Origin of the sequence: Streptomyces sp. NPDC048566, from assembly GCF_043199735.1 — a bacterium.
Classification (GTDB): Bacteria; Actinomycetota; Actinomycetes; order Streptomycetales; family Streptomycetaceae; genus Streptomyces.
In genome coordinates this window covers 783,727-841,397 of the sequence record NZ_JBICWL010000001.1, presented here as the reverse complement: position 1 = coordinate 841,397, position 57,671 = coordinate 783,727, and the positions used below count along the sequence as shown (strand labels likewise).

Genomic DNA, 57,671 nt, shown 5'->3' with positions numbered 1-57,671 from the left:
GTACGGCTACAGGGAGGTGGCGGCGACGGATGTCGAGCTTGTCGAGGGCGAGGGTGGCCCGGCGTATCGCTGCGGGAGCGGCGTACGGCGGTGGCGGGGTCGGACTGGTGGGCGCGGCGGCCGTCGGTCTGGTGCTGGCGGAGGTGCAGCTGGCGAAACGCCACGTGGGCAACGGGCACGCGCCGTACGCCCCGCGCGCGGAGGGGCTCTACGGGTACGACTCCACGGGCGCCTGCGCCGACGAGCCCCCGCTGCGGCTGCTGCTGCTCGGCGACTCGACGGCCGCGGGGCAGGGCGTGCGGCGGGCCCGGCAGACGCCGGGCGCGCTGCTGGCCTCGGGGCTGGCGGCGGTGGCGGAGCGCCCCGTGGAGCTGCGCAACGTGGCACTGCCGGGCGCCCAGTCGGACGACCTGGACCGGCAGGTCGCGCTGGCCCTCGAGGACGGCTCGCGGGTGCCGGACATCTGCGTGATCATGGTCGGCGCGAACGACGTGACGCACCGGATGCCCCCGACGCGCTCCGTGCGCCACCTGTCGGCGGCGGTACGGCGGCTGCGCACCACCGGCGCGGAGGTCGTCGTCGGGACGTGCCCGGACCTCGGCACGGTGGAGATGGTCCAGCAGCCGCTGCGCTGGCTCGCCCGGCGGGCGTCCCGGCAGCTGGCGGCGGCCCAGACGATCGGCACGGTCGAGCAGGGCGGCCGGACCGTGTCGCTGGGCGACCTGCTGGGTCCGGAGTTCGAGGCGAATCCGCGCGAGCTGTTCGGGCCGGACCACTACCACCCCTCCGCCGAGGGGTACGCGACGGCGGCGATGGCCCTGCTGCCCACGGTGTGCGCGGCGCTGGGCCTGTGGCCCGCCGGGGAGGAGCGGCCGGACGCCACCCGCAACGAGGGGTTCCTGCCGGTCGCACGGGCCGCGGCGGAGGCGGCGGCGGAGCCGGGGACGGAGGTGGCCGCCGCGATGCCGACGGGGCCGCGGGGCCCCTGGGCCCTCCTCAAGCGCCGCAGGCGCCGCCGCCTTCCCGCCGCGGACCCGGCCCCGGCCTCGTCCACCTGACCCCGGCCGGGGTCACTCCCCCGGCCGGGGGCGGGTCCTTCGGCCGGGGGCGGGTCCCCTGGCCGAGGCCCGCTCCACGCCGGGCGCGGAGGCCACTCGCGACTCCCCGGCCCGGCCATCCCACCCGGGCCGGTACCAAGAACCCGGCCCGGGGAAGCCGCACCGCCTGCGCAGTTCCCCGCGCCCCTCGGTGTCTCACCCCGGCCCGCAACAAGAACCCGCCCCGGGAAGCCTCGCCCCTCGCGCAGTTCCCCGCGCCCCTGGGTATCTCACCCCGGCCCGCAACAAAAACCCGGCCCGGGAAGCCGCACCGCCTGCGCAGTTCCCCGCGCCCCTCGGTGTCTCACCCCGGCCCGCAACAAGAACCCGCCCCGGGAAGCCTCGCCCCTCGCGCAGTTCCCCGCGCCCCTGGGTATCTCACCCCGGCCCGCAACAAAAACCCGGCCCGGGAAGCCGCACCGCCTGCGCAGTTCCCCGCGCCCCTCGGTGTCTCATCCCGGCCCGCACCAAGAACCCGGCCCGGGAAACCTCAGCCCTCGCGCAGTTCCCCGCGCGCCTGGGTGTCTCAGCTCGGTCGGGGGCATGGAGGTGGTCCGGGGGCCGGGCGTCGGACTGGTTGCGTTGTTGGTCCTCTCCTCTTCTCGGGTATCTCACCAGGGGAGAGGGATTCAGCCCCTCCGGCGTTCGAGGAGCGGGGTCTGGGGCGGAGCCCCAGGTGGGGGGCACAGCGGCGCCGCGCGGTCGAGGAACCCCGGCGGGGAAGCGGACCCACCCTCCCGAGGCGCCCCCGCCAGAAAAAAGCAAGCGCTTGGAAAGTGCGGCCCGTGTCACACACCGAGACCGGTGACCGCGGCGGTACGTACGGGTAACTTCCCAAGCAGCCCTGCACACATCCCAGAGCGCCAATGGAGCCGTGATGCCCGAAGCCGTGATCGTCTCAGCCGCCCGCTCCCCGATCGGCCGCGCCTTCAAGGGCTCCCTGAAGGACGTGCGTCCCGACGACCTGACCGCCACGATCATCGAGGCCGCCCTGGCCAAGGTCCCCGGGCTCGACCCGAAGGACATCGACGACCTCATGCTCGGCTGCGGCCTGCCCGGCGGCGAGCAGGGGCACAACCTGGGCCGGATCGTGGCCGTGCAGATGGGGATGGACCACCTCCCCGGCTGCACGATCACCCGCTACTGCTCCTCCTCGCTCCAGACCTCCCGCATGGCCCTGCACGCCATCAAGGCCGGCGAGGGCGACGTCTTCATCTCGGCGGGCGTCGAGATGGTGTCGCGCTCGGTCAAGGGCACCTCGGACGGCATGCCGGACACCCACAACCCGCTGTTCGCCGACGCCGAGGCCCGCACGGCCGAGGTCGCGCAGTCGGAGGGCTCGACCTGGCACGACCCGCGCGAGGACGGCCTGATCCCGGACGCGTACATCGCGATGGGCCAGACCGCCGAGAACCTGGCCCGCCTCAAGGGCGTCACCCGCCAGGACATGGACGAGTTCGGCGTCCGCTCGCAGAACCTCGCCGAGGAAGCCATCAAGAACGGCTTCTGGGAGCGCGAGATCACCCCGATCACCACCCCGGACGGCACGGTCGTCGCCAAGGACGACGGCCCGCGCGCGGGGGTCACGGTGGAGGGCGTCCAGGGTCTGAAGCCGGTCTTCCGCCCCGACGGCATGGTCACCGCCGGCAACTGCTGCCCGCTCAACGACGGCGCCGCCGCCCTGGTGATCATGTCGGACACCAAGGCCCGCGAACTCGGCCTGACCCCGCTCGCCCGGATCGTCTCCACCGGCGTCACCGGCCTGTCCCCCGAGATCATGGGCCTCGGCCCGGTGGAGGCGAGCCGGCAGGCGCTGCGCCGCGCCGGTCTCACCGTGGGCGACATCGACCTGTTCGAGATCAACGAGGCCTTCGCCGCCCAGGTGATCCCGAGCTACCGCGACCTGGAGATCCCGCTGGACAAGCTGAACGTGAACGGCGGCGCCATCGCCGTCGGCCACCCCTTCGGCATGACCGGCGCCCGCATCACCGGCACGCTCATCAACAGCCTCCAGTTCCACGACAAGCAGTTCGGTCTGGAGACCATGTGCGTCGGCGGCGGCCAGGGCATGGCGATGGTCATCGAGCGTCTCAGCTAGGACAGCCGCGAACTCGCGTCGCCTTGTGGGTGACGGGAGTTGAACGCACGGTGACCGAATCGGCCCGGAACCCCGCAACCACCGGGGCTCCGGGCCGTTTTGTGATCCAATCCCATCCAAGATGTGACCTATGTCCCTCCGGACAGGCGTTCACCCAGGTCAGGGTGGTTGCACTGCTAAACCCCGCCCCCAAAGTCCTGTCCCATTTGTGACGTTACGCACTGACAGTTTGATGGTTTGCCCTTCAAGCTGATGTAGGAAGTCGGGGGCCGACTTTGAACCGGGAGTACGTCAGTGAGCGCCATGCCGATTGCTTTGCTGCTCACCACCGCCGCCACCGCGGCCGTGGGCGTCGCCGCTCTGCGCACCCTGCGGGGGCTGCGCCGGCAGGTCGCGGCCCTGCACAACGAACTCGTCGAGAGCCGTTCCGTGGACGCGCGCGGGCTGGTGCCCGCGGCGCGCGGGGCGGCCGACGCCGACGAGATACGCACGGCCGTGGCCGAGGCGCTCGCCGAGGAGCGGGAGCGCGAGCTGGCCGAGGCGCGGGCCTTCTGGGCCGCCCAGGAGGCGCGGGACGCCGACGGCCCCTCGCTGCTCGGCCTGCCCGACAGCGAGCTGTTCCTGCCGCGCCACGCCGACTTCGCGGGCCTGGAGCCGGTGACCGAGGCCGCGGCGGACGTCGAGGACCACCCGAACGCCGCCTCGGGGGACTCCCCCGAACTCGCCGCGGCCCGCCGCCGGCACCCCTCCCACCCGGACTTCGTCCCGGTGCAGTCACCCGTGGTCAACGACCACGAACGCACGGTCGAGTGCCTGGAGGACCTCGCCGAGTCCGGTACGGAGCTGGCGGACGTCCGCCCCGGCCCGCTCGGCACGCTCGACGTCTACGTCTTCGCCGACGGCACCACGCTCTGCATGACCCCCGGTCACCGCGAGACCGCCGAACAGCTCGCCGCGGCGCTCGACGCCGGCGAGGCCCCCGTCCTGCTGGGCGGCTCGGGCGTCTCGGGCGCGTACGCCCTGACCTTCGCCTACGGCGAGGAGAACGTCTACATCCTGGCGGACCGGGTCATAGCGTCGCTGTGACGCCCGCGCCACCGGCGCCCTCCGCGGCACCCGCGCCGCGGCTCGCCGGGCGGCACACCGCGCGCCGGAGTCGGTCCACCGGATCAGACACCGGCGCGTTTCTGCGCCTCCGCCACCAGCGCGACCGCCTCGGCCAGTTCGTCCTCGTCCTCGAGGACGAGCGCCAAGTCGTGCGCCGCGACCGTGATCTGGTCCGCGGCGGCGAACATCCCGGCGTCGGGCATCTCCCGGGGCTCTCCCGACGGGTCCTCGACACGCTGGGTGCGCAGGGCGAACTCCCGCGCCAGCCCGAGGGCCTCGGCGGCGGCGCCGCGTTGCAGGCGGCTCTGCGGGGCGGCGCGCAGCCGGTCGGCGAAGTGGTCCACGGCTCGGGTCAACGGCGTCGTATCCAGCACGCCGCGAGACTACGCGCCGCGACGGGACTGTTGCCAACGACCCGGCCCTCGGGCACGGTGGCGTGAAGGACCGGCTTACATCCCCTTTGCGTTCGGAGGCGCCGATGTCCCACGTCTTCTCCGAGGAGACCCATCGCAACCTGCTCGCCCGCATCCCCCATTGCACCGGTCGTGAGATCTCCGACTGGATCCGCACCGTCGACGAAGGCCCCGCCCTGTGCCGCTTCGAGGAGAAGGTCAGCTGGCTCCGCTCGGAGCACGACCTCGCCTACGGCCACGCGAAGGCGATCATTCACGAGTACGACCTGAGGCGGGCCGCGCGCAAGCTGCTGTGACGCGCGCCCGGGACGACCGCCACCCGACACACGGAAGGGCCCGCGGACCGGTCGAGGTCCGCGGGCCCTTCCTGTCGCTCGACGGCCGCCGGGGCCGCCGGCTCCGCTAGTCGTCGCCGCTGAAGATGGCGACCAGGCGCAGCATCTCGACGTAGATCCAGACGAGCGTCATGGTCAGGCCGAAGGCGGCCAGCCACGCCTCCTCCTTCGGCGCGCCGTAGGCCACGCCGTCCTCGATCTGCTTGAAGTCGAGGGTCAGGAAGAACGCGCCGATCAGAATGGCCAGGATGCCGACGATCGCGCCCAGCGGACCGCTGCTGCGCAGACCGCCGTCCGGGGCGACCCCGAAGACGACCAGCAGCAGGTTCACCGCCATGACGGCGACGAACGCGATGGCGATGGTCATGCCGATGCGCGCGTACCGCGCGGTGACGCGGATCCAGCCCGCCTTGTAGACCAGGAGGGTGGCGCCGGTGACCGCCATGGTGCCGAGCACGGCCTGGAAGGGCGCGCCCGACCACCGCGCGTTGTACATCTCGCTGATCACGCCGAGGAAGACGCCCTCGAAGGCGGCGTACCCGATGATCAGGGCCGGGGAGGCCGTGCGCTTGAAGGACTGCACCATCGCGAGCACGAACGCGACGAGCGCCGAGCCGATGGCGAGGCCGTAGCTGGTGGACGAGACCGGCAGCAGCGCCCACGCCAGCACGGCACCCACGACGACGGTGCCGAGGGTCATGGCCGAGCGCATGACGACGTCGTCCATCGTCATCCGGCCGGTGGAGACCGGTGCCTGCGGCGGCGCGCCGTACTGGAGGTCCTGCTGCGCGTACGGGTTCTGCGCGTAGGGGTTGCCGCCCTGCTGGGCGTACGGGTTGCCCTGGGCGTAGGGGTTCCCCTGCGTGCCGACAGCGGGTCCCCCGGCCTGCGGCGCCGCGTTGAATCCCGCGTAGCCGTTGTCGCGGCTGAACCCCCGTCGCGAGAAGACCGGGTTGCTGCTCCTCATTTCACTCCTCCATGGCCACCCTGCGTGGCCTTGGCTCAAGAGTAATAGGTAGGCAAAGGAAGACCCTAGTGCTTGGGGAGGATCTTTCCCTCGTGCTGCCACCGTACGCGTGTGTCCCGGGGCACGCCCGCACCGGTACGAAGCCGTGACACCGGCTCGCGGGACCTCCTGCCCGGCGTGGGGACCTCGACTCGCCCCGGGCCCGCCGTACGAGAGGCCGGGGCCCGAGCGGCGGGGGCCACCGGGCCGGCCGATCCGGTGACCCGGGGAAGCGGGTGCCGACGGCACGGCGCGGCGTCGGGGGCAGCGCGTCAGGGGGTGGCCGGTGATCTCTCGGGCCCTGTCCATCCCCGAGGGGTGTACGCCATGCCGGACATGCGGGACGTTCGCGCACCCGAGCACGGGACGAGATGGGGGGAATCCGCCGTTCCGGCGGCTCGCGCCGCATATGCGGTGTGGTGCCCGGAGCCGGACTTGAACCGGCACGCCCGCGAGGGGCAGCGAGGTTTAAGCTCGCCGTGTCTGCATTCCACCATCCGGGCAGGCCATGGACTCCGCGTCGAGACAACGAGCCTATCGGGGACCGTCCCCCGAACAGCGGGCGGGCGGAGCGATGTTGTCTTATTTTATTGACGTCTGAGGGTGCATCAGCACCAGGTACACGCCATCAGCACGTGCCACCAGCCTCTCCCGGCGCACGTGCCCCCGTATACGGAATGACGGAATTTCACCGTCCGGGCCCGCGGTGCCCGGAGCGTCGCCGGTGATCCCGCTCGGGGTGCGACCCGCAGGTGTCTCAGGGCGGCCGGGTCATCCCCTGGTATGACACGGCCCTGCGGTGTCCGACCGGAGGCTGCCCCCGGAACCGGGACTGCGGCTGACTCCCGGCCCCGGATCGGCACGGAGGATGGAACACGTCCCAGGACGCCCCGCCGTCCACGCCCGTCTCGTCGTCCCGACAGGAGCACCCCCGCGTGACCACCACTCCCCTCGCCGGCACAAGCACCGCGGTCGCGGCCCGCGCCACGGAACTGTCGAAGGTCTACGGGCAGGGCGAGACCCAGGTGGTCGCCCTCGACCGGGTCTCCGTCAGCTTCCGCCAGGCCGAGTTCACCGCGATCATGGGCCCCTCCGGCTCCGGCAAGTCCACGCTGATGCACTGCGTCGCGGGCCTCGACACCTTCTCCTCGGGCTCGGTGCGCATCGGCGACACCGAACTCGGCTCCCTCAAGGACAAGCAGCTCACGAAGTTGCGCCGGGACAAGATCGGTTTCATCTTCCAGGCGTTCAACCTGCTGCCGACGCTCACCGCGCTGGAGAACATCACGCTGCCGATGGACATCGCGGGCCGCAAGCCCGACCGGCAGTGGCTGGACACGGTGATCGGGATGATCGGCCTGGCCGACCGCCTCGACCACCGGCCCTCCCAGCTCTCCGGCGGCCAGCAGCAGCGCGTGGCGGTGGCCCGCGCCCTCGCCTCGCGGCCCGAGATCATCTTCGGCGACGAGCCGACCGGAAACCTCGACTCGCGCTCCGGCGCCGAGGTGCTCGGCTTCCTGCGCAACTCCGTACGGGAGTTGGGGCAGACCGTGGTGATGGTGACCCACGACCCGGTGGCCGCCGCCTACGCGGACCGCGTCGTCTTCCTCGCCGACGGCCGGATCGTCGACGAGGTGTTCGAGCCGACCGCGGACTCCGTCCTCGACCGGATGAAGCAGTTCGACGGCAAGGGCCGCACGAGCTGACCCGGACGCCCCGCGCGCCCCGGTGGCCGCCGCCCTGAGGGCCCGACGGCCCGAGCGCGCCTGACGGCCTGACGCCCCGCGCGGCGGTCCGGCCGCCGGTCCCGTCCCGCGCCCGGACCGCCCGGCACGCCCCCGAGCGGGCCGGCCACGAGGCGGCGCCGGCCACGGCCGGGGCCCCCGCACGGGCCGGCTCGCCCCGCGAGCGGGCAACGGCCCTCCCCTCGCCCGCGGCGCCCACCGCGCCGCACCTCCGCACGCTCCACCGCGCCCCCGCCGCGCCCCGCCGCGCCCGCGGGCGCTCTCCTGCGACTCCTGGACTGAGAAGACCCATGTTCCGTACCGCCTTGCGCACCGTGCTCGCGCACAAGGCCAGGCTCCTGATGACCGTGCTCGCCGTGCTCCTCGGCGTGGCGTTCGTGACGGGGACCCTGGTCTTCACCAACACCGTCTCCGACGCCTACCAGAAGAGTTCCGCCAAGGGCTTCGACCAGGTCGACGTCGCCATCCGCCCGCAGAGCGCCGCCGACGAGGGCGACACCGTGGGCAGGACGCCCAAGCTGACCCGGGAGCTCCTCGACAAGGCGGCGGCGGCACCCGGCGCCGCCTCCGCGATCGGCGTGGTCGACGGCTTCACCGCCATCGCCGGCAAGGACGGCAAGCTCGTCGGCAGCGGGTTCCAGTCGCAGGGCGGCAACTACTGGGGCGGCAAGGACCCCCGCTACCCGCTGACGGCCGGTCACGCGCCGCACGGCGCCGGGGAGGTCGCGATCGACGCCGAGACCGCCCGGCGCACCGGCTACCGGGTCGGCGACACCGTCCGCCTGTCGGTGGACGGGCCCGTCCTCAAGCCCGTCGTCTCCGGCGTCTTCACCACCGACGACGGCAACGTGGCGGCGGGCGGCAGCCTCGCCCTGTTCGACACCGCCACGGCCCAGAAGCTGTTCCACTCGGCCGGCTCCTACGACGAGATCGACGTCCGGGCGGCCCCGGGCACCAGCCAGAGCGCGCTGCGCCGGGCGCTCGACGCCATCGTGCCGAAGGACGTCGCCTCCACCACCACCGGCCGGCAGCTCGCCGACGACCAGGCCGAGCAGATCTCCTCGTCGATGAGCGGGATGCGGACGGGCCTGCTGGTCTTCGCCGGCATCGCCCTGTTCGTCGGCACGTTCATCATCGCCAACACCTTCACCATGCTGGTCGCGCAGCGCACCAGGGAACTCGCCCTGCTCCGGGCCGTCGGCGCCTCCCGCCGCCAGGTCACCCGGTCCGTGCTGATCGAGGCGTTCGTGGTGGGCGCGGTCGCCGCCGTCGCCGGGCTCGCCGCGGGCATCGGCATCGGCGCGGGGATGCGCTCCCTGATCGGGACACTGGGCGCGACCGTTCCGGACGGCCCGCTCGTCGTGTCGCCCGGCACCGTCGGCACCGCGCTGCTCGTCGGCGTCCTCGTCACCATGCTCGCCGCCTGGCTGCCCGGCCGCCGGGCCGCGAAGATCCCGCCGGTCGCCGCGATGAGCAGCGTGCACGCGAAGGCGACGACGCGGTCCCTGGTGCTGCGGAACACCGTCGGCGCCCTGTTCGCCGCCGCCGGTGTCGCCGTCGTCCTCGCCGCCACGACGATGGACGGCTCGGACGGGCAGGCCCCGATGGGGCTCGGCGCGGTACTGCTGGTCATCGGCGTCTTCGTCCTCACCCCGCTGCTGTCCCGCCCGCTGATCGCGGCGGCGGCCCCCGCCCTGCGGGTCTTCGGGATCTCCGGGAAGCTCGCCCGGCAGAACTCGGTGCGCAACCCGCGCCGGACGGCCGCCACCGCCTCGGCGCTGATGATCGGCCTCACCCTCATCACCGGCATGACCGTGATGGCGGGCAGCCTCCAGAAGGCGATCGACGAGATGGCCGGTTCGGCGATCAGCGCGGACTACGTCGTCTCCATGGCGAACGGCAACGCCCTCTCCCCGGACGTCGAGAAGAAGCTCGGCGCGGTCGACGGCGTCACCGGCGTCAGCCCGCTGCGCAACGCGCCCTCCCGCATCGACCGGGAGACCGAGTACCTCACCGGCGTGAACGGCGCGGCCATCGGCGAGCTCACCGATCTCACCGTCGAGGACGGCTCGTTCACGGTCGCCGGTTCGCGCGTGGTGGTCGACTCCTACACCGCCGCCTCGCACGGCTGGAAGGCCGGCTCCGCGTTCCGCGTCTCCTACGAGGACGGGAAGAAGCAGGACCTGACCGTCGCCGGGGTCTACGAGGGCAACGAGCTGATCCGGGGCATCATGCTGGACAACGCCACGCTCGCCCCGCACCAGAGCCGCGTCTCCGACATGCAGGTCATGGTGAAGACGGCGGGCGGCGCGTCGGACGCGGCCAAGGACCGGCTGGAGAAGGCGCTCGGCGACAACCCGGCGGTCGAGGTCCAGGACAAGCAGGACCTCTCCGACAGCATCGCCCGGATGTTCACGCTGGTGCTGAACATGCTCTACGGACTGCTCGCGATGGCCGTGATCGTCGCGGTGCTCGGGGTGGTCAACACCCTCGCGATGTCGGTCTTCGAACGCTCGCAGGAGATCGGCATGCTCCGGGCGATCGGCCTGGACCGCAAGGGCGTCAAGCGGATGGTGCGGCTGGAGTCGCTGGTCATCTCGCTGTTCGGCGGTGTCCTCGGCATCGGCCTCGGCGTCTTCTTCGGCTGGGCCGCCGGTCGGCTGCTCGGCAGCGGGATGACCACGTACGAACTGGTGCTGCCCTGGGGCCGGATGGCGCTGTTCCTGCTGCTCGCGGCGGTGGTCGGCGTCCTCGCGGCGCTGTGGCCGGCCCGCCGTGCGGCCCGCCTGAACACGCTGACGGCCATCAAGTCGGAGTAGCGCCGGGCGCGGGTCGGGCGCACCCCGGCCCGCCGGCGGGGTGCGGCCCGTCCCGGCGGGGACGGGCCGCACCCGTGGCCACGGGGGGGTCGGTTCAGGTCCAGGTGCGGCTCCGCAGCGGCAGGCCGGACACCCCCGTCGCCTCCGGGGTCTTCACGGCCAGGACCTGGTTGACGCCGATGCGGTTCTGCTCGAAGGCGAGCGCGCTGGCCGCCATGTAGAGGCGCCAGACGCGGGCCCGGCCGGGGCCGGTGAGACGGACGGCCCGGGTCCAGTCGGCCTCCAGGTTGGCGACCCAGCGGCGCAGGGTGAGGGCGTAGTGCTCGCGCAGCGACTCCACGTCCCGGACCTCGAACCCGGCCCGCTCCAACTGGGTCACCGTCGTCCCGACGGGCGCGAGTTCACCGTCGGGGAAGACGTAGGCGTCGATGAACGCGTCGATGTCGTACGCCGACTCGTCGCGCCGCGGGCGCCGGCCGATCTGGTGGTTGAGCAGCCGGCCGCCGGGCCGGAGCAGCCGGTGCAGGACCTCGGCGTACTCCCGGTAGCGTTCCGCGCCGACGTGCTCGGCCATCCCGATGGAGGAGATCGCCTCGAAGGGCCCGTCGGCGACGTCCCGGTAGTCCTGCACCCGGATCTCCACCCGGTCGGTCAGGCCCTCCTCCGCGACCCGCTTGCGGGCGTGGGCCGCCTGCTCCTGTGAGAGGGTCACCCCGACCACGGACACGCCGTGCTCGCGGGCGGCGTGGACGGCCATCGCCCCCCAGCCGCAGCCGACGTCCAGGAGCCGCTGACCGGGCCTCAGGGCGAGCTTGCGGGAGACGAGTTCGAGCTTGTCGCGCTGGGCGGTCTCCAGGGTGCCGCCGTCCTCCCAGTAGGCGCACGAGTAGACCATCGAGGGACCGAGGACGATCGCGTAGAAGTCGTTGCCGACGTCGTAGTGGTGGCTGATGGCCCGCCGGTCGCTGCGCCGGGTGTGCAGGTGGCGGCGTCTGCGCGTCTCCTCGGCGGGCGGCGCGGGCGGCAGCGGGGGGCCGGCCAGCCGCACCAGGCCGCGGACGGCGGCGCGCACCCCGGGGTCGCGCAGGGCCTCGCCGAGCCCCCGCGCGTCCTCGCCGCGCTCCCAGACGAGTCCGGCCATCAGGTCCAGGGCGGTGTAGAGGTCGCCCTCGATGCCCAGGTCGCCGGAGACCCAGGCGCGCGCCAGGCCGAGTTCGCCGGGCTTCCACAGCAGGCGGCGCAGGGCGCGGCGGTTGCGCACCACGAGTGCCGGGGCGCCCGGAGGGCCGGCCTGGGAGCCGTCCCAGGCGCGGATGCGCAGCGGGAACGGCGCTCCCGTCAGCTGTTCGACAAGGCTCTTCAGCCGCGGCGCGGCGTCCTGCATGACGTACACCTCCGAGACAACGCTCCCGAACGCTCCACCATTACGAAAACACCTACCCGCCCCGCGCGCAGTCCCCGCCTCGCGTCATGACTCGGCAAAGTGTGTGTACGCACCACGTTCTGGCGTGGACGCCGCCCGCGAGCCGGCGCGGGCACCGCCTGCGCGCGGACCGGTCTCCGCCGTCCGGGAACGCCGAAGGGGCCGCCCGCACCACGGATGGCGGGCGGCCCCTTCGGGGCGTGCGGTGGGCGAGGGGAGGTCGGCGGGCCCCGGTCAGGAGGCCTTGGCCTTCTCCCCGGCCTTGGCGGCGGGCGCCGGAGCGGCGGCGGCCGGCGCCGGCTTGGCCGCCTCGTAGAACTCCTCGCGCGGCGTCTCCATGGCGCCGAGGGAGACCACCTCGCGCTTGAGGAACATGGCGAGCGTCCAGTCCGCGAAGACGCGGATCTTCCGGTTCCAGGTCGGCATGGCCAGACCGTGGTAGCCGCGGTGCATGTACCAGGCGAGACGGCCCTTGAGCTTGATCTTCATCTTGCCCATGACGATCATCGCGACGCCCTTGTGGAGGCCGAGGCCGGCCACCGCGCCCTTGTTGGAGTGCGCGTACTCCTTCTGCGGGAAGCCCCGCATGCCGGAGACCACGTTGTCGCCGAGCACCTTCGCCTGGCGCAGCGCGTGCTGGGCGTTCGGCGGGCACCAGGCGTTCTCGACGCCGGCCTTGCGGGCGGCCACGTCCGGCACCTGGGCGTTGTCGCCGGCGGCCCAGATGTAGTCGGTGCCCTGCACCTGGAGGGTGGTCTGGGTGTCCACGTGGCCGCGCGGGCCGAGCGGCAGGCCGAAGCGGGACAGGACCGGGTTCGGCTTCACCCCGGCGGTCCACACGATGGTGTTGGAGTCGACCTCCAGGCCGTTCTTCAGCACCACGTGGCCGTCGACGCAGGAGTCCATCGAGGTGGAGAGGTAGATCTCCACGCCGCGGCTCTCCAGGTGCTCCTTGCCGTACTGGCCGAGCTTGGGGCCGACCTCGGGGAGGATCTTGTCCGCGGCGTCGACGAGGATGAAGCGCATGTCCTCGCGGGACACGCTGCTGTAGTACTTGGCCGCGTCGCGGGCCATGTCCTCGACCTCGCCGATCGTCTCGGCGCCGGCGAAACCGCCGCCCACGAAGACGAAGGTCAGCGCCTTGCGGCGGACGTCCTCGTCCGTGGTGGAGTCGGCCTTGTCGAGCTGCTCGAGGACGTGGTTGCGCAGGCCGATGGACTCCTCGATGCCCTTCATGCCGATGCCCTGCTCGGCGAGGCCGGGGATCGGGAAGGTGCGGGAGACCGCGCCCATCGCGATGACGAGGTAGTCGAAGGGCAGCTCGTACGCCTCGCCGACGAGCGGGGCGATCGTGGCCACCTTGCGGTCCTGGTCGATGGTGGTGACCCGGCCGGTGAGGACCTCCGCCTTGGGCAGCACGCGTCGCAGCGGGACGACGACGTGCCGGGGGGAGATGCTGCCGGCGGCGGCTTCGGGGAGGAAGGGCTGGTAGGTCATGTACGACCGGGGGTCGACGACCGTGACGGTCGCCTCTCCGTAGCGCATCTTCTTGAGAATGCGCCGAGCTGCGTACAGGCCTACGTACCCACCGCCTACTACGAGGATCCTGGGACGCTCCGTGGTGCTCATGCCATCGAGTATCCACCCGGTCATGGGGGGTCGCTCGTGCGCCCCTTCACAAGGTTGGGCAGGGTGTCTGCTACACTCCGCGGCCCGCCTGGCCGAGGGGCCTGCGGCCGGACCGCTCCGGCGTACGGTTCGTACCGTTGTCAACACCGCGTGAGCTGCACCGCGACCCGTTCGGCCCAGCGGGCAACTCCCTTGTTTCACCGCCCGGAAACGCGCCCGCAACACGCCATCGCGGCCCCGTCCGGGGCCACTCGGCCCCCGGGGGCGGCCCGACCGACCCCTTCCGCACCCGGCAGGGGCTTTTTCCTTGTGAAGAACTTCACGAACTTTCCCGGCCGACGCGGCCCGAGAGGGTCCCCCGGCCCCCTCGGACACGCTCATACGCTAGCCGACCTGCTCAGCCGAGGCTACTCATCAGTAGCAAAGGAGACTCAGGCCACCGGCCGCGCGATGCCGTCGCGCGGCGCTCGACGGCGAGCTCGCCATCCTGGTCGCCACGGCGGGCGACCGGCGGGACGTCTACCGCGACCGGTAGTCGGTCAGGCCACGGACCACGCGATGCCGTCGAGGATGTCGTGCTCGCTGACGACGACCTCTGCGGCGCCGGTGCGTTCCATCACCGTCAGCAGCACCAGGGCGCCCGCGGCGATCACGTCGACCCGTCCGGGGTGCAGGGAGGGCACCGCGGCACGCTCGGCGTGCGTGGAGCGCAGCAGCCGTTCGGTGATCTCGCGGACCCGCTCGACGGGGACGCGCGAGTGGTGGATGGCGCCCGGGTCGTAGGCGGGCAGGTCCTGCGCGATCGCCGAGACGGTGGTGACCGAGCCCGCCAGGCCGACGAGCGTGCGCGCCTCGCCCAGCGGGACGGTCTCGCCGACGAGGTCGAGGGCCGCCTCGATGTCGGCTCGCATGGCCGCCACCTGCTCGACCGTGGGCGGGTCGGTGACGACGCCGTCGCGCACGAGGTGGCGTTCGGTCATCCGGACGCAGCCGACGTCCACGGAACGCGCCGCGCGGACCGTCGTGGAGCCGACCACGAACTCCGTCGAGCCGCCCCCGATGTCCACGACGAGGTAGGGCGCGGCGAGGTCGTCGCCGGACAGTTCCCGGGTCGCCCCGACGAAGGAGAGCTCCGCCTCCTCGTCCCCGGTGACGACCTCGGGCTCGACGCCGACGATGTCGAGGACGCCACGCGTGAAGTCGTCGCGGTTCTCGGCGTCGCGGGAGGCGGAGGTCGCCACGAACCGGACCCGCTCGGCGCCGTGCTCCTTGATGACCCCGGCGTACTCGCGGCACGCGGCGAAGGTGCGCTCCAGGGCCTGCGGCGCGAGCCGGCCCGTCCGGTCGACGCCCTCGCCGAGCCGGACGATGGTCATCCGGCGGTCCAGGTCGACGAGCTCCCCGGTCGCCGGGTCCACGTCGGCCACCAGCAGCCGGATCGAGTTGGTGCCGCAGTCGATCGCGGCCACCCGGGTCACTGGGCGTCCTCCCCGGACGGCGCGGCGGCGCAGGTCGCGGCGTCCTCGGCGACGCCGGTCACGCACGCCCCCTTGCGCCACCACTCCGGCAGCAGCGCGATGGCCTCGTCGCCGAGCGGGTTGACACCCGGTCCGGCGGCCAGCGAGTGGGCGACCAGGACGTGCAGGCACTTCACCCGGTCAGGCATGCCGCCGGCGCTCGGGAAGCCGGCCAGCACCTCGATGGCGTCGCGGCGGGCGATGTAGTCCTCGTGGGCGGCGCGGTAGGCGGCGGCCAGCTCGGGGTCGGCGGCCAGCCGGTCCGTCATCTCCTTCATGACCCCGTTCGCCTCCAGCGTGCCGATCGCGGACGCGGCCCGCGGGCACGTGAGGTAGTACGTGGTCGGAAAGGGGGTGCCGTCGGGGAGCCGGGGCGCCGTCTCCACCACGTCCGGCTGTCCGCAGGGGCAGCGGTGCGCGATCGCGCGCAGTCCGCGCGGCGGGCGGCCCAGCTGCTGCCGGAAGGCCGCGACGTCGGCGTCGGTGGGCTCGGTGCGCGCGGTGGTGGGCGGTGGCGTTTCCATGCCGTGAGTCACGTGTCTTTCTGATCGGTTCGGCGGTTCGTCACTGGTCGGCGGCGTCTGACTTGTCCACGCCGTCCCAGACGTTGGTGTACCAGGGGCGGTCGGCGCCGGCCCGTGCGGCCCGGGTCTGCCGCGTCGCGTCCGGGTCGACCACGATGTAGCCGGTCTCGCCGGGCAGGACGTAGTGCAGCCGCTGCCGGATCTGCTGCTCGGCGTAGGCGTCGTCCTGCCAGCGCGCCTTGAGGTCGCGCAGCTGCTCCACGCGGCGGCGGGCCTGCTCCTGGCGGTGCTGGAGGTCGGCGACCTCGGCGCGCTGGGAGACGTACTGCCGCATGGGGTAGGCGAGCGCGACGACCAGGGAGCACAGCACCAGGGCGAGAAGCGCGGCCCGGCCGGTGAGCCGGGAGCGGCGGGCCTGCCGCTTGGTCTGGGAGCGGTAGACCCGGGCCGCAGTCTGCTCGCCGAGCAGCTTGATCCTGGTCGCGGTGGAGAACCGGTCCCGGTCCTTCACGGCCATGAGTCCCGCCTCCCCAGTACGGGGCCCGCCGTGTGCGGGCCCGTCACGTGCGTACGTCCCCGCACACGGTACGGGACCGGGTACGGGGACGTACGGACGACGCTTCCGGGGCGGGTGGTGCTCAGCCCTTGAAGCGCGGGAACGCCGAGCGGCCGGCGTACACGGCGGCGTCGTCGAGGATCTCCTCGATGCGCAGCAGCTGGTTGTACTTGGCGACGCGGTCCGAGCGGGCCGGGGCGCCGGTCTTGATCTGCCCGCAGTTCACGGCGACCGCGAGGTCGGCGATGGTGACGTCCTCGGTCTCGCCGGAGCGGTGGGACATCATGCACTTGAAGCCGTTGCGCTGGGCCAGCTCGACGGCGTCCAGGGTCTCGGTGAGCGAGCCGATCTGGTTGACCTTGACGAGCAGGGCGTTGGCGGAGCCCTCCTCGATGCCGCGGGCCAGTCGCTCGGGGTTGGTGACGAACAGGTCGTCGCCGACGATCTGGACCTTGTCGCCCAGCCGGTCGGTGATGACCTTCCAGCCGGCCCAGTCGTCCTCGTACAGCGGGTCCTCGATCGAGACGAGGGGGTACGCGGAGACGAGCTCCTCGTAGTACTCGGTCATCTCGGCGGCCGAGCGGGACTTGCCCTCGAACTCGTAGCTGCCGTCCTTGTAGAACTCGGACGCCGCGACGTCGAGCGCGAGCGCGATCTGCTCGCCGGGGATGTAGCCGGCCTGCTTGATGGCCTCGACGATGAGGTCGAGGGCGGCGCGGTTGGACTCCAGGTTCGGGGCGAAGCCGCCCTCGTCGCCGAGGCCGGTGGACAGGCCCTTGGTCTTCAGCACCTTCTTGAGGGTGTGGTAGACCTCGGCGCCCCAGCGCAGGGCCTCGGAGAAGGACTCCGCGCCGACCGGAGCGATCATGAACTCCTGGATGTCGACGTTGGAGTCGGCGTGCGACCCGCCGTTCAGGATGTTCATCATCGGAACGGGCAGCAGGTGCGCGTTCGGGCCGCCCAGGTAGCGGAAGAGCGGCAGGTCGGACGCCTCGGAGGCGGCGTGCGCGACGGCGAGCGAGACGCCGAGGATGGCGTTGGCGCCGAGCGAGCCCTTGTTGTCGGTGGCGTCCAGGTCGAACATCGCCTGGTCGATCAGCCGCTGCTCGGTGGCGTCGTAGCCGACGAGCTCCGGGCCGATCTGCTCGATGACGGCGAGGACGGCCTTCTCGACGCCCTTGCCCTGGTAGCGGTTGGGGTCACCGTCGCGGAGCTCGATGGCCTCGAAGGCACCGGTGGAGGCGCCGGACGGGACGGCGGCACGACCCGTGCTGCCGTCGTCGAGGCCGACCTCGACCTCGACCGTGGGGTTGCCTCGGGAGTCCAGGATTTCCCGGGCTACGACGACGTCGATGGACGGCACGAGCATCTCCTTCTGGGATGTGACGCGGGTACGCAGTGCTTGGCCAGCCCTGCGGGACGAGCCTAACCGGCCCGGAGGGATCGGCCAGCCGATCGACCACCCCTTGGGCAGAACTCGCGGTACATAATGTTCCCGATCGGAACAAAAACAAAATGGAAAACCCCGCTCCGGATGCGTACGGGGGAACACGCACCGGAGCGGGGAGCCCGCGAGGGGCGGGGCCCCGGCCGCCCCGCCTGAGGGCGGGGCGGCCGGGGGCCGACCGTTCGGCCGGAGGGGCCGCACGGCCGGGAGGGTGGCCGCCGTCCGCCGAGGACGGCCACGTCCGGCCGGGGCGCGGCCCGGCTCAGCTCAGGTGGAGCTGCTGGCCCGGGAAGATGACGTCGGCGTCGTCCACGATGTCGTGGTTCAGCTTGAACAGCTTCTGCCAGCCGCCCTCGACGTGGTGCTTCGCGGCGATCGAGCTGAGGGTGTCGCCCTTGACGACCTTGTACTCGCCGTCGCCCTTCTCGACCTTCTTGCCGGTCGGGGTGGTGACGGTCTTCTTCGCGGCCGGGCGCTCCTGCGAACGGGAGGCGGGCTGCTCCGAGGAACGGGTGTCCTGCGAGCCGCCGGACGCCGAGGAGCCGGTGGAGGCCGAGGGGGTGGAGGCGGTGGAGCCGCCGCCGTAGGCGGCGCCCGACAGGCCCGTGCCGCAGGTCGGCCAGGCACCCTTGCCCTGCGCGGCCAGGACCTTCTCGCCGACGGCGATCTGCTGCGCCTTCGACGCCTGGTCGGCGGTGGAGGCGTAGGCGGTGCCGCCGTACGCGGCCCAGGTCGAGGACGAGAACTGCAGGCCGCCGTAGTAGCCGTTGCCGGTGTTGATCGACCAGTTGCCGCCGGACTCGCACTGCGCGACGGCGTCCCACTCGGAGGCGGTCGCGGCGGAGGCGTTGCCGGCCGCCATCAGCGGAGCGGCGATGGCGACACCGGTGACACCGGCGAGCGTGGCGACACGGGTGGCCTTGTTCGGGCGGCGGTGCTTGCCCTTGCTGGAAAACAGCATCGAGTTGATCCCCTCACCGACGCCTGCGAGGTGAGCTGTCGGGTTCGGGCCGGTTGAGTGCCCGGCCGCGCCACCCGGTTCCGTCCGGAACCTCGGCGCGCGGCTTTACCCCTAGCCGCTCCCGGGCGTCTGTCGACTCCCGTTCGCGGCACCTACCTTGGGTCCCCCGCTCCTGCCCACGGCGCTTGACGCGACGACTGTTCCCGTACGGCCGCCGGCAGGATTCGGCGTTGCGGTCGTCGGGGCCCGCGGTGGCGAGCGATCACGACCGTAAGCAGTCGATCGCCGTATTTTCAAAGACGATCAGGGCTTCTGAGACTCATGTCTCACTCGCGCCAAACCGGACAATAGCGAGCGAACCATGACGCGAACTCCCGCTACTTTTCGACCGTTTCGGCATCAAGAGCAAGGCTCTGACCGGGCAGGATGAGGTCGGGGTCGGCACCCACCGTCCGCTCGTTCGCGGCGTACAGCCCGGACCACCCGCCCGCGAGGTCCAGGGTGTCGGCGATCGTCGAGAGGCTGTCCCCGGCGCGCACGACATACGTGCCGCCGTCCGCGTCGCGCGCCTCGTCCACGCCGCGTGAGGCGTGCCGCCCGCCCGCGGCGTCGGCACGGGCGCCCGCGTCGGCGTCCGCCGCGTCCTCGTCGGCACTGCCGCCGCGGTGCCGCCCGGGCGCGGTCGACGCGCTCGCGGAGGGTTCCGAAGCGTCCCCGCTCCGGCCCGACTTGTCCGCCGTGCCGGTTTCGTCGGGCGTCTCGTCACCGGTCGCGCCCCCGCCCGGCTCCTCCGTCTTCCGCGAGGTGTCGGACTTCGTGGTGTTCTCGGTCACCTCGGGGGAACCGGTCTCCGCGGAAGAGGACGTGTCGGACGATCTGGACGATCCCCGCGAAGGCGACGAGTCGGGCGAGGTGGACAGTCCGGTCGCATCGGATTCGCCGTCGCCCGACGCCCCGTCACCCATGCCCGTGTCGACCTCGACCCCGGCCGAGCTCTTGCTGAGCCCGGAGAGCGGCCCGCAGGTCGGCCAGGCGGCGAGCCCCTGGCCGTCGAGCACCTTCTCGGCGACGGCTATCTGCTGCGAGCGGCTGGCCTGGTCGGGCGTCGGCGCGTAGACCCGGCCGCCGTACGCCTCCCAGTTCTCCTGGGAGAGCTGGAGCCCGCCGTAGTACCCGTTGCCGTTGTCGGCGCTCCACGCTCCGCCGCTCTCACACTCCGCCACCCGGTCCCAGGTGGTGCCGTCGGCCGCGCTCGCGCTCGACGCCCCGAGCAGCGGGATCGCGATGGCCGACCCGGTCACCCCCGCGGCGACGATGAGGGCCGGGGCCTGACGGGGGCGCCGATGACGGCCGTTCCCGGAGAGCATGCGGAAGCCTTTCGCGTGACAGCGGGGTGAGTGCGGCACCCACGGCGAAGTGATCGGTGCCGGGGCCGCATTGATGGGTGAACGTATCCGGACTCGAACGCTTGTCACAAGTCGATGCAGCGCAGATCACGTGAAGATCACAGATTTGACGGCGTGTCAGTTGACAGCCGGGGTCACGACGACCGGTCCGGCGTCCACCCCTCCTCCCCGGACTCCCCGCCGGAGCGCTGTACGGACGCACCGGGCGAAGCGGTCGCGGACGGCCCGACCGGGGCGAACTCCACCGGAAGCGTGCGCAAACCGCGCATAATGAGCCCGCCGCGCCAGCGGAGGTCAGCCGGGTCGACGGCGAGCCGGAGATCGGGGAGGCGGGTGAGGAGGGTCGCCAGCGCGGTCTGCCCCTCCAGCCGGGCGAGCGGCGCGCCGAGGCAGTAGTGGATGCCGTGGCCGTAGCCGAGGTGCGGGTTGTCACGCCGCGTCAGATCGAGGGTGTCCGGCCCGTCGAAGCGCTCGGGATCGCGGTCGGCCGCGGCGAGCACGACGAGCACCGGGTCCCCGGCGGCGATGTCCTGGCCGCCGATCCGCACGTCCTCGGTCGCGAACCGCCAGGTCGCCAGCTCCACCGGGCCGTCGTAGCGCAGGAGTTCCTCGACCGCCGTCTCCAGCAGTCCGCTCTCCCCGGCCCGCAGCGAGGACTCCAGGCGGGCCCGCTCCCCGGGGTGGGTCAGCAGGGCGTACAGCCCGTTCCCGATCAGGTTGACCGTCGTCTCGAACCCGGCGAACAGCAGGATGAACGCCATGGCGGCGGCCTCGTTCTCCGTGAGGTGCTCGCCGTGGTCGGAGGCGCGGATCAGCCCGGAGATCAGGTCCTCGCCGGGCACGGGCTCGGCGGGCAGCGCCGCGCGCTTGCGGTGGATCAGCTCGGCGAGGTAGCCGCGCATCTTCTTCACCGACCGGGCGACCCCGCCCCGCGGCCCGCCCCCGTGCCGGATCATCATGCCCGCCCAGTCCCGGAAGTCGTCCTGGTCCTCCCGGGGGACACCGAGCATGTCGCAGATGGCGTAGATGGGGAGCGGGAACGCGAACTCGTGGATGAGGTCCGCCGACCCCCGCCCCTCGAAGCCGTCGATGAGCCCGTCGGTCAGCTCCTGTACCCGTGCGCCGAACTCCGCGACACGGCGCGGGGTGAACGCCTTGCTGACGAGGCGGCGCAGCCGGGTGTGGTCCGGCGGGTCGATGTTCAGCAGATGCGTCATCAGCTCGGCCTTGCGCTCCCCCGGGATGCCCGTCCGCCCCTTGGCGTGCGCGGGTTCGTCGTGGTGCGCGGGGTTCTTGGACAGCCGCTGGTCGGCGAGGGTCTGCCGGGCGTCGGCGTAGCGCGTGACGAGCCAGGCCTCCACCCCGCTGGGCAGCCGCGTCCGGTGCACCGGCGCGTGCTCCCTGAGCCAGGCGTACGCCGGGTACGGGTCGGTGGCGAACTCCCAGGTGAAGAGTTCGGGTGCGGGGGTCTCGTGCTCGGTCACCGTCCGACGGTATCGGCCGCCGGCCGCGTCCCGGACGCGGGCCGCCCGCCGGGGCGCGGTGCGGGGCGCCCGGGTGCGGCGCGTCCGGTTCGCCCGGGGCTGTCCGTACATCGGCTGCTGTTTGACGGGGCCGTCGGGCAGCTCCCACATTCGCGCAGTGGACCCCGACATACTCAAGTCCAGCTTCGCGGTCGTGGAGCGGCGGGCCGAGTTCGCCGTCACGTACTTCTACGCGCACCTCTTCCGGCACCACCCGGAACTGCGCGCGTTGTTCCCGACGGACTTCCCCGAGGACATGGAGCGGCAGCGGGACCGGCTGTTCGCGGCGCTCACCGTCGTGGTGGAGCGGCTGGACGATCCCGGACTGCCCGCCTACTTACGCGATCTCGGACGGGACCACCGCAAGTACCTGGCCCGGCCGGACCACTACGCGGCGGTCGGCACGAGCCTCGTCGCCGCGTTCGCGGCCGTCGCCGGGCCGTCCTGGTCCGCCGAGACCGAGAAGGCGTGGTGGGAGGCGTACCGGGTGATCGCGGACCTCATGCTCCAGGGCGCCGGGGAGGCCGGGCACCGCGGCGAGCCCGCCTGGTGGGACGCGGACGTGGTCGCCCGCACCCGCCACGGCGACGACGTGGCCGTGCTGACCCTGCGGCCCCGGCAGCGCCTGACCCACACCGCCGGGCAGTACGTCGGCGTCAACGTGCCGCGTCTGCACGGCATCTGGCGGCCCTACTCGCTCGCGAACGCCCCCCGGCCCGACCGCACGCTCGACCTGCACGTCAGCCGGGTCGAGGGCGGCGTGCTGTCGACCGCCCTGGTCCGGCAGACCCGGGTGGGCGACGTGCTGCGGCTCGGCGCGCCCGGCGGTCGCCTCGCCCTGCGGACCCCGGCCGACCGGCCGCTCACCCTCATCGCCGCGGGCACCGGCTGGGCTCCGGTGAAGGCGCTGCTGGAGCAGCTCGAACCCGCCCACGAGGCCCGGCTGTTCCTCGTCGCCCGCGACATCGCCCACCTCTACGACCAGGGCTCCGTGGACCGTCTGAGCGCCCGGCTGCCGCGGCTCACGGTCACGCCGATCACGCCCGCGCCGGGCCGCCCCCGGACGCAGGCGACGGAGCGGCTGCTGACGGCGCTGGGCAACCGGGCGGGCTGGGAGCGGCACGACGTCTACCTCGCGGGCCCGCCCGGCCTCGTCGAGACGGTGGCCGGCACGCTGCCCGCGCTCGGCACGCCCGCCGGACGGATCTTCCACGACCTGCTGCCGCCGGCCGGCGGCAGCCGCCCGCTGGGCGCGGCCGAGTGGCTGCTCGACCGCCCGCGGCCGAGCTGGCACAACCCCGCCGCCCGGGCGCCGGAGGACTGAACACGCCTGCCCGTCAGGCGTCTTCCCGGCCCGCCGGGGCCGCTTCCCGCTCCGCCGCGCGGATCGCGTCGCGGTAGGCGCGGGCCGCCGCCCGCAGCGCCGCCTCCGGGTCCACGCCCCGGGCCTCGGCGCGGGCCGCCAGCGCCAGCAGCTCGTAGCCCACCCCGTCGCCCGCGGGCAGCGGCACGGCGAGGCCCGCCGTGCGCGCCCGGGAGGACAGCTTGGCCGCCAGGGCCAGGCCGGGCTGCCCGAGCGGGACGCCCTCGGTGACGGACGTGCGCCGCTTCTCCTCGGCCTTCGTGCGCAGCCAGTGCTCCTTCACGTCCTCGGGCGTCGAGGCGCTCGCGTCCCCGAAGACGTGCGGGTGGCGGTGGATCAGCTTGGCGACGATGCCGCCGGCCACGTCGTCGACGGAGAACGGCGCCTCCCGGTCCTCCTCGGCGATCCGGGCGTGGAAGACGACCTGGAGCAGCACGTCCCCCAGTTCCTCGCGCAGCTCCTCGCGGTCGCCGTCCTCGATGGCCTCGACGAGTTCGTACGCCTCCTCGATACCGTATTTCGCCAGGCCCCGGTGGGTCTGCTGGGAGGACCAGGGGCACTCGGCGCGGATGCGGTCCATCACCTGGACGAGGTCGAGGAGGCGGGCGCCCGGCAGGTCGTAGCTGGCGGGCAGCAGCTCCAGGTCCGGCATCCGCACCCGGCCGGAGCCCGCCAGCCGGGCCAGTCCGTCGGTGAGACCGGGCTCGCCCTCACCGGTGGCCACGACGACCACGCACCGGCCGCCCGCGCAGGCGTCGACCAGCTCCCGGGCGGTCGGGGCCGCCTCGTCGACGGTGATGCCCGCCTCGCGCAGATAGGGCAGCTGCGGATGCGCGCCGTCGGAGCACAGCACCCGGTCCGCGTCACGCAGCGCCTGCCAGGCGGGCCAGGACAGCAGCCCCGGCGCGACGCGGTGGCTGGTGGTGAGCAGGACAACACGGCCGGGATCGGCGGTGGCGGTGCCGCCCTCGGAGCTGCTGGTTGCGTTCACCCCTCGAACGTAACGCACCCCGTCCGCCGGCCCCGCCGCCGTCCGCCGGCGCCGGCACGGCTCGGGTCCGCGCGCGGCGGGCCGGGTGCGTGCCGCGGGAAGGGCGCAGTGCGCGCCCCGGGCGGGTCAGGTCGTCTGCTGGGCCTGCGCCGAGGACACCTCGCGCAGCCACGGCGTGCCGGCGTCGACCCGGCCGCTCTTGCGGACGTCCCAGGCGCCGTAGCGCGGGTTCAGGTCGACGTGCAGCTGCCGGGAGGCGGCGGACATCGCCTTCCAGAAGGCGGCCTTGCCGTCGGGGGTGTTCATGTCGGCGCCGAGGGCGGCGGCGACCTTGCGGGCCTCGATCTCGGTGCGCAGGCTGTCGTCGAGGCGCCGGGGCGCGACCCCGTAGTTCTGCAGCCAGGCCGTCTCCAGGGCCTTCGCGCCGCCCGCCTGCTGTTCGAGGGACGACCGCATCGACTGCGTGTCCTTGCGGGTCACGCTCACTCCCGCGTTCCGCGCCGCCCGGTCCAGGACCCGGTCCAGGACCATGCCGTGCAGGGTGTCGCGGGTCAGCGCGCCCGTCTTGGCGACCGCCTGCTCGTACCCCGCCTCGTCGGGGACGGCGGCGCGCTGCGCGGAGCGCACCTCCTTCACCCGGCTCTCCAGCTGCGCGACGGTGATCCGCTCGCCTCCGACGACCGCCGCGGCGCCCGGATGGGCGTCGCTGCCGCAGCCGGCCAGCAGGGGGGCCGCGGCGGCGAGCGCGGCGGACAGGACGAGCGCGGTGCGACGGCGGCGGTGCAAGGAAGCCTCCCGAGGAGATTGTGCGGCGGTGCACAAAGTCTTGCGGTGATCGATGGTAGGCAGTGGCTCGCCTCCCGGCCAGCCATTCGACCAACGATTCACCGCGACTTCGGGGACCGCCGCACCGCGGATCGCGATCGGCCCGTGACGGCGCCGCCCCGGGCGCTCAGCCCGTGATCGCGACCGGCGCGTCCCACGCGTCCCGGTCCACCGTGATCGCGTAGCCGCCGCGGCTCTCCTTGCTGTTGACCATGTACTGGTGCGCACGGCTGTGGTTCGTGAACTGCGTCGCGCCCCACGGCCAGTCGCTCGTCGTGGTGTTCTTCCTGTCCCACAGCGCGTACCAGAGGTTGCCCGGCAGGTCGGTCCTGTCCCCCGCGGTCGCCACGGCCTTGGCGCTGGAGCTGGTGAAGCCGTAGTAGCCGGTGCGGTAGGTCTTGGCGTGCAGGGCCTTGTCGAAGGCGCGCACGTAGGTGAGCACGGCGTCGTTGCACGCCTTGTTCGTGACGTCGTACGGCTCCATGTCGAGGTAGACCGGGCTGCCCGCCTTCATCCCGAGCGCCGCCGCCTTCGCGACGGCGTCCGCGCCGTCGCTCGCGCCGAGCGAGGCGGCCGTCGAGGCGGTCATCTTCTCGGGGCTGCTGCCGGTCTGGCACGACGGCTGGGCGCCGACGTAGAGGGGGATCAGCTTCCAGCCGACCGCGCTGACCGACTTCACCCAGGAGGCGGTCAGGTTGGGCTGGGCGCAGCCGCGGTTCCTGCCGCCGACGTAGACGGCGGCGGCCCCGTAGAAGCCGGTGTGCCAGGCCTTCATCGCGGCGAGCGAGGGCGCGGCGCAGGTGTCGAAGGCGCGGCCGGTGAAGGTGCGCTGCGCGGGCCAGGTGGTCGCGGCCATCGAGTTCTGCGCGGCGATCCCCGCTCCGGCGACGACCGCGGCTCCGGCCGCGGCCCAGGCCGCGTATCTGAACTTCCTGGACTGCCGGTGACTGGACATGTCTCTCCCACCCCATAGTGCGAACTGGTTGTGCCGGATCGGCCGGAACCGCCGGTTCGACCGGGGTTCCGGCCGGGGACGGCGCGGCGGCCGAGCGGCCCGGCGATCGGGCCGCGGCGGTGTGCCGGACGTGCGGGGCGCGCGGCGTGCGGCGCGGCCCGAGGGCGGACGCCCACGCGCGCGGCGCACGGGAGATCGCAACCTATCCGGCACGACCCCTGGTCCGGGCAAGCCCGCATCATGATCATCACAAGTTTCGGCCAAGGCGGCGCAAAACCCGAGGCCCCTCCCCCGGTCAGCCCCGCACCTGACCGAGCCACTGGAGGGTACGGCGGATCTCCCCCGCCATCGGATGCCCCGGTCCCCGCAGCCGGTCCACGTCGTGCAGGAGCCGGGCCAGGGTGTCGTGGGCGGCGGCCCGGTCCCCGAGCGCGAGCAGCAGGTGCCCCATCCTGCGCCGTACTTCGAGGGAGGTCTCCGGGTCGCCCGCGACGTACTGGTTCTCGTAGTACGGCAGCAGCGCGCGGTACTCGGCCAGCGCCGCGGCCGGTTCGCCGAGCTGCTCCAGGCACTGGGCGGCGTCGTAGCGGAAGCGCAGCGACTGCGGGTCGGCCTGGCCGGCCTCGGCGGCGCGTTCGTCGGCGAGGCGGCGCAGTTCGGGCAGTGCGCGCCGGTACTGGCCGTCGTCCATGAGGGTGGCCGCGTACTGCTTGCGCAGTGTGCGCACCACCGGCGAGCGCTCGCCGTGCTCGGCCGCGGCGGCCGGGAGGATCGACCCGAGGATGTCCACGGCCTGCGTGATGCGGCCCTCGCCCAGCAGCCGCTTCACCTCGTCCACCGCGCCGGCCACGTCGGACTTCTCCACCGCGGGCGCGGCCTGCGGCTGGGCCGCCGGGGTCCGCGCGCGGTCCGGCCACGGGGCGTGCGGGCGCAGGAACGGCCGGGTGGGGTCCAGCGGGGCGCCGCCGGGCACGCCCCGGGCCGGCAGCAGCGGGAGGAGCTGCTCGTAGGTCTCCTGCGCGGAGCCCGGCCGGTGCTGCGGGTCCTTGGCCAGCAGGCGCAGCACCAGGTCCTCCAGTGCGGGCGGCACCTCGGGGCGCAGCCGGCGCACCGGCAGAGGCGGCTCGTACAGGTGCCGGTGCAGCACGCCGAGCGCGGTCGAACCGGAGAACGGCACGTCGCCGCTGAGCAGTTCGTGCAGCAGCACCCCGAGCGCGTACAGGTCGGTGTACGGGCCGACCGCGCCGCCCATGGCCTGCTCGGGGGCCATGTACGCGGGGCTGCCGATGGGCGAACCGGTGTGGGTCAGGCGGGTGGTGTCGGTGTCCATGACGGAGGCGACGCCCAGGTCGAGGACGGTGACCGTGCCGTCCTGCTTGACCATCACGTTCCGCGGCTTGAGGTCGCGGTGCACGATCGGCACGGCGTGCACCGCGCTCAGCACGGCGCACAGCTGGGCGGCGACCGCGACGGCCCACTGCCACGGGTAGGGGTCGTGCTCGGCGAGGTGGTCGGAGAGGTCGGCGCCGTCGACGTACTGCATGACGAGGAACAGCTCGTCGCCCGTGGTGCCCGCGTCGTGGACCGTGACCAGCCCCGGGTGGTCGACCTGCGCGGTCACCCGGCACTCGCGCACGAAGCGGCGGCGCAGTTCGTCGGCCTCCTGGCCCGCCACCTTGTCGGGGCGCAGCAGTTTGACGGCGACCCGCCGGTCCAGGCGCCGGTCGTAGGCCGTCCAGACCTGGCCCATGCCGCCCTGGCCGATGAGCGTGGACAGTTCGTAGCGGTCGGCGATCACCCGGCCCGTCGCCACGCTCACCTGCCGTCCCCGTCGCCGGTGCGGCCGTCCCGCTTGCGCAGGTAGTCGCTGAGCTCGTCGAGTTCGGCGCGCACCTGGTCGATGCGCACGGGCGCGGGGCGCTGCGGCGGGGGCGGGACCACGGGCGGCTGCGGCAGGGACGTCCGCCCCTGCGGGACCGGCGTCCCGTACGGCGCGCCCGTGCCGCCCGGCTGCGGGTAGCCGTAGTGCGCGCCGGGGTGCGGGGCGCCGTGCAGGGGGCCGGGGTGGAACGGCGGGGCGGGGCGGCTGTAGTGCCGGATGTCCGCGAACAGGAAGTACCCGGTGCAGGCAACGGCGTTGAGCAGCAGGATCGACATGCCGACGTTGCCGTTCGGGCTGCTGAAGTCGTCGGTGTGGTCCGTGCTGAGGAACGCGAAGCTGATCCCCATGGCCAGCAGCGACCCCAGGAAGATCCACCAGTCCACGGCCCTGCGGGTCACCACGGCGACCCGCAGGGTGGACACCCACGCCAGGAATCCGATGCTCAGGAGCGGCAGCGCTCCGAAGATCACGCGCAGCACGACCAGCAGCCCGGTCGGGGGTCGCTTCGCCGGAGGCGGCGCGTAGCCGTGGCCGTGCATGGAAGCTCCTGGATGCCTGATGGGGACGGACGTACGACGTGGAAGTCCGAGCGTATAGGCCGTGGAGGACAACCGGTCCCGGGTTGTACCGAACCGTTGCGGCGCCGATCAGCCGACATGCCCCCGAACCCACCGGATTGCCGCCGGGGAGGCCCGCGTTCCGCCCGGCCGGAGTCCGCCGCGCGCAACGCGGCCGGCCGGGCGCGGGGCCGGCCGTGCGCGGGAGGGTCAGGCGCGGGACCGGCCGTGCGCGGGACCGGTCGGGCTCGGGACCGGTCGGGCTCGGGACCGGTCGGGCTCGGGACCGGTCAGGGGCGGGAACGACCGAGGGCGGGATCAGTCGGGGGCGACGGTCCCGTCCGTCAGACCGTCGTACATGCCGCGCACGAGCTGCTCACCGAGCCGGCCGGCGCGCCGCAGCGCGTCCTCGAACTCGGCCAGCGCGCGGAAGCGTTGGCCGTACCGGCGCTGTTCCTCCAGGGGCAGTCGCGGCAGGTGCAGCCGCCGCACGTCGAGCCGGGTGGCGGTCGACGCGTAGCTGCTGGCCTGCCGGTGGTTGGCGGTGCCCCGCAGGAACCCCGCGACGAACCACGGGTCGAGCGCGTCCCGGTCGGGGCGCAGCAGCGCCAGGTTCCGTCCGAGCACGGCGCCGGCCGTCGCGGTGTCGACCACGCGCGCGACGGAACCGCCCCCCAGCACGGGGACCACCACGTCGCCCTCCTCCACCAGCACGCTCTCCTCGTCGCCCTCGGGGAGGCCGCCCGAGGGCGCGGTGCCGGCGAGCACGTCGTGATCGGTGAGCACCAGCGCGCGGGCGGGCGCGCTGTTCCCGCCCGTGCGCAGCAGCAGGGCGCCCCCGCGGGCGAGTTCGCCCACCGTGACGAGCGGCCAGCGCGCGGCGGGCGCGTGCCGCGCCTCGGGGGGCGTGAGCCCGGCGGCCAGCCGCAGGGTGTCGCCGAGGTCCGCGCGTACGCCCGCGAGCCGTTCGAAACCGCCCGCCGCGGCGGCCGGCGGCAGATGGCGGGCGGGGGCCAGGTCGACGTCGTCGTCGAGGAGTTCGACGACCGGCACCGCACGGCTGAACCCCGGCTCGTCGGGTCCGCCGCCCTCCCGCTCGAAGGACCGCCAGGCGTCCAGCACCGCGCCGCGCGCCGCGCTCCAGTCGGCGGCGCGCCCCTCGCCGGCCGGGGCCCCGGCGTCGACCAGGAGCACCTCAGGACCCGCGGGCGCCTTCCCGGGCCGCCGCAGCACCCACAGGTGCAGCGGGATGTTGTACGGGGGCGCGGCGCCCGCGGGGAGCGCGACCACCGCCCGCAGGGCTCCGCGGCGCAGCAGGTCGGCGCGGATACGGCGGCCGGAGCGGCGCGAGGCGGCGGCCGGCGGCATCAGGACCACGGCGGTCCCGCCGTCCGCGAGGTGCGCCAGGGCGTGCTGTACCCAGGCCAGCTCGGACTCCGTCCGGGCCGGGAAGCCGTACTCCCAGCGGGCGTCGTAGGCGAGTTCGTCGTGTCCCCAGTTGCGCTCGTTGAACGGCGGGTGGCAGAGCACCACGTCGGCGCGCAGGCCGGGGCGGGCGTCCGCGCGGAGGCTGTCCCCGGCGGCGGTCCGCACGGCGGCCGCGCCCTGGAGTGCGAGCCGCAGGGCGCAGAGGGCGGCGAGTTCGGGCGCGCTGTCCTGTCCGAAGAGTTCCTGCCCGGGGCGGGCGGCCACGGCGCGCAGCAGGGCGCCGGTGCCGCAGGCCGGGTCGAGCGCCGTGCGTGCCGGCCCGGCGAGGTCCGCCATCAGCGCGGCGGGACCGGCGGGAGTGAGCGTGTACTGGCGCGGGTTCGCGTCGAGGTGACGTCCCAGCAGGAACTCGTACGCCTGGCGGGCGCCCACGTCGGCGGCGAGTTCGGCGGCGCCGCGCAGCAGGGGTACGGAGGTGAGCAGGTCGGGGCCCGCGGGCGGGTGCACGGCGCGTTCGCGCGGAGGGCCGAACCGGGGGGTGATCACCTGGTCGAGGGCGGCAGGCAGGGCCGCGGCGAGCCGGGCGTCGGAGCCCGCGGCCAGGTCCAGCCAGTCGGTGGGGCGGTCGTGGATGAGCAGCAGCACGCAGCCGGCGTGCACGAGGGCGGTGACGGGGCCGTCGGGATGGCCGGCGATCTGCTGCCAGACGCGTTCGCGGAGCGGGACCTCGGCGAGTTTGCCCTGCTCGCGCAGCCAGGTCTCGACCTCGGCGAGGGCGAAGGAGGGACTGGTCTCGGTGCCGCCCACCGGCTGGGGGAAGTCGGCGTGGCGGCGGCGCCAGTTGCTGACGGCCGCGCGGCCGACACCGGCGAGCCGGGCGATCCCGGCCGCGGTCACCTCTGTCGCGTTGTGCTGCACCCGCCCGGCTCCCCTCGATCTGGTCGGCGCCGGGTGTGACCCCGGCGGCCCCTCGTTCGTCCCGTTCCGGTGCACGGATGCCCGGGCGCCCCGCCGGTCCGGAGCACCGGTGGGTGACGCCCGTCCGCCGGCGGTCTGCGCGGACGCACGCTCCGGTGCTGCCGGCCGCTCACATGATCCGGCAGGTGACGCCGAGCATACCGGCGGACGCAAGATCCACCCCTTCACAGGCGTGTACATGGGCATACCTGTGAACCGTGTTGACTCGGTTCACAGCGTCTGCTGTTATTGACCCACCGAACGGGCAGTCCACGGGACCGCGCCGATCGTCCCGGCATCGCCGATCCCGCCATCCACACCACGCCAAGGAACTCTCATGCGTCGCACCGCACTCGCCGCTCTCTGTCTCGCCGCCGCGGCCACCGCCGGTCTGACCGGCTGCCTTCCGGGGGAGACCAAGGCGGACAGCAAGCCGCAGGGTCCGTTCGCCGGCCGGTCCGGGGGCGAGATCGCCGACCGGGCCGTGAAGGCCACCACCGGCGCCTCCTCGCTCCGCATGAAGGGCGACGTGCCGGACGACGAGGACGGCGCCACCATCCACATCGACATGGCCCTCGACAGGAAGGGCGACTGCGCCGGCACCCTCGGCATAGGCGACCAGGGCAAGGCCGACCTGATCAAGACCGGCGACACCGTCTACATGAAGTACGACGAGGCGTTCCTGCGCGCCCAGGGCAAGGGCGACTCCAAGGCGGACACGGACGCGGTCGTGAACATGCTGGCCGGCAAGTGGACCAAGATGGCCGCCTCCGGCTCCGACGCCAAGGACATCGCCGGCTTCTGCGACCTCGACTCGGTGCTCGCCGACGCGACGGAGGTGAACTCCGACGCCACGCGGGGCAGGACGACGACGATCGACGGGACCGAGGCGATCGTCCTGCACGAGAAGGAAGGCAAGGACCGCTACACCCTGTACGTCGCCACGAAGGGCAAGCCCTACCTGCTGCGGGTCGACAGCCACTCCGCCAAGGACCCGGGCACGATCACCTTCGGCGACTACGGCAAGCCGGTCCCCGCGACCAAGCCGGCCGGGACCATCCTCGACCTGGACAAGCTGGGCGGCTGACCGGCTCGGACGCGGCGGGCGAGCGGCGGGAGCGCGGTCCCGCCGGCGCTCGGCCGCGGGCACCGGCACCGGCACCGGCACTGCGAACGGGGGCCGGGCCCGTGCCCACCGGCACCCGCGGACGGGCCCGCCGCCCGCACCGCCTCGATCCCACCCCGGTACGCCGCTCCGGGCGCCCGGCCGGCCGGGCGCCGGCGGTCCGCGATCCGAACGGGGGCACGACGGGGGCTGCGCACGGCGGCGGACGGAGCGAACGCCCCGCCGCCGCGCCGGCCGGCGCGGACTTCCCGCGCGCGACGCCCCGCCCGCTGTCCGATCCCCGTTGCCCGTTGCCCGTTGCCCGCGTGAGGGGGCCAGCGGCCCGTTGCCCGCGTGAGGGGGCCAGCGGCCCGGAGCGGTCCTCAGTGCGCGGTGAACCGCTTCGGCGCGGCGGTCGGGTTGCCGCCCGAGGGGAGCTTCTGGTCCGGGCAGCCGGACAGCACCTTCTTCATCGCGGCCTTCTCGGCCCCGGTGACCCACAGGCCGTACTTCTTCTTCACCGCCACCTGGCCCGCGACGTACTCGCAGCGGTAGTCCTTGTTGGGCGGCAGCCAGGTCGCGGTGTCGCCGTCGCCCTTGCTGCGGTTGGCGCTCGCGCCGGAGGCGACGAGGTTGAGCGGGTCGTTGGCCAGCGCTATCCGCTTGCTCGCGTCCCAGTACTTGGCGCCCTTCTGCCAGGCGTCCGAGAGGGCGACCAGATGGTCGATGTCGACCAGGCTGCGCCCGCGGGTGAAGGTGACGTCCTTGCCGCCGTAGGGGTCCGGCGAGAGGACCCCGTGCGACACCTTGCACGAGCCGTCGGTGAACTTCACGTCCTTCAGGTCCCGCTTGAGGATGTCGTCGCGGGTGTCGCAGTGGTTGGAGTCCGTGTCCGCCCAGGCCGTCCCGAAGCGCTCCCTGCTGTAACCGGTCTTCGGGGCACGCCCCTTGACGGTCAGCGAGTCCACGGCCGAGAGCGCGGCCCCGCCGCCTCCGCCGCCCTTGGCGGTCTCCTGCGGGCCCGCGGAGCCCAGGGCGTCCTCCTTGCAGCCACCCGCCCCGAGCACGATCAGCGCCACTGCGGCGGCAGCCGCCCCACCCCTCATACGCACGACAACGCCCTCCCCTTCGCTCCCCGGATCCGCCCCGCCCGGGCATGCTTCCCCTCTGCCCACGGTATCCGGCGCTACTCCCGCCTCCCGCCCCACCCGACGGGCATGGGGGACATACCGGGCGTATCGTCGTGGTGAGTCAGCCCCGGAAGGAGCTCTGGATGGGCATCTTCGACAGGTTCAAGAGCAACCGAGCGGTGCAGGACAAAGCGAAGGACATGTCCGACGCCGCCGAGAAGCAGGTCAACAAGAAGACCGGCGACAAGTACACGGACAGGGTCGACGACGCGCAGCACAAGGCCGAGGGCGCGATGGGGATCGACCGCGACCGCGACCGCCCCTGACCGGCCGGGCGGCCCGAGCGCGGCGGTGACGCGGGCGGCGCCCGGTCAGGGACCGCGCTCCTGCCGACGACGCGTGCGCAATACCGCCGCCCGGGTGGGCGGGGCCGCGTCCGCCTTCGCTGCCGTAGGCGGACCGCCCCCGGCCGCCCGGAACGCGACCGGTCCCGACCCGAAGACGTCCGGCCCCACCACGGTCCCTGCGACCGGGTGGGGCCGGACGTCTGCGCGGGACGTCCGCGCGGACGACCGATAGCGGGCGCGACGGCCCCGTCCGCGAGGCCGGAGGGACGGGACCGTTACACGGGACCGGCGCACGGGACCCGCGGGCCGCCGGCGGGCCTACGACCCGAGGATCGTGGTGAGGAACTCGCCGGTCCAGCCGAGGAGTTCCCGGCCGACCAGCGGCTTGCCGCCGACCCGCGCCGTCTTCGGACGGGGCACCAGGAGCTGGTGGGACGACGGCTTGATGACCGTCCCCGGGTGCAGGCGCTTCAGGCGCAGCTCCTGCGACTCCCTCAACTCCACGGGCGCGAAACGGATGTTGGTGCCCTGGAGGACGATCTCGCCCACCTCGCAGGCCCGCGCCAGCATCCGCAGCCCCGCCACCAGGAGCAGGTTCTCGACCGGCTCGGGCAACTTCCCGTAGCGGTCGACGAGTTCCTCGCGGACGGCCTTGATGTCCTCCTCGGTGTTCGCGGAGGCGATGGCCCGGTACGCCTGGAGGCGCAGCCGCTCGCCCGGGGCGTAGTCGTGCGGGACGTGCGCGTCGACCGGCAGCTCGATCTTCACCTCCAGCGGCGGCTCCTCCTCGACCCCGCCTTCCAGCGCGGCCCGGTAGTCCGCGACGGCCTCGCCGACCATCCGGACGTACAGGTCGAAGCCCACCCCCGCGATGTGGCCCGACTGCTCGCCGCCGAGCAGGTTGCCCGCGCCGCGGATCTCCAGGTCCTTCATCGCCACGTACATGCCCGCGCCCATCTCGGTGTGCTGGGCGATCGTCGCGAGCCGCTCGTGCGCGGTCTCGGTCAGCGGCTTCTCCGGCGGGTACAGGAAGTAGGCGTAGCCGCGCTCGCGGCCCCGGCCCACCCGGCCGCGCAGCTGGTGCAGCTGCGAGAGGCCGAAGTTGTCGCCGCGCTCCACGATCAGCGTGTTCGCGTTCGAGATGTCGATGCCCGACTCGACGATGGTGGTGGAGACGAGCACGTCGAACTTCTTCTCCCAGAAGTCGACCACGACCTGCTCCAGGGCCTGCTCGGACATCTGGCCGTGGGCCGTCGCGATGCGCGCCTCGGGCACGATCTCGCGCAGCCGGGCCGCCGCCCGGTCGATGGACTCGACGCGGTTGTGGATGTAGAAGACCTGTCCCTCGCGCAGCAGTTCACGCCGGATGGCCGCGCCGATCTGCTTCTGCTCGTAGGGGCCGACGAAGGTCAGCACGGGGTGCCGCTCCTCCGGCGGGGTGGTGATGGTCGACATCTCGCGGATGCCGGTGACCGCCATCTCCAGGGTGCGCGGGATCGGGGTCGCGGACATCGTCAGCACGTCCACGTTGGCGCGGAGCTTCTTCAGCTGCTCCTTGTGCTCGACGCCGAAGCGCTGCTCCTCGTCGACGATGACCAGGCCGAGGTCCTTGAACTTCGTCTCCGAGGAGAACAGCCGGTGGGTGCCGATGACGACGTCCACCGAGCCCTCGCGCAGCCCTTCGAGGACCGCCTTCGCCTCGGTGTCGGTCTGGAAGCGGGACAGGGCCCGGACGGTGACCGGGAACTGCGAGTACCGCTCGGAGAAGGTGCCGAAGTGCTGCTGCACCAGCAGGGTCGTGGGCACCAGGACCGCCACCTGCTTGCCGTCCTGGACCGCCTTGAACGCGGCGCGCACCGCGATCTCCGTCTTGCCGTAGCCGACGTCGCCGCAGATCAGGCGGTCCATCGGGACCGTCTTCTCCATGTCGTCCTTGACCTCGGCGATCGTGGTGAGCTGGTCGGGGGTCTCCGCGTAGGGGAAGGCGTCCTCCAGCTCGCGCTGCCAGGGGGTGTCGCCGCCGAAGGCGTGTCCGGGGGCGGCCATGCGCGCCGAGTACAGCTTGATCAGGTCGGCGGCGATCTCCTTGACGGCCTTCTTGGCGCGCGCCTTGGTCTTGGTCCAGTCGGCGCCGCCGAGGCGGTGCAGGGTCGGGGCCTCGCCGCCGACGTACTTGGTGATCTGCTCCAGCTGGTCGGTGGGGATGTAGAGGCGGTCGCCGGGCTGGCCGCGCTTGGCGGGGGCGTACTCCACCACCAGGTACTCGCGGGTGGCTCCCTGGACGGTGCGCTGCACCATCTCGATGTAGCGGCCGACACCGTGCTGTTCGTGGACGATGTAGTCGCCGGACTCCAGGGTCAGCGGGTCGATGGTCTTGCGGCGGCGGGCGGGCATGCGGGCGCCGTCCTTGCCGGCCGCCTTCTGCCCGGACAGGTCGGTCTCGGTCAGGACGGCGAGGCGCAGCGCGGGGTCGACGAAGCCGTAGTCGATGGAGCCGCACGCCACGTGCACCACGGACGGGCCGATCCCGGCGAGATCGGTGTCCAGGCGGGCGGCGATGCCCTCGCCGCCGAGCACCTCGACGGTGCGGGCGGCCGGGCCCTGCGCCTCGGTGACGTAGACGGTCCGCCAGCCCTCGGCCAGCCAGCCCTTGGTGTCGGCGAGGGCGCGTGCGGTGTCCCCGCGGTAGGTCTCGGGGGCGTGCATGCCCAGCTTGAGGGTGTCCGCCGCCGCGCCCGGGGCGAAGTCGGAGAGGTCCGCGTCGGCGGCGAACGGCGAGACCGACCACCACATCATGTCCAGCTCGCGCGCCCGCTCCCGGACGTCGGCGATGGACCACAGGGAGGCGGCGCCGACGTCGATGGGGGCCTCGCCGCCGCCCGCGGTCGCCGCCCAGGACGCCTGGAGGAACTCCTGCGAGGTCGCGACGAGGTCCGCGGCGCGGGTGCGCACCCGCTCGGGGTCGCAGACGACGGCCATCGAGCCCTCGGGCAGCACGTCGAGCAGCAGTTCCATGTCGTCGACGAGGACGGGTGCGAGGGACTCCATGCCCTCCACGGCGATGCCCTCGGCGATCTTGCCGAGGAGTTCGCCCAGTTCCGGGTGGGCCTCGGCGAGCTCCGCCGCCCGCCGCCGCACGTCGTCGGTGAGCAGCAGCTCCCGGCAGGGCGGCGCCCACAGGCCGTGCTCGGCGACCTCCAGGGACCGCTGGTCGGCGATCTTGAAGTAGCGGATCTCCTCGATGTCGTCGCCCCAGAACTCCACCCGAAGGGGGTGCTCCTCGGTGGGCGGGAAGACGTCGAGGATGCCGCCCCGGACGGCGAACTCACCGCGCTTCTCGACGAGTTCGACTCGGGAGTAGGCGGCTGCCGCGAGCGCCTCGACCGTCCCTCCGAGGTCGGCGCTGCCGCCGGTGCGCAGGACGACGGGCTCCAGGTCGCCGAGGCCGCGCACCTGCGGCTGGAGCACGGAGCGGACGGGGGCGACGACGACGGACACCGGGCCGGTCTCCGGGTCGTCGGGGCGGGGGTGGGCGAGCCGGCGCAGCACGGCCAGCCGCCGGCCGACGGTGTCCGAGCGCGGCGAGAGCCGCTCGTGCGGCAGCGTCTCCCACGAGGGGTAGTCGACGACGCCCTCCGGCGGCAGCAGCGAGCGCAGCGCGGCGGCCAGGTCCTCCGCCTCGCGCCCGGTCGCGGTCACGGCGAGGACGGTGCGGCCGGTCTCCCGGGCCAGCGCGGCGATCGCGAAGGGACGCGCGGCGGGCGGGCCGACCAGGTCGACGTGCGTCCGGTTGCCGTCGCCGGCGGCCTTCACCGCCTCCGTGAGGGCGGCGTCCTTGACGACGGCGTCGAGCAGACCGTGCAGGCTCATGAAGGTCTTCCATCCCGGGGTGTGGGCAACGCGCAAGGCCCGACACGTGGGACGGGCCGGGGTCCTCCAGCGTACGACTCCGCGCCGACTCGCGCGTGGCCGTTCCCCCGCGGCACCGGTCACCCGGTCCGCGGCGGCCGGCGCCGGACCGCGGCGCCGGGCCTCCTCCTCCGGGCGCGCGCCCTGCCCGCTGACCTGCGGCGGAGCGGGCCGAGGCGGGAAGGGGCCGGCAGCGGCGGGCGGGCCGGCGGGGGCCGTGGGGCGCGCTGCCGCGGGGGGCGGGAGGCGGGCCGGGGGCGGAGCGGGTCGGGACGGGCGGCGGGTCCGGCGCGGGGAGCGGTGCCGCTCCCCGCGCCGGACCCGTCCGCCGCACGCCTCCGGTCCGCCGCGACCCCCGTGCGCGGTGGTCCGGTGCGGCCGCCACCGGCGGCTCGGCTACTCGGTGGCGATGGCGTTCAGGACGTTCATCCGGCCCGCCCGGAACGCCGGGATCAGGGCGGCGAACAGGCCCACGAAGGCCGAGCCGACGAAGACCGCGATGATCGTCGGCCACGGGATGTCCAGCACCTTCAGGCCCTCCAGGGCGAGGAGCTTCTGGGCGGTGGCGCCCCAGCTCATGCCCAGCCCGAGCCCGAGGAGCGCGCCGAAGAGGGCGATGACGACCGACTCCAGGCGGATCATGCGGCGCAGCTGGCGGCGGGAGAGGCCGATGGCGCGCATCAGGCCGATCTCGCGGGTCCGCTCGACCACCGACAGCGCGAGCGTGTTGACCACGCCGAGGATCGCCACCACGATCGCGAGACCCAGCAGGCCGTAGACCATGTTCAGCAGCTGGCCGACCTGGTCCTTCAGCTCCTGCTTGTAGTCGGTCTGGTCGCGCACCTGGTACTGCGGGTAGGGCTCCATGGCCTTCTTCAGGGCCGCGTACGCCTGCTTCTCCCGGCCGTCCTCGGCCTTGGCGAACATGATCTCGTTCGGCGGGACCTTGCTCGCCGGCACGTACTTCCTCATGGTCTCGATGCTGGTGTAGCGGGCGCCCTTGTCGATGGCGACGTCGTCGTCCGTGATGGCGGCGACCTTGAGCTTCGCCGTCGAGCCGCCCTTGAAGGCGACGGTCAGGGTGTCCCCGACCGTGACGTGGTGCTTCTCGGCGTAGTCCGAGCCGACCGACATGGCGTTCGTGCCGTACGCCGCCGACAGCTCACCGGCGGTCGTCTCGCGCCGCAGGTCCTCCGCGTACGAGGGGTCCGCCGCGGTGATGTCGTACTTCTCGGCCTTGCCGTCCGGCGAGGTCATCGTGGTCGCGAGGTCCTTGTAGCGGGTGACGTGGTCGAGGCCCGGGGTGTCCTGCATGGCCTTCTCGGCCTGCGGGACGATCCGCTGCTGGCCCTGGACGATGAAGTCCGCGCCGACCGACTTGTCGAGCTCCTCGGTGGCCGAGGCCACCATGGACGAGCCGACGACCGACAGGCAGGCGACCAGGGCGAGGCCGATCATCAGGGCCGCGCCGGTGGCACCGGTGCGGCGCGGGTTGCGCAGCGCGTTGCGTTCGGCGAGCCGACCGACCGGGCCGAACATCCGGAGCAGGACCGCGCTGAGCACCCGGACCACACCGCCGGCCAGCAGCGGGCCGACGATCACGAAGCCGAGCAGGGTGAGGACGACTCCCGCGCCGAGCACCAGCGAGCCGTCGCTCGCCTTGTCGGCGGTGGCCGCGAGGTACAGGGCGAACGCTCCGGCTCCGGTCAGCACCAGGCCGATCAGCCCGCGGACGAGTCCGGCCCTGCCGTCGGCCGGGGTGCCGGCGTCGCGCAGCGCGGCCATGGGTGAGATCTTCCCGGCGCGCCGGGCCGGGAGGTAGGCGGCCAGGACGGTGACGACGACGCCGAGGACGAGTCCGATGACCGGGGTGGCCGCCTTGACGGTCAGGTCGCGGGTGGAGAGGTCCATGCCCAGGGAGGACATGAGCTTCATCAGGCCGACCGCGAGGCCGACGCCGGCGGCGACGCCGAGGACGGAGCCGATGACGCCGAGCAGCAGGGCCTCGATCAGCACCGAGCGGTTGACCTGCTTGCGGGAGGAGCCGATGGCGCGCATCAGGCCGATCTCGCGGGTGCGCTGGGCGACCAGCATCGAGAAGGTGTTGATGATCAGGAAGATGCCGACCAGGAACGCGATCCCGGCGAAGCCGAGCATGGCGTACTTGATGACGTCCATGAACGCGCCGACGCCCTCGCGGTTCTCGTCGGCGTTCTCCTTCTGCGTCTGGATCTTGTAGGACCCGTCGAGCGCGGTGGAGACGTTCCGCTTGAGGAGCGTGTCGGAGACGCCGTCTGCGGCGGTGACGTTGAGCTGGGTGAACCGGTCGGTGGCGCCGAGGAGTTCCCGCTGGGCGGTCGCGGTGTCGAAGTAGACGACGGCGGCACCCGGGTTGGTGACCTTGAAGGTGGCGATGCCGACGATGCGGGCCGTGAAGTCGCCGGTGACGGCGATGGTGCGCAGTTCGTCGCCCATCGTCAGGTGGTGCTTGTCGGCGGTGTCGGCGTCGACCATCACCTCGGTCGGGCCGCGCGGGGCGCGGCCGGAGGTGATCTCCATGGACCGCAGCTCGTTGTGCGTCCAGTTGCCCGCGATCGTCGGGGCGCCGGTCGTGGAGCCCATGTTCTTGTTGTCGCTGTTCACGACGGTCACGTTCATCGAACTGACCGCGCCCTCGGCGGACTTGACGCCGTCCGCCCGCCGCGCCTCGGCGAGGGCGGCGGCCGGGACCGACGCGGGCCGGCCGTTCTGCGGGGTGTCGTCGATCTTCGCGGTCTTCGGCAGCACCGTCACGTCGGGCGAGCTGACCGCGAAGAGCTTGTCGAACGTCGTGTTCATGGTGTCGGTGAACACCAGCGTGCCGCAGACGAAGGCCACCGACAGCAGGACCGCCACGGCGGACAGCGCCATGCGTCCCTTGTGCGCGAAGAAGTTGCGCATCGAGGTCTTGAGAACGGTCATGACGTCCGCCCGCGGGAGTCGAAGTCCTTCATGCGGTCCAGGACCTGATCGGCCGTCGGCTGGCGCATCTCGTCGACGATCCGGCCGTCCGCGAGGTACAGCACGCGGTCCGCGTAGGAGGCGGCCACCGGGTCGTGCGTGACCATGACGATGGTCTGGCCGAGGTCGTCCACCGAGCGGCGCAGGAAGCCCAGCACCTCGGAGCCGGCGCGGGAGTCGAGGTTGCCGGTCGGCTCGTCGCCGAAGATGATCTCGGGGCGGGCGGCCAGCGCCCGGGCCACGGCCACGCGCTGCTGCTGGCCGCCGGAGAGCTGGTTCGGGCGGTGCTTGAGCCGGCCGGCCAGTCCGACGGTCTCCACGACCTGGTCGAGCCAGGCCCGGTCGGGCCGGCGGCCCGCGATGTCCATGGGGAGCGTGATGTTCTCCAGGGCGTTCAGCGTCGGCAGCAGGTTGAACGCCTGGAAGATGAAGCCGATCCGGTCCCGGCGCAGCTGCGTCAGCTTCTTGTCCTTGAGGCCGGTGATCTCGGTCTCGTCGAGGAAGATCCGGCCGGAGGTGACGGTGTCGAGGCCGGCCAGGCAGTGCATCAGCGTGGACTTGCCGGACCCCGAGGGGCCCATGATCGCGGTGAAGTGCCCGCGCTCGATGTCCACGTCGACCTGGTCGAGGGCGACCACCCGGGTCTCCCCCGTTCCGTACGCCTTGACGACCTGCCGAGCTCGCGCGGCGACGGCCGTACGCCCTCCAGTGCCCCCGTGCCTGGGAATGGTCACAGCCGATGTCACGGTATGTCTCCTTTGTCGGACGGCAGGGTGAACTGCCGGACTGCGAAGGTCTCTCACGGTCGGGACGGGCGGCGGCTTCCCGCACCCTCTCGGTGCGGTGCGCCGCCCGTGTCCCGTCAGTCTGGTGCCGCCGGAGGCCGGGCGCGCTGGTGCACGACCCCGTCTTCCGCTGGGGAAAACCCCACCCCCCGAGGTACGGCCCGTACGAGCCGGCCCGCCCCGCGACGGCGTAAAGCCAGGTTAAGGAAGCGCCCGGCCCTCTCTCGTCCTCCGCCGGGACGAACACCCCCCGACCCCTGGTACGGAGATCCCCCTAGGGGTCCTCCACCCCCCGGTGGACACCTCCTCGGGGTCGCGTCCACCCGTCGGCCCACCCGGCCCTCCACCCGCGCCGCGCGAGCGGGGGCCCGCCGCCGCGCACGCCGCTCCCTCACACCACGTCCGGTGAAACCCCGCGGGAACTCCGGCGGAACTCCACAGGTGAACGCGGGTAACACCCCAGGTCACGGAAGTAAGCGCATACCGACCGACCAGTTCGGTGAAACACCTACGCACGGGGGCTACTTGCGAGTAGCGTGCGCTGCTCACCCCCCAGCTCCCTGCGGTCCCGCACCGGACCCGAGCCACGCAAGGAGAACCGGGATGCCCGACGCGTTCTCGTCCCCCCAGCACCCGCAGCACCCCCAGCACCCGCCGTCACACCGGACCCACCCGCACCAGCAGCACGGCCCGCAGCAGCCGGCAGCCCCCGCGTTCCCGGCGTTCCCGCCACGCCGGCCGGACCGGCCGTCCTGGGACGACCCCGCGTACGGGCCGAACCCGCCGGGCCCGCAGGCGCCCCCGTACCCGGGCGGCCCCGGCCACCGGCCGGACCCGCCGCACCTCACCTACCCCTGGCAGCCCCGGCCGGAGCCGCCCGAGCCGGTGCGCCGGCGCCCGCCGCTCCGCCGCTCGCCCGGACAGCACAGCGACATCCGCGTCCTGCGCGGCGCCTACCGCCGGCAGCGCCGGGTCGCGACCCTCACCGCGCTCGGCTACTTCACCCTCTTCCTGCTCCTGTCGGCGTTCGCCCCGTCGCTCATGACGAGCACCGTCTCCGGCGGGCTGTCGACCGGACTGCTGCTCGGCCTGCTCCAACTCCCCGTGACCTGCCTGGCGATCGGGCTGTACGAGCGCACCGCGCGCCGGAGCGTCGACCCGATCGCCGACCGCATCCGCCGGCAGGCCGAAGTGGACGCGAAGCGGGAGGCGGCGCGATGACCGGGTTCAGCAGTTCCGCGCAGGCGATGTCGCTGGTGGCGTTCACCGCGGTGGCCACCGTCACCCTGCTGCTGTGCGTGATGACCGGCCCGGACCGCGACGACCTCGACGAGTTCTACACCGGGTACGGCTCCCTCTCCCCGATGCGCAACGGCCTCGCCATCGCCGGCGACTACATCTCCGCCGCGACCGTGCTCGGCACCGGCGGTGTCATCGCCCTGGCCGGATACGACGGCGTCGTGCTCGCCCTGAGCACCGCCTTGTCGCTGATGCTGCTGATGTTCCTGCTCGCCGAACCGCTGCGCAACGCGGGCCGGTTCACCATGGGCGACGCGCTGACCCGCCGCGCCCCCGGCCGCGCCGTCCGCAACACCGCCTGCGCGGTGACCATCGTGGCGCTGCTGCCCCTGATGCTCGTCCAGCTCGCCGGCGCCGGGGACCTGCTGGCCTTCGTCCTCGGCTTCTCCGGCGACTCCCTCAAGACGGGCTGCATCATCGGCCTCGGCGCGCTGATGATCAGCTACGCGGCGATCGGCGGCATGAAGGGCACCGCCCTCATCCAGATCCTGAAGATCGTGATGCTGCTCGGCTCCGGCGCCGTCGTCGCCGCGCTGGTCCTGAACCGCTTCGACTGGGACCCGGGCGCGCTCCTCGACAGCGCCGCCGCCGACAGCGGGGCCGGCGCCGCCTACCTGCACTCCGGGCTCCAGTTCGCGGGCGGCGCCAGCCCCCGCCTGGACATGGTCACCTCGGAGCTGACCGTCGTCCTCGGCGGCGCCTGCCTCCCGCACGTCACCATGCGCATGTACACGGCGCGAAGCGCCCGGCAGGTGCGCCGCTCGCTGTCCTGGGCGGTCTCCTGCGCGGCGCTGTTCGTCCTGATCATCAGCGTGATCGGCTTCGGGGCGACGGCCCTGGTCGGCCGGGACGCCGTCGCCGCGGGCGACCCCCAGGGCAACACGGCCTATCTGCTGGGCTCCCGGGCGGCCCTCGGCACGGGCGTCTCCACCGCCGAGACCCTGCTGTTCACCACCGTCACGACCGCGATCTTCCTGACCCTGCTCGCCTCCGTCGCCGGAATGATCCTCGCCTGCGCCAACTCCCTGGCCCACGACGTGTTCGCGCACAGCCGGCTGATCCGGGGCCGCCGCCGCGGCGACACGCTCTCCCCCCGCCACGAGATGCTCCTCGCCCGCCTCTCGGCCCTGGCGGTGGGCGGGCCGGCCGTCCTGCTCGCCACCCTCACCCAGCACCGCAGCCTGCAACCCCTGGTCACCCTGTCGTTCTGCCTGGGCGCCTCGGCGATCGCGCCGGCGCTGGTCTACAGCCTCTTCTGGCGCCGGTACACCCGGGCCGGGCTGCTCGCCACACTGATCGGCGGCACCCTCACGGTCCTGGTCCTGATGCCCGGCACCAACCTGGTCTCCGGCTCCCCGGCCGCCGCCTTCCCGGACGTCGACGTCAACTGGTTCCCGTTCACCACCACCGGCATCGTCTCGATCCCGCTCGGCTTCGCCTACGGCTGGCTCGGCACGGTGGTCTCGGGCCGCCGCAAGGCGGACGAGCAGCGCCGGCAGTACGAGGCGGTGGAGGGCTGGATCCTGGCCGGGGCGGTGCGCCGGGGACGGTGAGGGGGCCGCCCGGGCGGCCCGCACCGGTACCGCCGGCAAGGGACGGCCCGGCGGCGGTGCGGACGGCTCACTCGGCGGGGGCGCGTCCGGTCAGGGACACCAGGCTGCTGCGCACGTGGTCCATGTGGGCCCGCACGTCGTCCCAGCGCTCCCCGTGCTCCCGCAGCACCCGCTCGGTCTCCCGGGCGATACGGTCCTGAAGCACGCGGGCCTCGGCGAGCATCTCGGCCGCCCGCTCCTCCGCCTCCCGCTGCCGGCGCCGGTCCGACTCCCGCGCCTCGGCCAGCGCCCCCGCGGCCTCGGCGAGCGCGGCCTCGGCGCGGGCCATCCGGTCGGCGTGATCGGCCTCGAACGCGGCCTCCCGCTCCGCGGCGGCGCGTTCGGCCTCCGCCCGGCGCGCCCGGTGCTCCTCCGCCTGCTCGCCGAGGAGCGCCTTCGTACGCTGCCGCACCTCCCGCAGAACGGCCAGCGCCTCGCCCCGGCTCGCCTTGACCTCACGGCGCGCGGAGATCCGCACGTCGTCCGCCTCGGCCCGGGCCGCGAGCAGCCGCCGTCCCGCGCTCTCCTCGGCCTCGCCCCGCACCGCGTCGGCGTACTCCCGCGCCGCCTCCCGTGCCGCGCGGCCCGCCGCCTCGGTCCGCTCGACCACCGTCCGGGCGTCCCGCCGCGCCGCCTCGCGCAGTTCCCCGGCCTCCTCCTCGCCGAGCCGGAAGATCCGCCGGGCCCGCTCGCCGAGGTCGTCGTAGGTCTGCGGCGCGAGCGCGGCCACCGTCGCGTGCAGCCGCTCGGCCTCGGCCTCCATCCCCTTGGCCAGCACGGTGAGCCGGGCCGCCCGCTCCCAGGCGGCGTCGCGGTCCCGGGAGAGCGCCGCGGCGCACGCGTCGACCTGCCCGGGACGGTAACCGCGTCCGCGTACGGCCACGAAGCCGTGCGGCGACACCGCTGTGCTGCTCATCCTCTGACCCCTCTCCGCCGATCCACACAAAATGACGATTTGGCGCACATCTTGATGGATGACCGGGAAAGGTTCATAACGCGACACTCCGCCCACAGGTTTCGCGCGGAACGGGTTGTTCACCCCTCGCCCGCGGTCGGAGCCCGCGACGAGGCGGCGCGACGGGAGGCGAACAAGCCACCCGGCGGTTCGCAGGGACATCTCCCCGGGGGCGCGCGGCACCACGTCCCCGCCCCCGTCACCGCCACCTGGCTCCGCGCCGGCGCACCCGCGCCGGCCGGGACCGGGGCCGCCCGGCCCACCGCGGCCCGGACACGACGAGGCGCCCACCCGTCACCGGGTGGGCGCCTCGTCACCGACCGGGGCGGCTCGGCCGCCGCCGCGCCGTCACCACGTCCGGCCCTTCCCCCGCCCGTCCGCCCCGCCGGCACTCCGCCGGCGGGGCGGACGGCTGGTGCCGTGACCGGAAGCGTTCGCCGGAGGGCTCGCGGCGTCCGGTGCGGCGCACGGCGGAGCGTCGCCCGCGTACGGATGCACCCGGGTGATGCGACGACGCGGAGCCGTGCCGGGCGTCGCGAGCCGGTGAACCCCTCGGGTCAGGGCACTAGAGCAGGCCGTCCCACATCTGCTCCAGCAGCACCGACCACCAGCTCTCCGGCGAACCGAGCGCCGCGGGGTCGAGGGCGGCGAGCTGGGCCTGGAAGTCCACCGTCCAGCGCCCCGCCTGCTCCTGGTTGAGCCCGAACCGCAGCCGCCACATCCGGCCGAGCAGCGCGAGGCAGCGCGCGAACTCGGGCAGCCCCGTGTTCACGAACTGCGGCGGCACCGCGGCCCCACCGGGACCGGCCTCCACCGGCACGGCCACGATGTTCGCGGTGCCGTACTGGACGCAGAGCGCCTTGCCGAAGTCACTGCCCATGACGAGGTAGGACCCCGCGTCCGGGCCCGGCACGATGCCGCGTTCCCGGGCCAGTTCGGCCAGGGTCGGCACGGGCCGGCCCGGCTGGGCCTGCGCCCAGAAGAACGGGCCCATGTCGAGCGGCAGTCCGGCCACCACCAGGGTGTGCGCCACCACGTCGGGCACGCCCTGCCGGGACACCGCGCCCTGGTCGAAGCGGAACACGCCCGGCCCGAACGCCGCCGCCAGCTCCTGCGCGATCGCCTCCGGCGGCACCGGCGGCGCGGGATGCACCGGCGGGATCGGCGCGCGGACCGGCGCCGGACGCGCGGGCCCGTCCGCCACCTGATGCAACTCACCCTGATGCGCCAGGAGTTGCCGCATGCCCTGCTGCCGGCTGGCGTGGTCGGTGCCGTACGGAGCGATGCTCGTGATGCGCGCCTGCGGCCACGTCTCCCGGATCATCCGCGCGCAGTAGGCGCCCGGCAGCTCGCAGGACTCCAGCTCCGTGTGCAGCTCCAGCACCTGCTGCGGCGGCACGTTCATCGCCCGCAGCTCGTGCAGGATCTGCCACTCCGGGTGCGGAGTGCCCGGCGCGGAGCGGCGGATCAGCTGCTGCTCCGACCCGTCCTGCGCCCGGTAGCGCAGCACGGCCTGGTAACCGGGACCGACGGTCGGCAGACCCGCCTGCGGATAGCCGTACGCGGGCTGGGCGCCGGGCGGCGGACCGGGCGGGCCCGGCGGCACACCGGGGCCTCCCACGGAGGGACCCGCCAGCACGGTCGCCGCGTGGTGCGCCCCGCCCGGGGGCGGACCGGCGGGCCCGGGAGGCTGCGGTGCGCCGGGGGCGCCGGGGGCGCCGGGGGGCCGCGGAGCCGCGGGCGCGCCCGGGGCGCCCGGCGGCTGCGGAGCACCCGGACCACCGGCGGGCGGACCCGCGAACATCGTCGCCGCGTGGTGCACGCCGTCGCCACCGGGCGGCATGTCCCCCGGCGCGCCGGGAGCGCCCGGGGCGCCGGGCGGCTGCGGGGCACCGGGTCCGCCCGCGGGGGGACCCGCGAACATCGTCGCCGCGTGATGGACACCGCCCTCACCCGGAGGAGCCGGCGGGGCGGGCGGGCCGTCGGAGCCGTCCGGGCCGAGCTGCGGGACGAGGCTCGTGGGCACGTACCCGCCGCCGGGGGCCCCGGGGGGCGGCGGCGGACCGGCCGGCCGCGCGCCCGGGACGCCCGGGGCACCCGGCGGCGGAGCGCCCGCACCGGCGGAACCACCGCGCGGCGGCTGCGCCTTGCCGGTCGCGGCGTCGGCGATGTCACCGGCGTGCGGCGGGGTGCCGGGGGCACCCGGCGCCGGCGGGGCGGCCGGCGGCGGCGTGTCCGCGGGTCCGGGCTCGTCGACCCGCGGGGACAGCGCCGTGCGCGGAAGCGCGCTGCCCCCGGACATCAGAGCGGTCTTCGCCTCCGGCGGCGCCGCGGGCGGCGGGGTGTCGGCATCGTCCGAGCCGGTCAGCGGCGGCGCGAACACCGTCGCCGGCAGCGGCACGGAACGGTCCTCACCGGCATCCGCGTTGGTGTCCGTACCGGCCCACGGCGTCGCGTCGGCGGGCACACCCGGGGTGGTGTCGCGCAGCCCCGGCCCCTCGTCGTCGTCCGTCGCGGCGGCGGGCCACGGCGTGGCACCGCCGGGAGCCGCCGGACCGCCCGGCCCGGCCACGGCCGGCGGCACGGGCGGGGCCGGAACCGGCGCGGAGGGCGCGGACGTACCGTGCGCCCCCGGCGTGGAAGCTCCGTCGCGCGCCCCTGAGTGCCCCGACGCACCCGGCAGCGAACCCCCGTCACCGGAGGCACCCCCCGCCGGACCGTCACCCGACGCGTCGGCGACCACCGCCGGACGGGAACCCGCCCCGTCCGACCCCGCCTCGGCACGCCGGTCCGGAATACCCATCCGGTCCGCCGCCTCCTGCAACCACTCCGGCGGACTCAGCAGGAACGACGTCTGGTTCAGATCCACCCGCGCCGCGGGCTCCGGCGCCGGCTCGGCGGCGGCGTCCGGCCCCCCGTACTCCTCCTCGTACCGGCGGATGACCTCCCCCACCGGCAGCCCCGGCCACAGCGTGGCCTCGCCGCTGTCCCGCGCGATGACCAGGCGCTGCGCGCCCCCGTCCGACCGCGGGCCCTCCGCCCGGTCCTCCGCCCACACCACGAAGCCCAGCTCGAACTCCCGGACCCGCACCTCACGGTGCTGGTAACCGGGCACGTCCCCGTTGATCCACTCCTCGGCGCGCTCCTGCGCCTGCGCGAACGTCACCATCACCGGCTCACTCCCCCACCGAGGAGCCGGCCGGACCGGCGGACTCCCCCGTCTGCGACCCGACCGGCACCGCGTACGCGAAACCGCCGTCCACCATCAGATTCGCCACCGTCTCCAGCTCCGGCGGACGCCCCGCCAGCCGCGACAGGAACACGTCGAAGTCCTCACCGCACGGCAGCAGCAGCCGCTCCACCCGCTCGGCCGGCGGCCAGGCGTCCCGGTCACGGGCGTCGTCGAACGCGCAGAACCAGACCGAACCGATCCGCTCGCCCTTCACCTTCACCGCCAGCAGACCGCCCTGCACGAACGCGACCCCCAGGTAGTCCTTGGTCAGGTGGTCGCGCAGACACTTGTTGACGTACACCAGGTCGTTCACCGCGGCCTCGTCCCGCACCGTGAAGAACGGCTGGTCCACCAGCAGCCCCAGCTCGGCGTCGAGCGCGGCGCCCACCGGCGCGCACCCGCCCGCGGCCTTCAAAAACGAGCGGTACGCGCCCGGCAACCGGTACCCGAGATCCTCCTCGACCCCCTGCACCTGCTGCTCCGTCACCGCCACCGACGCCTTCGGCAGACCGAAATGCGCCGGCCGCGTCTCCTGCAACGGCCGCGTCCCCCGCTTGTCGTGGTCCACCGCCGCCGACGCCACCCCGCCGTGGTGCCGCAGCAACGCCTTCACCTCGACCGGGACCAACTCCAGCCGCCGCGTCCCCGCCACGTGGTGCCACGTCCACCCGTGCGGCGTCGCCACCGGCGAGATCGTGTCCCACAAGGCGTGACCCGACGCCGCCAGCGCCGCGTTCGCCGAGACGTAGTCCGTCAGCCGCAACTCGTCGACCCCGAAACCCTCCGGCGGCTCGGCGATCTCCGCGGCGGCACGCGCGTAGTGCGAGAAATCGGGATACCCGTGCTCATCCACCCGCACACCGGCAGGATGGCGTGCGGCCCGGACCGGATCCGGAAAATGCACGACCTGCCCGGCATAGGCCGCGTTCGGTGGCGCGGCACGGCCCTCAGCCTGACGGCTGGGAGGTGCCCCCAGCCCGAGCCGACCTGTCGTCATGGCTGTTGCCCCCTGCGGCGATCTCAATAGCTGAATGGAGCCCGGATGTCGACAGCCTAAGCGTTCGCACGACACCGGTCACCGGGCCTCCGCTTCCGTGACCAGCCGTCACCCCGCAGTGACCCACCGCCGAAGACCGGGCGTGTCGCAACGCCCCAGCTTCCGCACCCGCCACGGCGTTTGGCAGTCTGTCTCCGCACCGGGGGATGCACGGGAGGAAAAAGGATCATGAGCGTGACGCACACGGGCACCTCCGGCGACCCCCGGATCGACTGGAGCGGCACCGAGACACCGCCCACCCCCACCCTCCTGCACCGCCGCGACGGCATACTCCCCACCGTCGCCGCCGCCCTCTCCGTCCGCGGCGCCACCCTCACCGGCACCGCCGCCCGCGGGGACCAGCCCCCCGCCCTGCACCCGCTCGTGCAGGACTTCCTCGACACCCTCACCCACACCCACCGCGACCGCTCCACCGGCCGCTGCGCCGAAGCCATCCTCATCTCCCGGCACATCACCACCGCCGACGCCGACCGCAGCAAGCGCGCCGCCCGCCGCCCCATGACCAACGGCGAGGCCCGCAAAGCCCTCAAGCACGCCAAGCTCACCGCCCGCCGCATCCGCGAGGACGGCGACCCCCTGCACGGCAGCTTCGCCCCGCCCTGCCGCTCCTGCACCGCGCTCAGCGACCACTTCGGCGTCCGCATCGTCGACCCCACGGCACAGCAGGGCTGAACAGCCCCCCACCCCCACACGTATCCACCGGCGGCGCCCCCACGACACCGCCGGCCCCGTCCCCGACGAACGAACGGCAGATGCAAGCAGAACGCTCCCCCTCCCCGCCCCCCGGGCCGGGCGGACCCGCCCCGGCACGCTTCCCCGCCCCCGTGGAGACCGCCCTGCGCTCCGCGGGCTGGCAACCCGGACGCTGGGACATAAAGCAGGCCGAATACTGGGCCGACGCCCTGCGCGACCACACCTCGCCCGCCGGACACCGGCACGCCGTCTTCCCCGCAGCCGTCGAGGCCTGGGCCGAGTTCGGCGGGCTCCGCATCACCGCGCCCGGACCCGGCCGCCAGGTCGCACCCGCCGCACTCGACCTCGACCCGCTGCACGGCCTCCACCTGGCCCGCACCCTCGGCGACCTCGGCCGCGCCCTCGACACCGAGGTCTGCCCCCTCGGCGAGGAAGCCGACTCCCACGCCCTCCTCGCCATCGACGCCGCGGGCCGCGTCTACGCCCTCGACCACACCGGCGACTGGTACGTGGGCCCCCACATCGACGCGGCCCTCACCACCCTCCTCACCGGCGCGCCCCCCACCCGCCTGACCACCGCCTGAGCCCCCCGCGCCACACCCCGCCGAGGGGTCGGCGGACTCGCGCGCGCCTACGCGGGAATGACCGCCGACACCCGGAAGCCCCCCGCGTCCGTCGGCCCCGACACGAACACGCCCCCCAGCGCCGACACCCGCTCTCGCATCCCCAGCAACCCGTTCCCCCCGCTGGGCAGCCGCACCTGCGAACCCGCCCCCGCCTCCGGCGGGCACTCGTTCTCCACCTGCATCGCGATCTCCGACATCCGGTGCGCCAGCCGCACGTACGTCTTCGCACCCGCCGCGTGCTTGTGGACGTTGGTCAACGCCTCCTGCACCACCCGGTACGCCGTCTGCTCGACCTCCCGCCCGTACGCCCGCACGTCCCCCTCGACCGACAGGGCCACCACCATCCCCGCCGCCGCCGACTGCCCCACCAGCGCGTCGAGCTCCGCGAGACACGGACCCTCCCCCGCCGCACCCGCCTCCACCGCGTCCCCGGCACCGTCCGCCGCACGCGAGGCCGCCACCGCCGCGGCCGCACCCACCGCCGCCAACGGCACCGCGGGGGCCGCCGCCGGCGGCGACGCCTCCGGCACCCGCACCTGCGGCCCGCTCCCGGTCCGCAGCACCCCGAGCATCTCCCGCAGCTCGGTGAGCGCCTGCCGGCCCATGTCCCCCACCAGCGCCGCGTTGCGCACCGCCTTCTCGGGGTCCTTCCGGGCCACCGCCTGCAGCGCCGCCGCGTGCACCACCATCAGCGACACCCGATGCGCCACCACGTCGTGCATCTCCCGCGCGATCCGGGTGCGCTCCTCGGCGCGCGCCCACTCCGCCCGCTCCTCCGCCCGCTCCGCGAGCAACTGCAACTCCCGCTCCAGCGAGTCCGCCCGCTCCCGCAGGCTCTCCATCAACCGGCGCCGCGCCCCCATGTACAGGCCGAGCAGCACCGGCGGCGCCGTCATCCCGATCGCCGTCGTGATCGACGCGAACGGAACGAACCAGCCCCCCATCGCCACGTCGCCGCTCGACACCCCCTGGTGCGTCCGCACGAACGTCACGATCAGCATCCCGGCGAACGACATCGCCGCCAGCGCCGCCGTGATGCGCCGCGGCAGCTCGGACGCGGCCAGCGTGTACAGCCCGACGAGCCCCATCAGGAAACCCATCTGGGCCGGCGTGATCGCGATGGACACCAGCACCACCGCGATCGGCCACTTCCGCCGCACCAGCAGCACGGACCCCGCGATCACCCCGAAGGCGACGCCGACCGGCACGGGCAGCCCCGCGTCGTGCGCGAACCGGACCCCCTCACCGCCGCACTCCGCCGCCGACGCCAGCGCCAGCCCCGCGTCCAGCACGGCACCGCGCCACCTGACCCACCACCACGGCCCGGTCCCGGCCGTGGCGTGCTCTTCCCCCGTCGTGGTCATGACTCCAGCCTACGGGCGGCCCGCGCCCCATTTCCGGTGAGTTTCCCCTCCCGGCCTACACCACCCACCCCCTCGAACAGAAGCGAAATCAACGGTTATCCCTCGAACTGTTGACTGACTCACTCGTCACCCCGGAAGGTCCGATTCCGCCCGGACGATATGCCCATGGCGCATGCACGACGGGACTTCGACGACTTCGAGGCACTCCGGGACCAGGCACTCTCACTCCGCGCGGCCGGCCTCAGCCGCCGCCAGATCCGGGACCGCATCCAGGTCCACAACAACGACCCCCTCAACCGCCTCCTCGAAGGCGAACCCCTTCCCGACCGCCCCCGACACCCGAGGGCGAAGGACGACCTGCGCGCCAGGGCCCGCGAGCTACGCCTCCAGGGCTGGACCTACGACCGCATCCAGCTCGAACTGGGCTGCTCGAAAGGCTCGATCTCCCTCTGGGTACGCGATCTGCCGACGCCGGAGCGGAGGAAGCGCACCCGGGAGGAGGCCTCGGCCATCGCCAAGCGCGGCTGGGAGGTCACGATGCGGCTGCGCGACGAGGAGCGCCGCCGGACGAAGGACGCCGCCGCGACCGAGATCGGCGCCCTGTCCGACCGCGAACTGTTCCTGCTCGGAGTAGGCCTCTACTGGGCCGAGGGCTCCAAGACCAAGCCGCACCTCACGCAGGAGCGCGTCACCTTCACCAACAGCGACCCCCGCATGATCGAGGTCTACCTCGCCTGGCTGCGCCTGCTGGGCGTATCCCCCGATCGCCTGCGGCTCCACGTCCACATCCACGAGACGGGCGACATCGAAGGGGCCGAACGCTTCTGGACGGAACTCGTGGGCACCGACGCCACGGCACTCGGCAGGACCTATCTCAAGCGGCACAACCCAAAGACCAACCGGAAGAACCTCGGCCGGGACTACCGCGGTTGTCTCGTGATCCGGGTCCTGGGCAGCGCCGAGCTGTACCGTCGCATCGAAGGCTGGTGGTACGGCATAGTGTTGTCCGCACGCGAAGCCAGTTCATCGAATCGGGCATAGCAGACGAACCATCCCGGGTCGTCTAATGGCAGGACAAAGAGTTTTGGTCTCTTGAATGAGGGTTCGATTCCTTCCCCGGGAGCTTCACCTGAGCGGGCCCTGACACCTCCATCGGGGCCCGCTCCCCCATCCCTCCCGGTACGCCCCGGTATCCTGCGGATGTCTGACCACACCCCAGCCATCCGAAGCCGAAGGGCACCCTCGTGAGCGCCAATCGCCCGGCAGCCGTCGTCGTACTCGCAGCGGGTGAGGGCACCCGTATGAAATCGGCCACACCCAAGGTCCTGCACGACATCTGCGGCCGCTCCCTCGTCGGTCATGTGCTCGCCGCAGCGCGCGAGTTGGACCCCGAGAACCTGGTCGTCGTCGTGGGGCACGCCCGCGAGCAGGTCGTCGGCCACCTGACCGCGATCGACCCGGACGTGCGGACCGCGGTGCAGGCCGAGCAGAACGGCACCGGGCACGCCGTGCGGATGGGCCTGGAGGAGCTGGGCGGGACGGTGGACGGCACCGTGGTCGTGGTCTGCGGCGACACCCCGCTGCTGAGCGGGGAGACGCTGCGAACGCTCGCCTCGACGCACTCCGCCGACGGCAACGCCGTGACGGTGCTGACCGCCGAGGTCCCCGACGCCACCGGCTACGGCCGCATCGTGCGGGACGGCGCGAGCGGCGCGGTGACCGCGATCGTGGAGCACAAGGACGCGAGCGACTCGCAGCGGGCGATCCGGGAGATCAACTCGGGTGTCTTCGCCTTCGACGGTCGGCTCCTCGCGGACGCGCTGGGCAAGGTGCGGACGGACAACAGCCAGGGCGAGGAGTACCTGACGGACGTGCTGGGGATCCTGCGCGAGGCGGGGCACCGGGTCGGCGCGGCGGTGGCGGGCGACCACCGGGAGATCGCCGGCATCAACAACCGGGTGCAGCTCGCCGAGGCGCGGCGCATCCTGAACGACCGGTTGCTGACCGGGGCGATGCTGGCCGGCGTGAGTGTCGTGGATCCGGCGTCGACGTGGGTGGACGTGACGGTGACGTTCGAGCAGGACGCGGTCGTGCACCCGGGGACGCAGTTGCAGGGGGCGACGCACCTGGGCGAGGGCGCCGAGGTGGGGCCCAACTGCCGCCTGCGGGACACGCGGGTGGGGGCGGGGGCCCGGGTGGACAACACGGTGGCGGACGAGGCCGAGGTGGGGCCGGGGGCGACGGTGGGTCCGTTCGCGTACCTGCGTCCGGGGACGCGGCTCGGGGTGCGGGCGAAGGTCGGCACGTACGTGGAGACGAAGAACGCGACGATCGGCGAGGGGACGAAGGTCCCGCACCTGTCGTACGTCGGGGACGCGACCATCGGCGCGTACTCGAACATCGGCGCCGCGAGCGTGTTCGTGAACTATGACGGACAGGACAAACACCACACGACGATCGGGTCGCACTGCCGGACCGGTTCGGACAACATGTTTGTGGCACCTGTCACGGTCGGGGACGGCGCGTACACCGCGGCGGGCTCGGTGATCACGAAGGACGTGCCGCCCGGTTCGCTGGCCGTGGCCCGTGGCCAGCAAAGGAATATCGAGGGTTGGGTGGCGCGCAAGCGTCCCGGGAGCGCGGCGGCGAAGGCCGCGGAGTCGGCCGTCCGGGGGACGCGGAGCGGGGACTGACCGGAAAGCGGTACGTCCGGGACGGCGTACCGTGATACGTGCACACCCCAGCTGAGAGGGCCGCTCGCAATCCAGCTGAGACGAGCTTTCTCGCCCACTGAGTAGACCTCTGAGGAGACAGTGCTGTGACCGGGATCAAGACGACCGGCGAGAAGAAGATGATGTTCTTCTCCGGCCGCGCCCACCCCGAGCTTGCCGAGGAGGTCGCCCACAAGCTGGGTGTCGGGGTCGTCCCGACGAAGGCCTTCGACTTCGCGAACGGCGAGATCTACATCCGCTACCAGGAGTCGGCCCGCGGGGCGGACTGCTTCCTGATGCAGAGCCACACCGCTCCGATCAACAAGTGGATCATGGAGCAGCTGATCATGATCGATGCTCTGAAGCGGGCGTCCGCCCGGAGCATCACGGTGATCGTGCCGTTCTACGGTTACGCGCGGCAGGACAAGAAGCACCGCGGGCGTGAACCGATCTCGGCGCGTCTGATCGCGGATCTGATGAAGACGGCGGGCGCGGACCGCATCCTCACGGTGGATCTGCACACGGACCAGATCCAGGGCTTCTTCGACGGCCCGGTGGACCACCTGTTCGCGCTGCCGATCCTCGCGGACTACGTGGGCACGAAGGTGGACCGGTCGAAGCTGACGGTGGTGTCGCCGGACGCGGGCCGCGTGCGGGTGGCGGACCGCTGGTGCGACCGTCTGGACGCGCCGCTGGCGATCGTGCACAAGCGGCGCGACAAGGACGTGGCGAACCAGGTCACCGTCCACGAGGTGGTCGGTGACGTGCGGGGCCGGGTCTGCGTGCTGGTCGACGACATGATCGACACCGGCGGCACGATCTGTGCGGCGGCGGACGCGCTGTTCGCGCACGGCGCGGAGGACGTCATCGTGACGGCGACGCACGGTGTGCTGTCGGGTCCGGCGGCGGACCGGTTGAAGAACTCGAAGGTCAGCGAGTTCGTGTTCACGGACACGCTGCCGACGCCGGGTGAGCTGGAGTTGGACAAGATCACGGTGCTGTCGATCGCGCCGACGATCGCGAACGCGGTGCGCGAGGTCTTCGAGGACGGTTCGGTGACGAGCCTGTTCGAGGAGCAGTAGGACTGCGTTCCCGGTCGGCCCGCGGGCCGACCGAAGATCGATTTCTGGTACGGCCTCCCTGCCGCGTAAGCTGTCACGGTTGCTCGGCGAGGGAGGCCGTTTCGCTGTTCGAGGCGAATACGGCGGTCCGTTATCGACGCGCTCTTCGTAGCAGGCCGATGTGTGGCCGGGTGACCTGTCTGAAGGTTTTTCCCAGTTCTACGAGGAGTGATCATGTCCGAGGTCAAGCTGGCCGCCGAGACCCGCACCGAGTTCGGCAAGGGTGCCGCCCGCCGTATCCGCCGTGAGAACAAGGTTCCGGCGGTCGTCTACGGTCACGGCAGCGAGCCGGTCCACATCACGCTGCCGGGTCACGACCTGCTGCTGGCGCTGCGGACGCCGAACGTGCTGCTGTCCCTGGACATCAACGGCAAGAACGAGCTGGCGATCCCGAAGGCCGTGCAGCGTGACGCGATCAAGGGCTTCCTGGAGCACGTGGACCTGCTGCTGGTGAAGCGCGGCGAGAAGGTCACGGTCGAGGTCCCGGTGCAGACCGAGGGCGACCTGGCTCCGGGCGCGTTCGTGCTGGAGCACGTGCTGAACACGCTGCCGGTCGAGGCCGAGGCCACGCACATCCCGGAGTCGGTCACCGTCTCCATCGAGGGTCTGGAGGCCGGTGCCTCGATCCACGCCAAGGACGTCGCGCTGCCGAAGGGCGTCACCCTCGCCGTCGACGAGGACGCGGTGGTCCTCCAGGTCCTGGCCGCGCAGGCCGAGGAGCCGGCGGGTGACGAGGACGCCGAGGGCGCGGCCGCCGAGGCGACCGAGGCCTGATCCTGGCCGCCATCTTCAGCTGTGTCAGCCGCCGCTCCGGTCAGGGGCGGCGGCTGCCGCGTATCGAGGACGCAGGGGAGAGACGGACGTGACGAGCGAGGCCACCGCGCCCTGGCTGATCGTGGGGCTCGGCAATCCGGGCCCGGAGTACGCCATGAACCGCCACAACGTGGGCTTCATGGTGGCCGATCTGCTCGCGGGGCGGATCGGCGGGAAGTTCAAGCGGGCGGGGAAGGCGCAGGCGCAGGTGATCGAGGGGCGGATCGGTCCGCCGGGTCCGGCGAACCGCCGGGTGATCCTGGCGAAGCCGATGTCGTACATGAACCTGTCGGGTGGTCCGGTGACGGCGCTGCGGGACTTCTACAAGGTGCCGACGGGGAACATCGTGGCGGTCCACGACGAGTTGGACATCGACTACGGGGTGCTGCGGCTGAAGCTGGGCGGGGGCGACAACGGGCACAACGGCCTGAAGTCGATGACGAAGGCGATGGGCGCGGACTACCACCGGGTGCGGTTCGGGATCGGGCGCCCGCCGGGGCGGATGCAGGTGGCGGACTTCGTGCTGAAGGACTTCGCGTCGGCGGAGCGCAAGGAGCTGGACTACTTCGTGGACCGGGCGGCGGACGCGGTGGAGGCTCTGGTGATCGAGGGGCTGGAGCGGGCGCAGAGCACGTACAACTCCTGAGGCGGCGCCGGGGGTGGTCGACGTACGGGGACAACGGGGGACTTGTCCCCGCGGAAGTTGACCGGGTGCGCAGGCATGGCCAATGATCCCGGCCATGCCTGCTGTCTCCTCCCGTTCAAGCGCGTACCCGGCGTTGCGGTTCGGGCGGCTCGCGGCGATGGGCGCGGTGGCGCTGCTCATCCTGGTCGCGGGTGTCTGGGCGTCGTGGGGTACGGCGCAGCACGTGATGCTCGGCAAGGGCCGGGAGCGGGGCACGATGGCGGTGACGGCGTGTTCCGGCGGGGTGTGCACGGGACCGTTCAGGCCGACGTCGCCGGGTGCGCGGGCGCGGGAGCGGGTGCGGGTGGACGACTCCCCGGCGGTGCGTGAGGGCCGGACGTACACGGTCACGGTGAAGCCCGGCGGTGACGAGGTGGTGCGCGGCGGTCCGGCCGGGCTGCTGTACGCGTGGTCGCCGCTGGCCGGTGCGCTGCTGCTGGCGTCGGTGGTGGTGGCGGGCGGTCTGCGGCTGCCGCGGACGGCGTGGGCGATGGCGGGTACGGGGCTGGTTCTGCTGACGGCCGCGTGGGTGGCGTTGTAGGGGACGTGCGGAGCGCGCCCCGGGCCGTGGGGGGGGGGGGGGGGGGGCGCGGGGGGGCGGCGGGGGCGCGGGGGGGGGGGGGGGGGCCCGGGGGGGGCCCGGCGCGGGGCGGGCCGGCGCCGCGCGGGCGCGGCGCGGGCGG

General features: G+C 73.4%; 43 protein-coding genes, 2 tRNA genes, 1 pseudogene and 1 riboswitch. Of the genes and pseudogenes, 20 read left to right on the top strand and 26 right to left on the bottom strand.

Translation table 11 applies throughout. The annotated features are described in order from the left end of the window. Positions 1–29: 29 nt before the first annotated feature. The 3 genes from ACGFS9_RS03760 to ACGFS9_RS03750 all read left to right on the top strand — a co-directional run bounded on the left by ACGFS9_RS03760 (position 30) and on the right by ACGFS9_RS03750 (position 4,281). A complete protein-coding gene (locus ACGFS9_RS03760) occupies positions 30–1,058 on the top strand; it encodes an SGNH/GDSL hydrolase family protein (RefSeq protein ID WP_393250420.1) in 1,029 nt (342 codons plus the stop codon). 916 nt (positions 1,059–1,974) lie between these two features. Continuing rightward, positions 1,975–3,195 (top strand): acetyl-CoA C-acetyltransferase, encoded by a 1,221-nt coding sequence (locus ACGFS9_RS03755; RefSeq protein ID WP_393250418.1) that lies wholly within the window; start codon positions 1,975–1,977, stop codon positions 3,193–3,195. A 294-nt stretch (positions 3,196–3,489) separates the two neighbouring features. Continuing rightward, positions 3,490–4,281: a hypothetical protein gene (locus tag ACGFS9_RS03750; protein WP_393250416.1), complete on the top strand. Its 792-nt coding sequence runs from the start codon at positions 3,490–3,492 to the stop codon at positions 4,279–4,281. An 83-nt stretch (positions 4,282–4,364) separates the two neighbouring features. Here the strand turns inward: ACGFS9_RS03750 and ACGFS9_RS03745 are convergent, their stop codons facing one another. Further along, positions 4,365–4,676, bottom strand: a complete 312-nt coding sequence (locus ACGFS9_RS03745) for a hypothetical protein (protein WP_393250414.1) — start codon at positions 4,674–4,676, stop codon at positions 4,365–4,367. A 104-nt stretch (positions 4,677–4,780) separates the two neighbouring features. On the opposite strand from ACGFS9_RS03745, the gene ACGFS9_RS03740 reads away from it, so the two are divergent. Next, positions 4,781–5,011, top strand: coding sequence for a DUF4287 domain-containing protein (locus tag ACGFS9_RS03740; protein WP_393250412.1), 231 nt, complete (start codon positions 4,781–4,783; stop codon positions 5,009–5,011). A 106-nt stretch (positions 5,012–5,117) separates the two neighbouring features. Here ACGFS9_RS03740 and ACGFS9_RS03735 read toward each other — a convergent pair whose 3' ends face one another. Together ACGFS9_RS03735 and ACGFS9_RS03730 are read right to left on the bottom strand one after the other, a co-directional pair. Continuing rightward, positions 5,118–6,017: a Bax inhibitor-1/YccA family protein gene (locus ACGFS9_RS03735; protein ID WP_393250410.1), complete on the bottom strand. Its 900-nt coding sequence runs from the start codon at positions 6,015–6,017 to the stop codon at positions 5,118–5,120. 456 nt (positions 6,018–6,473) lie between these two features. Next, positions 6,474–6,559, bottom strand: a tRNA-Leu gene (locus ACGFS9_RS03730). A gap of 432 nt (positions 6,560–6,991) precedes the next feature. Here ACGFS9_RS03730 and ACGFS9_RS03725 point away from each other — a divergent pair. Together ACGFS9_RS03725 and ACGFS9_RS03720 are read left to right on the top strand one after the other, a co-directional pair. Beyond that, positions 6,992–7,762: an ABC transporter ATP-binding protein gene (locus ACGFS9_RS03725; RefSeq protein WP_393250408.1), complete on the top strand. Its 771-nt coding sequence runs from the start codon at positions 6,992–6,994 to the stop codon at positions 7,760–7,762. Positions 7,763–8,091: 329 nt separating this feature from the next. After that, entirely contained in the window at positions 8,092–10,620 is a 2,529-nt protein-coding gene (locus ACGFS9_RS03720) for an ABC transporter permease (protein ID WP_393250406.1), read from the top strand. Between the two features lie 94 nt (positions 10,621–10,714). Here ACGFS9_RS03720 and ACGFS9_RS03715 read toward each other — a convergent pair whose 3' ends face one another. From ACGFS9_RS03715 to ACGFS9_RS03675, 9 genes are all read right to left on the bottom strand, one after another. Continuing rightward, positions 10,715–12,004 carry a class I SAM-dependent methyltransferase gene (locus ACGFS9_RS03715; protein WP_393250404.1) on the bottom strand — a complete coding sequence of 430 codons (1,290 nt, stop codon included), beginning with the start codon at positions 12,002–12,004 and terminating at the stop codon, positions 10,715–10,717. Between the two features lie 273 nt (positions 12,005–12,277). Then, positions 12,278–13,672 (bottom strand): NAD(P)/FAD-dependent oxidoreductase, encoded by a 1,395-nt coding sequence (locus ACGFS9_RS03710; RefSeq protein ID WP_393250402.1) that lies wholly within the window; start codon positions 13,670–13,672, stop codon positions 12,278–12,280. Between the two features lie 539 nt (positions 13,673–14,211). Next, the gene (locus ACGFS9_RS03705) at positions 14,212–15,150 is read right to left on the bottom strand and encodes an exopolyphosphatase (protein WP_393250400.1); all 939 of its coding nucleotides are present in this window, start codon (positions 15,148–15,150) and stop codon (positions 14,212–14,214) included. Continuing rightward, positions 15,147–15,713, bottom strand: a complete 567-nt coding sequence (locus tag ACGFS9_RS03700) for a DUF501 domain-containing protein (RefSeq protein ID WP_393250398.1) — start codon at positions 15,711–15,713, stop codon at positions 15,147–15,149. Before ACGFS9_RS03700 ends, ACGFS9_RS03705 begins: the two co-directional genes overlap by 4 nt. A gap of 40 nt (positions 15,714–15,753) precedes the next feature. Next, positions 15,754–16,230, bottom strand: coding sequence for a septum formation initiator family protein (locus ACGFS9_RS03695; protein ID WP_393250396.1), 477 nt, complete (start codon positions 16,228–16,230; stop codon positions 15,754–15,756). Between the two features lie 121 nt (positions 16,231–16,351). Beyond that, positions 16,352–17,638 carry a phosphopyruvate hydratase gene (eno, locus tag ACGFS9_RS03690; RefSeq protein WP_393250394.1) on the bottom strand — a complete coding sequence of 429 codons (1,287 nt, stop codon included), beginning with the start codon at positions 17,636–17,638 and terminating at the stop codon, positions 16,352–16,354. 340 nt (positions 17,639–17,978) lie between these two features. Further along, entirely contained in the window at positions 17,979–18,677 is a 699-nt protein-coding gene (locus ACGFS9_RS03685; RefSeq protein WP_393250392.1) for a transglycosylase family protein, read from the bottom strand. 5 nt (positions 18,678–18,682) lie between these two features. Then, positions 18,683–18,871: riboswitch (cyclic di-AMP (ydaO/yuaA leader) on the bottom strand. A gap of 183 nt (positions 18,872–19,054) precedes the next feature. Beyond that, on the bottom strand, positions 19,055–20,044 hold the full coding sequence (locus tag ACGFS9_RS03680) for a transglycosylase family protein (RefSeq protein WP_393250390.1): 990 nt from the start codon (positions 20,042–20,044) through the stop codon (positions 19,055–19,057). A 173-nt stretch (positions 20,045–20,217) separates the two neighbouring features. Next, on the bottom strand, positions 20,218–21,567 hold the full coding sequence (locus ACGFS9_RS03675) for a cytochrome P450 (protein ID WP_393250388.1): 1,350 nt from the start codon (positions 21,565–21,567) through the stop codon (positions 20,218–20,220). A 157-nt stretch (positions 21,568–21,724) separates the two neighbouring features. On the opposite strand from ACGFS9_RS03675, the gene ACGFS9_RS03670 reads away from it, so the two are divergent. Continuing rightward, positions 21,725–22,930: a globin domain-containing protein gene (locus ACGFS9_RS03670; RefSeq protein ID WP_393250386.1), complete on the top strand. Its 1,206-nt coding sequence runs from the start codon at positions 21,725–21,727 to the stop codon at positions 22,928–22,930. 13 nt (positions 22,931–22,943) lie between these two features. Here ACGFS9_RS03670 and ACGFS9_RS03665 read toward each other — a convergent pair whose 3' ends face one another. The 6 genes from ACGFS9_RS03665 to ACGFS9_RS03640 all read right to left on the bottom strand — a co-directional run bounded on the left by ACGFS9_RS03665 (position 22,944) and on the right by ACGFS9_RS03640 (position 30,525). Then, complete coding sequence (locus tag ACGFS9_RS03665) at positions 22,944–23,960, bottom strand: nucleoside triphosphate pyrophosphohydrolase (RefSeq protein WP_393250384.1); 1,017 nt, start codon at positions 23,958–23,960, stop codon at positions 22,944–22,946. Positions 23,961–24,086: 126 nt separating this feature from the next. After that, positions 24,087–24,746: a SurA N-terminal domain-containing protein gene (locus ACGFS9_RS03660; RefSeq protein ID WP_393250382.1), complete on the bottom strand. Its 660-nt coding sequence runs from the start codon at positions 24,744–24,746 to the stop codon at positions 24,087–24,089. A gap of 166 nt (positions 24,747–24,912) precedes the next feature. After that, positions 24,913–25,740: a glycoside hydrolase domain-containing protein gene (locus tag ACGFS9_RS03655; protein WP_393250380.1), complete on the bottom strand. Its 828-nt coding sequence runs from the start codon at positions 25,738–25,740 to the stop codon at positions 24,913–24,915. A 295-nt stretch (positions 25,741–26,035) separates the two neighbouring features. Then, positions 26,036–27,517 (bottom strand): protein kinase, encoded by a 1,482-nt coding sequence (locus ACGFS9_RS03650; RefSeq protein WP_393250543.1) that lies wholly within the window; start codon positions 27,515–27,517, stop codon positions 26,036–26,038. 38 nt (positions 27,518–27,555) lie between these two features. After that, positions 27,556–28,161: a hypothetical protein gene (locus ACGFS9_RS03645; protein WP_393250378.1), complete on the bottom strand. Its 606-nt coding sequence runs from the start codon at positions 28,159–28,161 to the stop codon at positions 27,556–27,558. 336 nt (positions 28,162–28,497) lie between these two features. Continuing rightward, complete coding sequence (locus ACGFS9_RS03640; protein WP_393250376.1) at positions 28,498–30,525, bottom strand: N-6 DNA methylase; 2,028 nt, start codon at positions 30,523–30,525, stop codon at positions 28,498–28,500. Positions 30,526–30,901: 376 nt separating this feature from the next. On the opposite strand from ACGFS9_RS03640, the gene ACGFS9_RS03635 reads away from it, so the two are divergent. Beyond that, a complete protein-coding gene (locus tag ACGFS9_RS03635) occupies positions 30,902–31,651 on the top strand; it encodes a hypothetical protein (RefSeq protein WP_393250374.1) in 750 nt (249 codons plus the stop codon). A gap of 401 nt (positions 31,652–32,052) precedes the next feature. Here the strand turns inward: ACGFS9_RS03635 and ACGFS9_RS03630 are convergent, their stop codons facing one another. Then, positions 32,053–32,775 carry an HNH endonuclease family protein gene (locus ACGFS9_RS03630; protein WP_393250541.1) on the bottom strand — a complete coding sequence of 241 codons (723 nt, stop codon included), beginning with the start codon at positions 32,773–32,775 and terminating at the stop codon, positions 32,053–32,055. Between the two features lie 167 nt (positions 32,776–32,942). On the opposite strand from ACGFS9_RS03630, the gene ACGFS9_RS03625 reads away from it, so the two are divergent. Continuing rightward, positions 32,943–33,125, top strand: coding sequence for an Rv0909 family putative TA system antitoxin (locus ACGFS9_RS03625; protein WP_393250372.1), 183 nt, complete (start codon positions 32,943–32,945; stop codon positions 33,123–33,125). 339 nt (positions 33,126–33,464) lie between these two features. On the opposite strand, the gene mfd is transcribed toward ACGFS9_RS03625, so the two are convergent. The 3 genes from mfd to ACGFS9_RS03610 all read right to left on the bottom strand — a co-directional run bounded on the left by mfd (position 33,465) and on the right by ACGFS9_RS03610 (position 40,801). After that, positions 33,465–37,016: a transcription-repair coupling factor gene (gene mfd / locus ACGFS9_RS03620; protein WP_393250370.1), complete on the bottom strand. Its 3,552-nt coding sequence runs from the start codon at positions 37,014–37,016 to the stop codon at positions 33,465–33,467. Between the two features lie 435 nt (positions 37,017–37,451). Further along, a complete protein-coding gene (locus ACGFS9_RS03615; RefSeq protein ID WP_393250369.1) occupies positions 37,452–40,016 on the bottom strand; it encodes an ABC transporter permease in 2,565 nt (854 codons plus the stop codon). Further along, positions 40,013–40,801 carry an ABC transporter ATP-binding protein gene (locus ACGFS9_RS03610; protein ID WP_393250367.1) on the bottom strand — a complete coding sequence of 263 codons (789 nt, stop codon included), beginning with the start codon at positions 40,799–40,801 and terminating at the stop codon, positions 40,013–40,015. Before ACGFS9_RS03610 ends, ACGFS9_RS03615 begins: the two co-directional genes overlap by 4 nt. Before the next feature lie 804 nt (positions 40,802–41,605). On the opposite strand from ACGFS9_RS03610, the pseudogene ACGFS9_RS03605 reads away from it, so the two are divergent. Together ACGFS9_RS03605 and ACGFS9_RS03600 are read left to right on the top strand one after the other, a co-directional pair. Further along, a pseudogene (locus ACGFS9_RS03605) lies at positions 41,606–42,061 on the top strand (DUF485 domain-containing protein); the annotation flags it as partial. Continuing rightward, positions 42,058–43,692 carry a cation acetate symporter gene (locus ACGFS9_RS03600; protein WP_393250365.1) on the top strand — a complete coding sequence of 545 codons (1,635 nt, stop codon included), beginning with the start codon at positions 42,058–42,060 and terminating at the stop codon, positions 43,690–43,692. The pseudogene ACGFS9_RS03605 and the gene ACGFS9_RS03600, both read left to right, overlap by 4 nt. Before the next feature lie 67 nt (positions 43,693–43,759). On the opposite strand, the gene ACGFS9_RS03595 is transcribed toward ACGFS9_RS03600, so the two are convergent. The 3 genes from ACGFS9_RS03595 to ACGFS9_RS03585 form a co-directional block, all read right to left on the bottom strand. Next, entirely contained in the window at positions 43,760–44,647 is an 888-nt protein-coding gene (locus ACGFS9_RS03595; RefSeq protein ID WP_393250363.1) for a cellulose-binding protein, read from the bottom strand. Positions 44,648–45,251: 604 nt separating this feature from the next. Next, positions 45,252–47,855: an SUKH-4 family immunity protein gene (locus tag ACGFS9_RS03590; RefSeq protein WP_393250539.1), complete on the bottom strand. Its 2,604-nt coding sequence runs from the start codon at positions 47,853–47,855 to the stop codon at positions 45,252–45,254. Between the two features lie 7 nt (positions 47,856–47,862). After that, positions 47,863–48,915: an SMI1/KNR4 family protein gene (locus tag ACGFS9_RS03585; RefSeq protein WP_393250361.1), complete on the bottom strand. Its 1,053-nt coding sequence runs from the start codon at positions 48,913–48,915 to the stop codon at positions 47,863–47,865. A 228-nt stretch (positions 48,916–49,143) separates the two neighbouring features. On the opposite strand from ACGFS9_RS03585, the gene ACGFS9_RS03580 reads away from it, so the two are divergent. Both ACGFS9_RS03580 and ACGFS9_RS03575 read left to right on the top strand, forming a co-directional pair. Next, positions 49,144–49,647, top strand: a complete 504-nt coding sequence (locus ACGFS9_RS03580; protein WP_393250359.1) for a YwqJ-related putative deaminase — start codon at positions 49,144–49,146, stop codon at positions 49,645–49,647. An 80-nt stretch (positions 49,648–49,727) separates the two neighbouring features. Further along, positions 49,728–50,252: an SUKH-3 domain-containing protein gene (locus tag ACGFS9_RS03575; protein ID WP_393250357.1), complete on the top strand. Its 525-nt coding sequence runs from the start codon at positions 49,728–49,730 to the stop codon at positions 50,250–50,252. 47 nt (positions 50,253–50,299) lie between these two features. Here the strand turns inward: ACGFS9_RS03575 and ACGFS9_RS03570 are convergent, their stop codons facing one another. Continuing rightward, positions 50,300–51,658 carry a sensor histidine kinase gene (locus ACGFS9_RS03570; protein ID WP_393250355.1) on the bottom strand — a complete coding sequence of 453 codons (1,359 nt, stop codon included), beginning with the start codon at positions 51,656–51,658 and terminating at the stop codon, positions 50,300–50,302. A 165-nt stretch (positions 51,659–51,823) separates the two neighbouring features. Between ACGFS9_RS03570 and ACGFS9_RS03565 the strand changes: the two genes are divergently transcribed. The 7 genes from ACGFS9_RS03565 (at position 51,824) to ACGFS9_RS03535 (ending at position 57,529) form a co-directional block, all read left to right on the top strand. After that, a complete protein-coding gene (locus ACGFS9_RS03565) occupies positions 51,824–52,699 on the top strand; it encodes a hypothetical protein (protein WP_393250353.1) in 876 nt (291 codons plus the stop codon). An 11-nt stretch (positions 52,700–52,710) separates the two neighbouring features. After that, positions 52,711–52,781, top strand: a tRNA-Gln gene (locus ACGFS9_RS03560). Between the two features lie 121 nt (positions 52,782–52,902). Then, a complete protein-coding gene (glmU, locus tag ACGFS9_RS03555) occupies positions 52,903–54,351 on the top strand; it encodes a bifunctional UDP-N-acetylglucosamine diphosphorylase/glucosamine-1-phosphate N-acetyltransferase GlmU (RefSeq protein WP_393250351.1) in 1,449 nt (482 codons plus the stop codon). 125 nt (positions 54,352–54,476) lie between these two features. Next, entirely contained in the window at positions 54,477–55,451 is a 975-nt protein-coding gene (locus tag ACGFS9_RS03550; protein WP_393250349.1) for a ribose-phosphate diphosphokinase, read from the top strand. A 213-nt stretch (positions 55,452–55,664) separates the two neighbouring features. After that, positions 55,665–56,264: a 50S ribosomal protein L25/general stress protein Ctc gene (locus ACGFS9_RS03545; protein WP_393250347.1), complete on the top strand. Its 600-nt coding sequence runs from the start codon at positions 55,665–55,667 to the stop codon at positions 56,262–56,264. Between the two features lie 88 nt (positions 56,265–56,352). Beyond that, positions 56,353–56,949 carry an aminoacyl-tRNA hydrolase gene (gene pth / locus ACGFS9_RS03540; RefSeq protein WP_393250345.1) on the top strand — a complete coding sequence of 199 codons (597 nt, stop codon included), beginning with the start codon at positions 56,353–56,355 and terminating at the stop codon, positions 56,947–56,949. Between the two features lie 82 nt (positions 56,950–57,031). Further along, complete coding sequence (locus tag ACGFS9_RS03535; RefSeq protein WP_393250343.1) at positions 57,032–57,529, top strand: hypothetical protein; 498 nt, start codon at positions 57,032–57,034, stop codon at positions 57,527–57,529. Positions 57,530–57,671 lie beyond the last annotated feature (142 nt).

What these genes read in the sequence shown, in the direction of transcription:
- ACGFS9_RS03760 (WP_393250420.1), top strand. Translation starts at nt 30, where the DNA reads ATGTCGAGCTTGTCGAGGGCGAGGGTGGCCCGGCGTATCGCTGCGGGA.
- ACGFS9_RS03755 (WP_393250418.1), top strand. Translation starts at nt 1,975, where the DNA reads ATGCCCGAAGCCGTGATCGTCTCAGCCGCCCGCTCCCCGATCGGCCGC.
- ACGFS9_RS03740 (WP_393250412.1), top strand. Translation starts at nt 4,781, where the DNA reads ATGTCCCACGTCTTCTCCGAGGAGACCCATCGCAACCTGCTCGCCCGC.
- ACGFS9_RS03735 (WP_393250410.1), bottom strand. Translation starts at nt 6,017, where the DNA reads ATGAGGAGCAGCAACCCGGTCTTCTCGCGACGGGGGTTCAGCCGCGAC.
- ACGFS9_RS03720 (WP_393250406.1), top strand. Translation starts at nt 8,092, where the DNA reads ATGTTCCGTACCGCCTTGCGCACCGTGCTCGCGCACAAGGCCAGGCTC.
- ACGFS9_RS03715 (WP_393250404.1), bottom strand. Translation starts at nt 12,004, where the DNA reads ATGCAGGACGCCGCGCCGCGGCTGAAGAGCCTTGTCGAACAGCTGACG.
- ACGFS9_RS03710 (WP_393250402.1), bottom strand. Translation starts at nt 13,672, where the DNA reads ATGAGCACCACGGAGCGTCCCAGGATCCTCGTAGTAGGCGGTGGGTAC.
- ACGFS9_RS03700 (WP_393250398.1), bottom strand. Translation starts at nt 15,713, where the DNA reads ATGGAAACGCCACCGCCCACCACCGCGCGCACCGAGCCCACCGACGCC.
- ACGFS9_RS03695 (WP_393250396.1), bottom strand. Translation starts at nt 16,230, where the DNA reads ATGGCCGTGAAGGACCGGGACCGGTTCTCCACCGCGACCAGGATCAAG.
- eno (WP_393250394.1), bottom strand. Translation starts at nt 17,638, where the DNA reads ATGCTCGTGCCGTCCATCGACGTCGTCGTAGCCCGGGAAATCCTGGAC.
- ACGFS9_RS03685 (WP_393250392.1), bottom strand. Translation starts at nt 18,677, where the DNA reads ATGCTGTTTTCCAGCAAGGGCAAGCACCGCCGCCCGAACAAGGCCACC.
- ACGFS9_RS03680 (WP_393250390.1), bottom strand. Translation starts at nt 20,044, where the DNA reads ATGCTCTCCGGGAACGGCCGTCATCGGCGCCCCCGTCAGGCCCCGGCC.
- ACGFS9_RS03655 (WP_393250380.1), bottom strand. Translation starts at nt 25,740, where the DNA reads ATGTCCAGTCACCGGCAGTCCAGGAAGTTCAGATACGCGGCCTGGGCC.
- ACGFS9_RS03645 (WP_393250378.1), bottom strand. Translation starts at nt 28,161, where the DNA reads ATGCACGGCCACGGCTACGCGCCGCCTCCGGCGAAGCGACCCCCGACC.
- ACGFS9_RS03635 (WP_393250374.1), top strand. Translation starts at nt 30,902, where the DNA reads ATGCGTCGCACCGCACTCGCCGCTCTCTGTCTCGCCGCCGCGGCCACC.
- ACGFS9_RS03630 (WP_393250541.1), bottom strand. Translation starts at nt 32,775, where the DNA reads ATGAGGGGTGGGGCGGCTGCCGCCGCAGTGGCGCTGATCGTGCTCGGG.
- ACGFS9_RS03625 (WP_393250372.1), top strand. Translation starts at nt 32,943, where the DNA reads ATGGGCATCTTCGACAGGTTCAAGAGCAACCGAGCGGTGCAGGACAAA.
- mfd (WP_393250370.1), bottom strand. Translation starts at nt 37,016, where the DNA reads ATGAGCCTGCACGGTCTGCTCGACGCCGTCGTCAAGGACGCCGCCCTC.
- ACGFS9_RS03615 (WP_393250369.1), bottom strand. Translation starts at nt 40,016, where the DNA reads ATGACCGTTCTCAAGACCTCGATGCGCAACTTCTTCGCGCACAAGGGA.
- ACGFS9_RS03600 (WP_393250365.1), top strand. Translation starts at nt 42,058, where the DNA reads ATGACCGGGTTCAGCAGTTCCGCGCAGGCGATGTCGCTGGTGGCGTTC.
- ACGFS9_RS03595 (WP_393250363.1), bottom strand. Translation starts at nt 44,647, where the DNA reads ATGAGCAGCACAGCGGTGTCGCCGCACGGCTTCGTGGCCGTACGCGGA.
- ACGFS9_RS03590 (WP_393250539.1), bottom strand. Translation starts at nt 47,855, where the DNA reads ATGGTGACGTTCGCGCAGGCGCAGGAGCGCGCCGAGGAGTGGATCAAC.
- ACGFS9_RS03585 (WP_393250361.1), bottom strand. Translation starts at nt 48,915, where the DNA reads ATGACGACAGGTCGGCTCGGGCTGGGGGCACCTCCCAGCCGTCAGGCT.
- ACGFS9_RS03580 (WP_393250359.1), top strand. Translation starts at nt 49,144, where the DNA reads ATGAGCGTGACGCACACGGGCACCTCCGGCGACCCCCGGATCGACTGG.
- ACGFS9_RS03575 (WP_393250357.1), top strand. Translation starts at nt 49,728, where the DNA reads ATGCAAGCAGAACGCTCCCCCTCCCCGCCCCCCGGGCCGGGCGGACCC.
- ACGFS9_RS03570 (WP_393250355.1), bottom strand. Translation starts at nt 51,658, where the DNA reads ATGACCACGACGGGGGAAGAGCACGCCACGGCCGGGACCGGGCCGTGG.
- ACGFS9_RS03565 (WP_393250353.1), top strand. Translation starts at nt 51,824, where the DNA reads ATGGCGCATGCACGACGGGACTTCGACGACTTCGAGGCACTCCGGGAC.
- ACGFS9_RS03545 (WP_393250347.1), top strand. Translation starts at nt 55,665, where the DNA reads ATGTCCGAGGTCAAGCTGGCCGCCGAGACCCGCACCGAGTTCGGCAAG.
- ACGFS9_RS03535 (WP_393250343.1), top strand. Translation starts at nt 57,032, where the DNA reads ATGATCCCGGCCATGCCTGCTGTCTCCTCCCGTTCAAGCGCGTACCCG.